The 55,591-nt window shown below is 63.6% G+C and carries 58 protein-coding genes, 1 tRNA gene, 1 other RNA gene and 2 pseudogenes; 31 read left to right on the plus strand and 31 right to left on the minus strand.

Features of this window, described 5'->3' with window-relative positions; all coding sequences use genetic code 11:
• The 3 genes and pseudogenes from RM530_RS13580 to RM530_RS13590 form a co-directional block, all read right to left on the minus strand.
• Positions 1–798 (minus strand): annotated as a pseudogene (locus tag RM530_RS13580) (hypothetical protein); the annotation flags it as partial.
• Complete coding sequence (locus RM530_RS13585; protein WP_311365795.1) at positions 780–1,415, minus strand: LysE family translocator; 636 nt, start codon at positions 1,413–1,415, stop codon at positions 780–782. The gene RM530_RS13585 and the pseudogene RM530_RS13580, both read right to left, overlap by 19 nt.
• Positions 1,415–1,987: a GNAT family N-acetyltransferase gene (locus tag RM530_RS13590; protein WP_311365797.1), complete on the minus strand. Its 573-nt coding sequence runs from the start codon at positions 1,985–1,987 to the stop codon at positions 1,415–1,417. The genes RM530_RS13585 and RM530_RS13590 overlap by 1 nt, the downstream gene beginning before the upstream one ends.
• Positions 1,988–2,436: 449 nt before the next feature.
• On the opposite strand from RM530_RS13590, the gene RM530_RS13595 reads away from it, so the two are divergent.
• Positions 2,437–3,252 (plus strand): UDP-2,3-diacylglucosamine diphosphatase, encoded by an 816-nt coding sequence (locus RM530_RS13595; RefSeq protein WP_311365798.1) that lies wholly within the window; start codon positions 2,437–2,439, stop codon positions 3,250–3,252.
• A 496-nt stretch (positions 3,253–3,748) separates the two neighbouring features.
• Here RM530_RS13595 and ptsP read toward each other — a convergent pair whose 3' ends face one another.
• The 13 genes from ptsP to RM530_RS13660 form a co-directional block, all read right to left on the minus strand.
• Positions 3,749–5,485, minus strand: a complete 1,737-nt coding sequence (gene ptsP / locus RM530_RS13600) for a phosphoenolpyruvate--protein phosphotransferase (protein WP_311365799.1) — start codon at positions 5,483–5,485, stop codon at positions 3,749–3,751.
• A 34-nt stretch (positions 5,486–5,519) separates the two neighbouring features.
• Positions 5,520–5,795, minus strand: coding sequence for an HPr family phosphocarrier protein (locus RM530_RS13605; RefSeq protein WP_311365800.1), 276 nt, complete (start codon positions 5,793–5,795; stop codon positions 5,520–5,522).
• 22 nt (positions 5,796–5,817) lie between these two features.
• Entirely contained in the window at positions 5,818–6,228 is a 411-nt protein-coding gene (locus tag RM530_RS13610; protein WP_311365868.1) for a PTS sugar transporter subunit IIA, read from the minus strand.
• Complete coding sequence (gene rapZ / locus RM530_RS13615; protein WP_311365801.1) at positions 6,228–7,085, minus strand: RNase adapter RapZ; 858 nt, start codon at positions 7,083–7,085, stop codon at positions 6,228–6,230. The genes RM530_RS13610 and rapZ overlap by 1 nt, the downstream gene beginning before the upstream one ends.
• Positions 7,086–7,100: 15 nt before the next feature.
• Positions 7,101–8,039: a hypothetical protein gene (locus RM530_RS13620; RefSeq protein ID WP_311365802.1), complete on the minus strand. Its 939-nt coding sequence runs from the start codon at positions 8,037–8,039 to the stop codon at positions 7,101–7,103.
• 39 nt (positions 8,040–8,078) lie between these two features.
• Positions 8,079–8,525: a PTS sugar transporter subunit IIA gene (locus RM530_RS13625; protein ID WP_311365803.1), complete on the minus strand. Its 447-nt coding sequence runs from the start codon at positions 8,523–8,525 to the stop codon at positions 8,079–8,081.
• A gap of 87 nt (positions 8,526–8,612) precedes the next feature.
• Positions 8,613–8,936, minus strand: a complete 324-nt coding sequence (hpf, locus tag RM530_RS13630) for a ribosome hibernation-promoting factor, HPF/YfiA family (protein WP_311365804.1) — start codon at positions 8,934–8,936, stop codon at positions 8,613–8,615.
• Between the two features lie 99 nt (positions 8,937–9,035).
• Positions 9,036–10,490, minus strand: coding sequence for an RNA polymerase factor sigma-54 (locus RM530_RS13635; protein ID WP_349256245.1), 1,455 nt, complete (start codon positions 10,488–10,490; stop codon positions 9,036–9,038).
• Positions 10,491–10,624: 134 nt separating this feature from the next.
• A complete protein-coding gene (gene lptB / locus RM530_RS13640; protein WP_311365869.1) occupies positions 10,625–11,392 on the minus strand; it encodes an LPS export ABC transporter ATP-binding protein in 768 nt (255 codons plus the stop codon).
• A complete protein-coding gene (locus RM530_RS13645; RefSeq protein WP_311365806.1) occupies positions 11,392–11,967 on the minus strand; it encodes an LptA/OstA family protein in 576 nt (191 codons plus the stop codon). The genes lptB and RM530_RS13645 overlap by 1 nt, the downstream gene beginning before the upstream one ends.
• On the minus strand, positions 11,951–12,508 hold the full coding sequence (gene lptC, locus RM530_RS13650) for an LPS export ABC transporter periplasmic protein LptC (RefSeq protein ID WP_311365807.1): 558 nt from the start codon (positions 12,506–12,508) through the stop codon (positions 11,951–11,953). Before lptC ends, RM530_RS13645 begins: the two co-directional genes overlap by 17 nt.
• The gene (locus RM530_RS13655) at positions 12,508–13,047 is read right to left on the minus strand and encodes a KdsC family phosphatase (RefSeq protein ID WP_311365808.1); all 540 of its coding nucleotides are present in this window, start codon (positions 13,045–13,047) and stop codon (positions 12,508–12,510) included. The genes lptC and RM530_RS13655 overlap by 1 nt, the downstream gene beginning before the upstream one ends.
• On the minus strand, positions 13,044–14,015 hold the full coding sequence (locus tag RM530_RS13660) for a KpsF/GutQ family sugar-phosphate isomerase (protein WP_311365870.1): 972 nt from the start codon (positions 14,013–14,015) through the stop codon (positions 13,044–13,046). The genes RM530_RS13655 and RM530_RS13660 overlap by 4 nt, the downstream gene beginning before the upstream one ends.
• Before the next feature lie 282 nt (positions 14,016–14,297).
• Here RM530_RS13660 and RM530_RS13665 point away from each other — a divergent pair, with 282 nt between their 5' ends.
• From RM530_RS13665 to hisD, 6 genes are all read left to right on the plus strand, one after another.
• Positions 14,298–15,227 carry an ABC transporter ATP-binding protein gene (locus tag RM530_RS13665; RefSeq protein ID WP_311365810.1) on the plus strand — a complete coding sequence of 310 codons (930 nt, stop codon included), beginning with the start codon at positions 14,298–14,300 and terminating at the stop codon, positions 15,225–15,227.
• Positions 15,224–15,988, plus strand: a complete 765-nt coding sequence (locus RM530_RS13670) for an ABC transporter permease (RefSeq protein WP_311365811.1) — start codon at positions 15,224–15,226, stop codon at positions 15,986–15,988. Before RM530_RS13665 ends, RM530_RS13670 begins: the two co-directional genes overlap by 4 nt.
• Before the next feature lie 60 nt (positions 15,989–16,048).
• The gene (locus RM530_RS13675) at positions 16,049–16,267 is read left to right on the plus strand and encodes a BolA family protein (RefSeq protein ID WP_311365812.1); all 219 of its coding nucleotides are present in this window, start codon (positions 16,049–16,051) and stop codon (positions 16,265–16,267) included.
• Positions 16,268–16,280: 13 nt separating this feature from the next.
• Positions 16,281–17,537: a UDP-N-acetylglucosamine 1-carboxyvinyltransferase gene (murA, locus tag RM530_RS13680; protein WP_311365813.1), complete on the plus strand. Its 1,257-nt coding sequence runs from the start codon at positions 16,281–16,283 to the stop codon at positions 17,535–17,537.
• 377 nt (positions 17,538–17,914) lie between these two features.
• Positions 17,915–18,550, plus strand: coding sequence for an ATP phosphoribosyltransferase (gene hisG / locus RM530_RS13685; RefSeq protein WP_349256246.1), 636 nt, complete (start codon positions 17,915–17,917; stop codon positions 18,548–18,550).
• The gene (hisD, locus tag RM530_RS13690) at positions 18,543–19,838 is read left to right on the plus strand and encodes a histidinol dehydrogenase (protein ID WP_311365814.1); all 1,296 of its coding nucleotides are present in this window, start codon (positions 18,543–18,545) and stop codon (positions 19,836–19,838) included. Before hisG ends, hisD begins: the two co-directional genes overlap by 8 nt.
• Before the next feature lie 494 nt (positions 19,839–20,332).
• On the opposite strand, the gene trxB is transcribed toward hisD, so the two are convergent.
• Both trxB and RM530_RS13700 read right to left on the minus strand, forming a co-directional pair.
• Positions 20,333–21,292 (minus strand): thioredoxin-disulfide reductase, encoded by a 960-nt coding sequence (gene trxB / locus RM530_RS13695; RefSeq protein ID WP_311365815.1) that lies wholly within the window; start codon positions 21,290–21,292, stop codon positions 20,333–20,335.
• Between the two features lie 74 nt (positions 21,293–21,366).
• A complete protein-coding gene (locus RM530_RS13700; protein ID WP_311365817.1) occupies positions 21,367–21,969 on the minus strand; it encodes a peroxiredoxin in 603 nt (200 codons plus the stop codon).
• A 166-nt stretch (positions 21,970–22,135) separates the two neighbouring features.
• Between RM530_RS13700 and RM530_RS13705 the strand changes: the two genes are divergently transcribed.
• The 3 genes from RM530_RS13705 to RM530_RS13715 all read left to right on the plus strand — a co-directional run bounded on the left by RM530_RS13705 (position 22,136) and on the right by RM530_RS13715 (position 26,102).
• Entirely contained in the window at positions 22,136–23,278 is a 1,143-nt protein-coding gene (locus tag RM530_RS13705; protein WP_311365819.1) for a PQQ-dependent sugar dehydrogenase, read from the plus strand.
• Positions 23,279–23,416: 138 nt separating this feature from the next.
• Complete coding sequence (sppA, locus tag RM530_RS13710) at positions 23,417–25,267, plus strand: signal peptide peptidase SppA (protein ID WP_311365820.1); 1,851 nt, start codon at positions 23,417–23,419, stop codon at positions 25,265–25,267.
• Position 25,268: 1 nt separating this feature from the next.
• Positions 25,269–26,102 (plus strand): alpha/beta fold hydrolase, encoded by an 834-nt coding sequence (locus RM530_RS13715; RefSeq protein ID WP_311365821.1) that lies wholly within the window; start codon positions 25,269–25,271, stop codon positions 26,100–26,102.
• On the opposite strand, the gene nadC is transcribed toward RM530_RS13715, so the two are convergent.
• The 3 genes from nadC to RM530_RS13730 form a co-directional block, all read right to left on the minus strand.
• Entirely contained in the window at positions 26,095–27,018 is a 924-nt protein-coding gene (gene nadC / locus RM530_RS13720; RefSeq protein WP_311365823.1) for a carboxylating nicotinate-nucleotide diphosphorylase, read from the minus strand. The genes RM530_RS13715 and nadC overlap by 8 nt on opposite strands.
• A 107-nt stretch (positions 27,019–27,125) precedes the next feature.
• Positions 27,126–28,022 carry an ornithine carbamoyltransferase gene (gene argF / locus RM530_RS13725; protein WP_311365824.1) on the minus strand — a complete coding sequence of 299 codons (897 nt, stop codon included), beginning with the start codon at positions 28,020–28,022 and terminating at the stop codon, positions 27,126–27,128.
• 117 nt (positions 28,023–28,139) lie between these two features.
• Complete coding sequence (locus RM530_RS13730; RefSeq protein ID WP_311365825.1) at positions 28,140–28,715, minus strand: superoxide dismutase; 576 nt, start codon at positions 28,713–28,715, stop codon at positions 28,140–28,142.
• Between the two features lie 283 nt (positions 28,716–28,998).
• Between RM530_RS13730 and grxD the strand changes: the two genes are divergently transcribed.
• Positions 28,999–29,322 carry a Grx4 family monothiol glutaredoxin gene (gene grxD / locus RM530_RS13735; RefSeq protein WP_311365826.1) on the plus strand — a complete coding sequence of 108 codons (324 nt, stop codon included), beginning with the start codon at positions 28,999–29,001 and terminating at the stop codon, positions 29,320–29,322.
• A 235-nt stretch (positions 29,323–29,557) separates the two neighbouring features.
• Here grxD and RM530_RS13740 read toward each other — a convergent pair whose 3' ends face one another.
• Positions 29,558–29,710, minus strand: coding sequence for a hypothetical protein (locus RM530_RS13740; RefSeq protein ID WP_311365827.1), 153 nt, complete (start codon positions 29,708–29,710; stop codon positions 29,558–29,560).
• A 151-nt stretch (positions 29,711–29,861) separates the two neighbouring features.
• Here RM530_RS13740 and icd point away from each other — a divergent pair, with 151 nt between their 5' ends.
• The 3 genes from icd (at position 29,862) to RM530_RS13760 (ending at position 32,886) form a co-directional block, all read left to right on the plus strand.
• Entirely contained in the window at positions 29,862–31,619 is a 1,758-nt protein-coding gene (icd, locus tag RM530_RS13745) for an isocitrate dehydrogenase (NADP(+)) (RefSeq protein ID WP_349256247.1), read from the plus strand.
• Positions 31,620–31,688: 69 nt separating this feature from the next.
• On the plus strand, positions 31,689–32,663 hold the full coding sequence (locus RM530_RS13755; RefSeq protein WP_311365828.1) for an NAD(P)H-dependent flavin oxidoreductase: 975 nt from the start codon (positions 31,689–31,691) through the stop codon (positions 32,661–32,663).
• A gap of 70 nt (positions 32,664–32,733) precedes the next feature.
• Positions 32,734–32,886 (plus strand): hypothetical protein, encoded by a 153-nt coding sequence (locus RM530_RS13760; protein WP_311365829.1) that lies wholly within the window; start codon positions 32,734–32,736, stop codon positions 32,884–32,886.
• A 21-nt stretch (positions 32,887–32,907) separates the two neighbouring features.
• Here the strand turns inward: RM530_RS13760 and RM530_RS13765 are convergent.
• Together RM530_RS13765 and RM530_RS13770 are read right to left on the minus strand one after the other, a co-directional pair.
• Positions 32,908–32,983, minus strand: a tRNA-Arg gene (locus RM530_RS13765).
• A 145-nt stretch (positions 32,984–33,128) separates the two neighbouring features.
• Positions 33,129–33,305: a hypothetical protein gene (locus RM530_RS13770; protein ID WP_311365830.1), complete on the minus strand. Its 177-nt coding sequence runs from the start codon at positions 33,303–33,305 to the stop codon at positions 33,129–33,131.
• Positions 33,306–33,472: 167 nt separating this feature from the next.
• On the opposite strand from RM530_RS13770, the gene RM530_RS13775 reads away from it, so the two are divergent.
• Together RM530_RS13775 and RM530_RS19025 are read left to right on the plus strand one after the other, a co-directional pair.
• Entirely contained in the window at positions 33,473–34,609 is a 1,137-nt protein-coding gene (locus tag RM530_RS13775) for an IS630 family transposase (RefSeq protein WP_311365831.1), read from the plus strand.
• A 407-nt stretch (positions 34,610–35,016) separates the two neighbouring features.
• Positions 35,017–35,424, plus strand: a pseudogene (locus RM530_RS19025) (helix-turn-helix domain-containing protein); the annotation flags it as partial.
• A gap of 185 nt (positions 35,425–35,609) precedes the next feature.
• On the opposite strand, the gene ssrA reads toward RM530_RS19025, so the two are convergent.
• Together ssrA and nadB are read right to left on the minus strand one after the other, a co-directional pair.
• Positions 35,610–35,969: a transfer-messenger RNA gene (gene ssrA, locus RM530_RS13780) on the minus strand.
• Between the two features lie 55 nt (positions 35,970–36,024).
• Positions 36,025–37,617, minus strand: coding sequence for an L-aspartate oxidase (gene nadB, locus RM530_RS13785; RefSeq protein ID WP_311365832.1), 1,593 nt, complete (start codon positions 37,615–37,617; stop codon positions 36,025–36,027).
• Positions 37,618–37,778: 161 nt separating this feature from the next.
• On the opposite strand from nadB, the gene rpoE reads away from it, so the two are divergent.
• The 14 genes from rpoE (at position 37,779) to acpS (ending at position 49,187) form a co-directional block, all read left to right on the plus strand.
• Positions 37,779–38,375, plus strand: coding sequence for an RNA polymerase sigma factor RpoE (rpoE, locus tag RM530_RS13790; RefSeq protein ID WP_311365833.1), 597 nt, complete (start codon positions 37,779–37,781; stop codon positions 38,373–38,375).
• A gap of 106 nt (positions 38,376–38,481) precedes the next feature.
• Positions 38,482–39,165: a sigma-E factor negative regulatory protein gene (locus RM530_RS13795; protein ID WP_311365834.1), complete on the plus strand. Its 684-nt coding sequence runs from the start codon at positions 38,482–38,484 to the stop codon at positions 39,163–39,165.
• Positions 39,166–39,169: 4 nt separating this feature from the next.
• On the plus strand, positions 39,170–40,210 hold the full coding sequence (locus tag RM530_RS13800) for a MucB/RseB C-terminal domain-containing protein (protein ID WP_311365835.1): 1,041 nt from the start codon (positions 39,170–39,172) through the stop codon (positions 40,208–40,210).
• A complete protein-coding gene (locus tag RM530_RS13805) occupies positions 40,207–40,671 on the plus strand; it encodes a SoxR reducing system RseC family protein (protein ID WP_311365836.1) in 465 nt (154 codons plus the stop codon). Before RM530_RS13800 ends, RM530_RS13805 begins: the two co-directional genes overlap by 4 nt.
• Positions 40,672–40,741: 70 nt before the next feature.
• Entirely contained in the window at positions 40,742–42,145 is a 1,404-nt protein-coding gene (locus RM530_RS13810; RefSeq protein ID WP_311365837.1) for a DegQ family serine endoprotease, read from the plus strand.
• The gene (locus RM530_RS13815) at positions 42,142–42,396 is read left to right on the plus strand and encodes a glutaredoxin family protein (RefSeq protein ID WP_311365838.1); all 255 of its coding nucleotides are present in this window, start codon (positions 42,142–42,144) and stop codon (positions 42,394–42,396) included. The genes RM530_RS13810 and RM530_RS13815 overlap by 4 nt, the downstream gene beginning before the upstream one ends.
• Before the next feature lie 63 nt (positions 42,397–42,459).
• Positions 42,460–44,265, plus strand: coding sequence for a translation elongation factor 4 (gene lepA, locus RM530_RS13820; RefSeq protein WP_311365839.1), 1,806 nt, complete (start codon positions 42,460–42,462; stop codon positions 44,263–44,265).
• Between the two features lie 84 nt (positions 44,266–44,349).
• Positions 44,350–45,168 carry a signal peptidase I gene (gene lepB, locus RM530_RS13825; protein ID WP_311365840.1) on the plus strand — a complete coding sequence of 273 codons (819 nt, stop codon included), beginning with the start codon at positions 44,350–44,352 and terminating at the stop codon, positions 45,166–45,168.
• Positions 45,168–45,557: a DUF4845 domain-containing protein gene (locus RM530_RS13830; protein WP_311365841.1), complete on the plus strand. Its 390-nt coding sequence runs from the start codon at positions 45,168–45,170 to the stop codon at positions 45,555–45,557. The genes lepB and RM530_RS13830 overlap by 1 nt, the downstream gene beginning before the upstream one ends.
• On the plus strand, positions 45,554–46,222 hold the full coding sequence (gene rnc, locus RM530_RS13835; protein ID WP_311365842.1) for a ribonuclease III: 669 nt from the start codon (positions 45,554–45,556) through the stop codon (positions 46,220–46,222). Before RM530_RS13830 ends, rnc begins: the two co-directional genes overlap by 4 nt.
• 162 nt (positions 46,223–46,384) lie before the next feature.
• Positions 46,385–47,263: a GTPase Era gene (gene era / locus RM530_RS13840; RefSeq protein ID WP_311365843.1), complete on the plus strand. Its 879-nt coding sequence runs from the start codon at positions 46,385–46,387 to the stop codon at positions 47,261–47,263.
• 52 nt (positions 47,264–47,315) lie between these two features.
• Positions 47,316–48,035 (plus strand): DNA repair protein RecO, encoded by a 720-nt coding sequence (gene recO / locus RM530_RS13845; RefSeq protein WP_311365844.1) that lies wholly within the window; start codon positions 47,316–47,318, stop codon positions 48,033–48,035.
• 7 nt (positions 48,036–48,042) lie between these two features.
• A complete protein-coding gene (gene pdxJ, locus RM530_RS13850) occupies positions 48,043–48,804 on the plus strand; it encodes a pyridoxine 5'-phosphate synthase (protein WP_311365845.1) in 762 nt (253 codons plus the stop codon).
• The gene (acpS, locus tag RM530_RS13855; protein ID WP_311365846.1) at positions 48,801–49,187 is read left to right on the plus strand and encodes a holo-ACP synthase; all 387 of its coding nucleotides are present in this window, start codon (positions 48,801–48,803) and stop codon (positions 49,185–49,187) included. Before pdxJ ends, acpS begins: the two co-directional genes overlap by 4 nt.
• A gap of 9 nt (positions 49,188–49,196) precedes the next feature.
• Here acpS and RM530_RS13860 read toward each other — a convergent pair whose 3' ends face one another.
• From RM530_RS13860 to RM530_RS13870, 3 genes are all read right to left on the minus strand, one after another.
• Positions 49,197–49,628: an RDD family protein gene (locus RM530_RS13860; RefSeq protein WP_311365847.1), complete on the minus strand. Its 432-nt coding sequence runs from the start codon at positions 49,626–49,628 to the stop codon at positions 49,197–49,199.
• A gap of 241 nt (positions 49,629–49,869) precedes the next feature.
• Positions 49,870–51,144: an MHYT domain-containing protein gene (locus RM530_RS13865; protein WP_311365848.1), complete on the minus strand. Its 1,275-nt coding sequence runs from the start codon at positions 51,142–51,144 to the stop codon at positions 49,870–49,872.
• Between the two features lie 271 nt (positions 51,145–51,415).
• The gene (locus RM530_RS13870) at positions 51,416–52,315 is read right to left on the minus strand and encodes an alpha/beta hydrolase (RefSeq protein WP_311365849.1); all 900 of its coding nucleotides are present in this window, start codon (positions 52,313–52,315) and stop codon (positions 51,416–51,418) included.
• Between the two features lie 116 nt (positions 52,316–52,431).
• Between RM530_RS13870 and hmgA the strand changes: the two genes are divergently transcribed.
• A complete protein-coding gene (gene hmgA, locus RM530_RS13875) occupies positions 52,432–53,742 on the plus strand; it encodes a homogentisate 1,2-dioxygenase (RefSeq protein WP_311365850.1) in 1,311 nt (436 codons plus the stop codon).
• 659 nt (positions 53,743–54,401) lie between these two features.
• Here the strand turns inward: hmgA and RM530_RS13880 are convergent.
• Together RM530_RS13880 and RM530_RS13885 are read right to left on the minus strand one after the other, a co-directional pair.
• Positions 54,402–54,974 carry a PIN domain-containing protein gene (locus RM530_RS13880; protein WP_311365851.1) on the minus strand — a complete coding sequence of 191 codons (573 nt, stop codon included), beginning with the start codon at positions 54,972–54,974 and terminating at the stop codon, positions 54,402–54,404.
• Complete coding sequence (locus RM530_RS13885) at positions 54,975–55,439, minus strand: helix-turn-helix domain-containing protein (RefSeq protein WP_311365852.1); 465 nt, start codon at positions 55,437–55,439, stop codon at positions 54,975–54,977.
• Positions 55,440–55,591: the final 152 nt, after the last annotated feature.

Consider the following 55,591-nt stretch of genomic DNA (forward strand, 5'->3'; position numbering starts at 1 on the left):
TGGCAAGGCGCGATAACGCCGCCCCCAGTTCTCGGCCTTGCGCTTGATGCGTTGCCGGTCCGTGTGATTCTTACCTGCATAGCGGGCCCAGTGCACCCGGTCCACCATCGAGGTGGTCTCCATGTATGTGTCGTGGGTCCGAAATAGTTGGCCATCACCGCCGATCGCCTCCAGATTGCCGTCGCCGGGCAGGCTGTTGTCGACGCGGTCCACGGCATAGCGGGTACCCCGTATCACGCCGCCTTCGACCCAGTATTCGGTGAATACCGTGGCGCAGGGTGTTGTACCCAGACCAGTCGGCCGGTGTTTCCAGCAATTCGTACAGCGACTGTCCACCGCCGTCCTGGGTGACCTGGACGTAGCCACCGTCGCTGGCGCGTCCGAAAGCCATCGGCTTGCTGCGCTCGTAGATGTGATCATGGTCGACCAGCAGCAGGTCGACGCCGTAGCGCAGCAAGATCTGTTCTTCGAGCAGGCCAGGCCCAGCTTGGGCGGAGTGCGGCCATCCTCGCTGGTCCAGATGGTGTAGTGCCGGGCGACGACGATGAAGTCGATTTCTCCGCGCGCGGCCTGTGCAAGCCCGGCCTCCATCGCCAGCAATTCGGTCGCCAGGCTGGCCGCCGAGATCACCCCGTCCAGCAGGCAGCCGGCCGTGCTGCAGAAGAAGTGCACGCGGCCATGGTCGAAACCGTAGTAGAAGTTCTGACCGAGCTGGTGGATTCGCGAGTCATAGCCATCACCGCCGCCGTCCTTGGCTTGGTGATTGCCGACTGGGACGGCTACAAGGAACGAGCCCATTCGAACAGCACCACCGCCCCCAGCCCGAACAGGACCACGCCCATCGCCCGGTCGATCAGGTGGGCTCGGGCCTGTAGTCGCCGTCGCAGGCCCGCGTGCGAGAGCATCAGTGCCAGCGCCGCGAACCAGGCGAAGGTCGCCAGCGGCAGCCACAAGCCGATCGTCAGCCGCAAGGCCCAATTCTGGGTTCCGGTGGCGACGGCGGAGAACAGGGCGACGAAGAACAGTGCCGCCTTGGGATTGAGGAGATTGGTCGCGAGGCCCAGGCCGTAGCTCTTGCGTGAGGCGACGACTGCGTCCGGCGCCAGCGTCTGTGCGCTCATCGGCCGGGCGCGCAGCGACTTGAAGCCGATCCAGATCAGTACCGCGGCGCCGAGTACGGCGGCGACATCCAGTAACGGCGGAAACGCTTGTACCGCCCAGCCCAGGCCGAACAGACCGTAAGCCACATGGAACAGGATGCCGCTGCCGATGCCGGCGGCGGTCCACACGCCGGCGGCGCGGCCATAGGCCAGCGACTGGCGGATCACGACGGCGAAATCGGGCCCGGGGCTGATCACTCCCAGCGCGTGCGCCAGCATCACGGTGACGAACATCGACCAGTCGGCCTGGGACATCAGCGGTCACGGTCCTGTCGGTATGCATCCGGCCAGGGCCCGCTTATCGGCGGCAGCACACGTTCGGTCTGTTCGGTGCGAAACACCTCGAAGCCGCGGCGGCGATAGTTGTCGAGTGCGCGCGGATGGTCCAGCGAGCAGGTATGGACCCAGACGCGACCTGTGCCGGGCAGCGCCCAGGCCCGCGCGGTGCCGGTATAGAGCAGCCAGGCGCCAAGACCCGTGCCGATGGCCTGCGGCAGCAGGCCGAAATAGACGATTTCGACATCGCCTTGCGATTGTTGCTCCAGCTCGATGTAGCCGCTGGGTGCGCCGCCTTGCCTGGCCAGCCAGATCGAAACCTGCTCGCGATCCAGCCATCGCTGCCAGCGCGCATGCGTCCACGACAGCCGGTCATGCCAGTGCCAGTCACCGCCCACGGCGGTATACAGATAGCGGGCAAACGCCGGTGTCGGTGCGATGACGCGTTCGAAAGCCAGGTCCGCTGCTGCTGTCGACGGCGGGCGCGGCGCCGGGATCAGCATCTCGGCCCGCAGCATTTGCAGTGACCATGTCGTGATCGTCGTCAGCACCGGAGTCGGGTATCCACCATGAAAGGATCGGCGCGAAGGATAATGGCTGAACCGGCCGCTCGCGAACGGCGCGCCTGCGTGTGGTTTCGGGTCGTGCTTCAAATCATTCGACAACGTGCCGCGTCACAGGCTTGATGAGCCTGGTCATGATCTCCAGCCCAGCGTGCGATGGACCCGCGCAGACCGACGAGCTTGCCGCGCGTGGGGCGACGCTGGCGCGTCTGCCCAAGGGCGCCCGCGCGGTGTTGATCCTGCACCGCCGTGGAGATGCACAGCTTTTCCGGTTCCCTGGTTTCCGATTGGGGTGCTGGGACCGGTCGTATCGAACTGGAGAGCTTCAGCGGCGACATTGAACTACGCACAAAACCCGTAGCCCGAAGCCTGAGGTCATCGGACTGTCACTGCGGGCCCCGATACTCGCCCGAGAGAATCAACCCGCGAGGATCATGATGACTACTGCGACCGATACTGCACCACGCTACCGAACGATCTGGATCTCGGACGTGCATCTCGGCACGCCGGGTTGCCAGGCCGAGTATCTGGTCGATTTCCTCAAGCACAATCATTGCGACACGCTCTATCTGGTCGGCGACATCATCGACGGCTGGAAGCTCAGCGGTGGTTGGTACTGGCCGCAGGAGCACACCAATGTCGTGCGCAAGGTGCTGACCAAGGCCAAGCGCGACACCAAGGTGTACTACGTCACCGGCAATCATGACGAGTTCCTGCGCCGCTTTGTTGGTTTCGGTCTGGCGATGGGCAATATCCAGGTCGTCAACGAGCACGTGCACATCACCGCCGACGGACGTCGGTTGCTGGTGACGCATGGTGATGCCTTCGACGTGATCACGCGATATCACAAGTGGCTGGCGCTGGTGGGTGATGCCGCCTACAACGGCATGATGAAGGCCAATCATTATTTCAACCGCGCGCGGCGATGGCTCAACATGCCGTACTGGTCGCTGTCAGCGTATGCCAAGCAGAAGGTGAAAAACGCCGTCAACATCATTTCGGAATTCGAGGAGGCGGTGGCGCGGGAGTGTCGGCGCCGTGGTCTCGATGGGGTGGTCTGCGGCCACATCCATCATGCCGAAATCCGCGACATCGATGGCGTGACCTACCTCAATTGCGGTGATTGGGTCGAATCCTGTACCGCGCTGGCGGAGGATCGCAACGGCAATATCGAGATTCTGCGCTGGATCGATATCGCTCGCCTCGATCAGCGCGACAAGGTGACCGCATTGAGCGCACGCACCGGAAGCTGAGCGCCCCCCTGCGGGGGGCAACCAGGTCTCGGCACCGTTCGTTCTTCCGAAAATGTCGGCCGGTGGAAATATTTATTTCCGCTTTACTTCTGTGCATCGAACCAGCTTAGAATCGCTCCAACAGGCGAGCTCCCTGGTGCTTGATTCAATCCCCCAGATGGTGGATGCGCCCCAGGGTTCGACGCGATGGTCATCGTGATAGGGAAGTCTTCGGGGGCTTTGACGTGGTGATGATTCAGCCGCTGTGCTGAATGCCCCGCTTCAATAAGAAGGATTTTGTGCCCAGTTGCGTCGCCAGGGTGTGGCGGCGACGCAAGCGCAATTTTGTCAATTTGAAGTCTGCCGGAGCATCAACATGCGGTACTACGACTCAGCCTTGGGCCGATACCGGTTCAAACGAAGATACAGCTTCGCGGCCTACGGATTCGCCGCGGGCATTGCACTGGGATTTCTGATCGCCGTGCTTATGTAGGCCGATCGAGCACCGCCGAGTACCTCAGCCGATTCCGATCTGGTGCAGCCGATCCTGCAGCTCATGAATATCCGTGGTGTTCAGCGCGTGATCCACGGCTAGACGCAGTGCCGCGATGTCGGCGTCCAGAATGATGCGCTTGACCTCCAGCACGCTGGAGGGATGCATCGAGAATTCGGTCAGACCGAGCCCCAGTAGCAGCCGCGCGTACTGCGGGTCGCCAGCCATTTCGCCACACATCGCAACGGGAATGCCGGCCTGGTCACCGGCTTCGATCGTCATCCGGATCAATCGCAGCACGGCGGGATGCAAGGGGTCGTACAGGTAATTGATCTCATCGTCGCCGCGATCGATCGCCAGTGTGTACTGGATCAGGTCGTTGGTGCCGATCGAGAAGAACTGCGCGTGTCGCGCCAGCATCGGAGCGGCGAGGGCTGCGGCCGGAACCTCGATCATCGCACCGACCGGCACCCGGGCGCCCATCGCCACGCCTTCACGGTGCAGCTGAACCCGTTCATCCTCGATCAGGCGCCGCGCCTGTCTGAACTCCGCGGTACTGGAGATCATCGGAAGCATGATCTGGACCTGGCCGAGCGCGGAGGCGCGCAGCAGGGCGCGAATCTGGGTGCGAAACAGATCCAGATCCTTCAGGCACAGGCGGATCGCACGCAAACCCAGGGCGGGATTGCTGGGCTTCGGACCGGGACGGTTTGCGGAATCGACCTGTTTGTCGGCGCCGAGGTCGAGTGTCCGGATCGTGATCGGACCGTTCACGGCGGAGACGACGCTGGAGTACGCTTCGAACTGCTCGTTCTCGTCGGGCAGCGTCTTGCGATTCATGAACAGAAATTCGGTGCGGTACAGACCGACGCCTTCGGCCCCGACACGCTTGGCTTCCTTGCTGTCCTCGCTCAGCTCGATATTCGCCAACAGCCGCACTTTGACGCCGTCGCGTGAGATCGCGGGATCGTCCTTGTGCCGGATCAGCATGCGCCGATAGCGCTCGTCGCGCTCCTGACGGCGGCGATAGAACCTCAGCGCGCGTTCGTCCGGCGCGGCCACCAGATGCCCGGCCTGGCCGTCGACGATGATGTGCTCGCCTTCCCGCAGCCAGCGCCGGGCGTTGTTGACGCCCACCACCGCGGGAATGCCCAGACTGCGTGCGAGAATCGCCGTGTGCGATAACGGGCCGCCGTATTCGGTCACGAACGCGGCAGTGGATTGCTGTGCGAGCAGGATGATGTCGGCGGGGGTGATGTCGTCGGCGACGATGACCGCCGGTACGCCGTCGCGGTCGGCGTGCGCGGAAACATGGCGGTCGTTCTTCAGCAGTACGCGCATGATTCGCGCAACGACATGCTCGACATCGTCCCGTCGCGTGCGCAGATAGGGATCGTCCATCTGTTCGAACACCGCTGCCAGCGCGTCGCCGGTGCGGCGCAGCGCGGCCTCGGCGTTGACGCCGCCATTGCGAATATGGGTGACGGTGGACTCGGTGATGGAGCGGTCATCGATCATCAGCAGATGGGTATCGATGAACGCCGCGATGTCCTGTGGCGTGTTCGCGGGAATTTGCGCGCGGACCTCGCGCAGCTGTTCGGCCGCACGGCGCTGCGCGCCGTAGAAGCGCGTGATCTCGTGTTCGATCTCGTTGGCGGCCAGTGAATATTCCGGAATATCCAGATCGCCGCCGGACAGCTTCTGCACGCGGCCGATGGCGATGCCGCGGGAAACGCCGAGACCGGAGTACCAAAGGCTCATGGTCGGGGCGGCCGGGCCCTGATGCACCAGACGCTCACGCCCGTTCTCCAAATCGGTCCGCCACCAATGCCACGAGTGCCTCGACGGCGGCGCCGGCGTCTTCGCCGTCCGCGACCAGGGTGATCCGGCTACCACGTGCGGCGGCCAGCATCATCACGCCCATGATGCTCTTGCCACTGACTTCGCGGCCGTCCTTGCGCACGCGAACGTCGGCTTCGAAGCCGGAGGCGGTGGTGACCAGCTTCGCGGCGGCACGCGCATGCAGACCCAGGCGGTTGACGATTTCGACGGTGCGCTCGACGGTTTTCATGGCTACGACGGATCGGGCGGGTTCAGGAGGAGGGGCGGGAACAGATCACAATGCCGCGTTGTCCGCCTTCGACGGCATTTCGGGCCATCTCGGCGAGTTCCAACTGCGGATAGTTGAAGATGCGCACCATCATCGGCAGGTTGACGCCCGCGACGACGGTGGTGCGCTCGTCGGTGTTGAACTGGTTGGCGATGTTGCTGGGGGTGGATCCGTAGGCATCGGTCAGTAACAGAACCCCGCTGCCGCGATCGAGCCGGTCGATCATGCGCCGGCCCTGACGTTGCAGCATGTTCGGATCCTGGATGCGCCGTACTTCGAGTACATCACAGGGCAAGGGCAGTGGGCCGAGCATGTCCGCCAGGGTTTCCAGCAGGAAGTGACCGAGCTTGCCATGCGTGACCAGCAGCAGGCCGACCGGTGCGGCCGCCTGCATCACCGGTGTGTCTCGCGATGGCGCACGATGATCGGATCGAAGCGGTCGCGCATGAGCTGCGCGAGGCGCTCCACAATGAATACGGAGCGATGCTGCCCCCCGGTGCAGCCGATGCCCACGGTGAGGTAGGAGCGGTCCTGTGCGTCGAATGAGGGCAGCCAGGATTCGAGGAAGCCCTGAATGTCGCCGAGCATGCGTTGGACCTCATCCTGCGCCGCCAGATAGTCGGCCACCGGTTGGTCACGGCCGCTCAGTGCGCGCAGGCCAGGCTCCCAGTGCGGGTTCGGCAGGCAGCGCACGTCGAACACGAAATCGAGGCCGTCGGGCACGCCGTTCTTGAAGCCGAAGGATTCGAAGGTCAAGACCATCCGGCCCGGTACGCCGGGGCTGCGCAACTGGATCGTTTCGCGCAACTGGTGCACGTTCATGTCCGTGGTGTCGAGCGTGAGATGGGCAAGGTTGGCGATCGGGCTGAGCAGGCGGCGTTCCAGTCGGATCGCTTCGTTGAGCGGTGTATCGGCGCCAGACAGCGGATGCCGCCGCCGGGTTTCGTTGTAGCGTCGTCTCAGACTTTCGTCCGACGCCGTCAGAAAGATCACCTGGGCTTCGATGTCGATTCCGCGCAGCTGGTCCAGATAGACCGGAAACTGTGCGATTTCCTCGGGACTTTCACGTGCGTCGATACCGATCGCCAGGCGCTCGTAGCGGTCGCGCAGCGTTACCGCGGTGTGCTGCGAAAGATGCGCCACCAGCGCCAGGGGCAGATTGTCGATGCAGAAGTGCCCCATGTCCTCGTACTGGCGCAGCGCGACGCTCTTGCCGGCGCCGGACAGTCCGCTGACGATGACCAGTTCCATTGCTGCGATCGGATCCTATTGCGTCCGGGGGCGGTTGATGGCGGCCTGTTGCCGTTCGGCGAATTCGAGGTCGGCGCGCTGGCCGTACAGCCGCAGCCAGAAATCGCGACAGGCGGCTTCCACCAGTGTCGCCAGATTATGCCCGATGGTGACCGGCATCGTGATCTGGGGAATGTCGATGTCGAGCCAGGCCCGGCTTCCGCGCTGGCCTTGAAGGCGCTGCAGATAGGCTTCCGGGTCTGTGGTCGAGGCGCGTTTCAGATGCAGCGCCAGATCGATTCCGACAGTGTCGCGTATGGCCACCGTTCCGTACATCGATCGCGCGTCCAGTATGCCCAGACCACGAACCTCCAACATGCCGTTGAGCAGGCTCGGGCTGCGGCCTTCGAGCACTGGACCTGGCAGGCGCCGCAGTTCCACGGCGTCGTCGGCGACCAGACGGTGCCCGCGCGACAGCAATTCCAGCGCCAGTTCGCTCTTGCCGATTCCGGACTCGCCGGTCAACAGCACGCCCAGGCCAAACACATTCAAGAGCACGCCGTGGACGGTTACCCGCGGCGCGCGCAGCGCTTCAAGAGCCTGACGCAAGCGTGCAACGGCCTGATGTGCAGGCAGCGAGCTTGAAGCCAGGCTGAAATGCCGGAGCGCGGAATCGGCGGTGTCGATGACGGCGCCCGGGGTCAGCAGCAGGCTGTGCAAGCCCGCCTTCGCCAGCGTGCCGAAACAGCGCGTGCGGGTGGCGGGATCGCTGCGCTGGCACCATGCCGTCGCGGCGTCTCCGACAATCGCCAGTCCGCGCGACAGACTCGGATGGAAATAGCCGAGGGTGGAGACTGCCTGTGCCGGATTCGGGTCGCGCAGCCAATGTGTATCCGGCAGAGTCTCAACAAGACTGCGCAGCTCGGGATCGGCGCGACGCCCCGAGGCCGGTTCGATCGGTACTTCGGCGTCCATGCGCCCGGGCCTGAATTGGCGTTCGCTCAGGCGATGGGGCTATTGCCCGAACAGTTCGAGCAGGGCGCCTGCGTCGCCGGTTTCGCGCAGGCTGGCGCAGAACGCCTCGTCGGAGAAGGATTCGGCGATCGCCGCAAGTATCTTGAGATGCTGCTCGGTGGCGGCCTGCGGCACCAGCAGGCCGAACATCAGGTCGACCGCCTGTCCGTCGTGCGCGCTGTAGTCCACCGGATGCTTGAGCCGGACGAAGGCCCCGACCGCCTGCTCGATGCCGGCCATGCGCCCGTGCGGAATCGCCACGCCGTGGCCGAGGCCGGTGCTGCCCAGTTTCTCGCGTCCGCTCAGCGCGGAGAGAATATCGCTCTCATCCAGCGCGGGGGTTCCCTGCGACAACAGCTTGGACAGTTCCTCCAGTGCGCGCTTCTTGCTGGTCACCGTGACGCCGCTGGCGATCCGGTCCGCAGCCAGTACTTCTTTGAGTTTCATTGAGACGGCTCCCAGATGTGGGACGGTTGGGTCGTTGCGCAAAAGCAAAAGGCCCAGCCGCTCCCAAGCGGCTGGGCCTTCATCAGTTTACTGCTCGAAAACGTGCTTCTGCGCTTCCTTGGCGTGATGATCCCGGGACAGCTCCTTGAACTTGCGGGTCTGACGGTCGAGACGGTCGATCAATTGATCGATCGCCGCGTACATGTCGCCTTCCACCGCTTCGGCGTGCAGATTGCCGCCGCATGCGTGCACCGTCGCTTCGGCCTTGTGTCGCTGTTTTTCGACAGTCAGCACGACGTGGGCGTCGAGCATCTTGTCGAAATGTCGTTCGACGCGCTGCATTTTCAGCTGGACATAGTCGCGCAGCGGATCGGTCAGATCGAGGTGGTGTCCGGAGATGTTCAAGTTCATGCAATGACTCCTAACGAAATGGGTCGGCAGTGACCCAGAGGGAAACCCCGTGGCCGGGTGCGTCATTACATGCCGCCTACCGCGGCAACGGGGTTCCGGTTAGGCCATGCGGCGGCGCTCGTGGGCGGCCGGGATTCCCAGTGCTTCCCGATACTTCGCGACGGTCCGTCGGGCGACCTGGATGCCATCCTTCAGCAGCAGGGTCGACAGTGTCGCATCGGAGAGCGGTTTGTCAGGAGTTTCCTGGCCGACCAGGCGCTTGATCATGGCCTGGATCGCGGTCGCAGAGCAGGTGCCTCCTTGTGTGGTTCGAACGTGGCTTGAGAAGAAGTACTTGAGTTCGTACAAACCTCTCGGCGTCAGCATATATTTGTTTGCGGTCGCGCGCGAAACCGTGGACTCGTGGATACCCAGATTCTCGGCCACGTCGCGCAGCACCAGCGGCCGCATCGCTTCGTCGCCATAGTCCAGAAAGGCCCGCTGTTCCTCGATGATCCGGGTTGCGACGCGCAACAGCGTTTCATTGCGACTTTTCAATGAATTCAGGAAGTAACGGGCTTCCTGCAGGTGCTGCTTGAGCGTTTGCTGGTCGCTGGAATTGTCGGCGCGGCGGATCAGGCCCATGTAGTGGCGATTGATGCGCACGCGCGGCGCGATTTCCGGATTCAGCGACACCTGCCAGCGGCCGGACTTCTTGACCACAAAGACGTCCGGAACGATGTATTCGGGCTCGGTGCCGGCGTAGGGACGGCCGGGATGCGGTTGCAGTGACTGGATCACGGCGACGGCCTGTTGCAGGCGTTCCCGATCCAGCCCGGTAACGCGGCACAGCAGATTTTCGTCCTGCCGCGCCAGTTCGGCCATGTGCTTGTCAACGATCCGGAGCGCGGCGCTGCAGATCACGTCGTCGCAATCGTGCTGCTGCAGTTGCAAGCGCAGGCATTCGGAGAGATCGCGCGCGGCGACGCCGGGCGGATCGAAGTCCTGTACCAGCGCCAGAACCCGGTCGATGTCGTCCGTGTCGATGCCGGGCATTTCCAGCAGACGGGTGGACACGCCTTCCCAATCATCGAGATAGCCATCTTCGTTGACCGCGTCGACGAGATGGGCGGCGATCTCGGCGTCCCGTTCATTGAACGAACACAGCCCGGCCTGCCACAGCAGATGGTCGCGCAGGGTGCCGTTGGCGTGCAGGCTGGCCTGGCGGTACTCGTAGAGTTCGGCTTCGGCCTCGGCATCACGGTGAGGCGCGCCGTCGTAGCTGTCCGACCAGATCTCCAGGTCCAGCTCGCCGCTGACCGGTGTTTCGTCGCTGGTGGGCTTTTCCGCCGCGTTCTCGTCGCGCAGCGCGACCTCGTCGATCGGTGCGGCGCCTTCTTCCTCGATGCGTTCGAGCATCAGATTGGAGTCCAGCGCCTGCTGGATTTCGGTCTGCAGGTCGAGCGTCGACAGCTGCAACAGGCGAATGGCCTGCTGCAGCGCAGGCGTCATCGCCAGGGTCTGACCCATTCGGAGCGAAAGGTTCTGTCTCACGAGTGATTTCTTGCCGCGCATGCTTTTTGCATAAGGCGCATTGTACGCAGCCCGACCGGGCTTGCGGGAGCCCTGGGTGGTTGTGGTAACGTCGCCCGGATATTAACTGAGCATGAACGGACGCCTACGGCGTCGAGCGCGTCTTCAGGTCGGCTTCAGAGCCTGAAGTCTTCTCCCAGATAGACGCGTCGCACCCGCTCATCACGCTCGATCGTGGCCGGATCGCCTTCGGCGATCACTTCGCCTTCGGCAAGAATGTAGGCCCGCGAGCAGATTCCCAGCATTTCCCGCACATTGTGATCCGTGACCAGCACGCCGATCCCGTGGCGCTGCAATTGCGTGATGATCGAGTGGATGTCCTTGACGGCGATCGGGTCCACGCCCGCGAACGGTTCGTCGAGCAGGATGAAGCGCGGGTTCGCCGCCAGTGCCCTGGCGATCTCGACCCGGCGGCGCTCACCGCCGGACAGCGACTGACCCAGTCCGTCGCGGATGTGTTCGATGCGAAATTCCTGCAGCAGGCGTTCGAGCTCGTCCTTGCGTCCCGCCGCGTCGAGATCCTTGCGGACCTCCAGCACGGCACGAATGTTGTCAGCGGTGCTCAGCTTGCGGAACACGCTGGCTTCCTGCGGCAGATAGCCCAGGCCGCGGCGCGCGCGAGTGTGCATCGGCAGATGGGTGATGTCTTCGCCGTCGAGCTCGATGCGCCCGCCGTCGGCCGCGATCAGGCCCACCATCATGTAGAACGAGGTGGTCTTGCCGGCGCCGTTGGGGCCGAGCAGGCCGACGATTTCACCGGCGCGCACACTCATTGATACATCGCGAACCACCGTGCGCTTCTTGAAGCGCTTGAGCAGGTGATGGGCTTCGAGCAAGGAGCCGCTCCGGGCAGCGGCGTCGGCAGGGGAGCGCTCGGCTTGCATCACGGCTGTTTGTCCTTGGTGTCTTGTTCGAGCGTCGCCGGGTCCAGGGTGATCCGCACCTGACCGCTGGTGCCGCCGCTGGCCTGGATTCGACGTTCGTTGAGATCGTACCGCAGGATATCCGTGGTCAGGCGGTCGCGGCCGCGCAACAGGCGCACCTCGCCGGTCAGTTGCAGGACGCCGTTGCGCGAGTCGTACTCGATGCGTTGCGCGTTGGCGTCCACCGGCGGCGCCTCCTTGCCGACGCCGCCGTTGTGCGCGAAGCGAGCCGGAGCACCGGTGACCACGATCACGAACTGGCGATTGTCGAGCTGGCGTAGTTCCAGTTCGTCGCCGGACAGATTGAAGTCCCGTGCGCTGACCTTGACGTCCCCTCGGTAGATGGCCCGGCCGTCGCGCAGGATGTCTGCGCTTTGCGCTTCGATGTCGATCGGTCCGGTTGGCCGCTGATAGCCCGGCGCGGCAGCGGCGCTGACCGGCGTTTCGGCAGCCTGCTGTGCCCAACAAGCCGGAGCGATGCCTCCCAGCGACAGCGCCAGCAGCAACAAGAGGCCGAATCTACTCGCTCGGGTCATAGCGCACCTTGACGTTGCCCTGCAGTTGAACCCGATCGGCGTCCCAATCCGCGCGCATGCCGTTGGCGTTGGCGGAGCGGGCCACGCCGGCAATGGATACCGGGGTTTCGGTGTAGATCTGATGCACCTCCGGGTCGACCCACATCTGCTGTGTCTCCAGTTTCAGCGGCGGATCGCCCGGCCAATGTCCCTCGATCGTCACCGTGTTCTCCAGCAGCAGGCGCCGCGAATCCGGCGGTGAATAGCCTGTGGGCGCGCGCAGAACCCACGGCCCCTGCTCGCCGCCAAGCTGGTCCACGGTGAGTTCGGTGAGGCGCGCCGAATCGTCGGCAAGCATTACGATGCGTTGGGTGCGTACGCGTTGTTCCGGGTTGCCGTTGGCGTCGTAGCGTACCCATTCGGTATTGTCGAGATAGTAGCGTGGGCGATCGGCGTCGAGCGCTGTGCTCTGCGCGGCCGGTCGCTTCACCGATACCCAGGTCAGGCCCAGCAAGGCGACGGTAATGGCGAAGGCGAACAGCGGGGCGGGACGCTTCGGCATCAACCGGCACCCACGGTGCCGGCCGCGTCCGATTGGCCGCGCGCGTCCATCAGCAGGTCGCAGGCTTCGCGCACGGCGCCGTCGCCGCCGCGCCGCGTGCTGACCCAATGGGCGGCCGACAGAGCGGAACGGTGCGCATCGGCCACCGTCAGCGCGAGACCGCAGCGTCGCAGCAGCGGCAGGTCCGGCAGATCATCGCCCATGGCGGCACATTGGTCGGCTTCGAGTCCGAGTAGGGTTCGAATCTCTTCGAACGCGGGAAGCTTGTCTTCGGTGGACAGACGCAGATGGCGAACGCCCAGCGATTCGAAGCGGCGCCGCATCGCGGGCGAGGGCCGTCCCGAGATGATCGCCACCTCGATGCCGGCCTTCATCGCCAGCTTGATGCCAAGCCCGTCCTTGACATCCACGGCCTTGAGTTCGAGGCCGTCCGGCCCGAGATACAGCTTGCAGTCGGTCAGCACGCCGTCGATGTCCAGGAACAGGCAGCGGATGCGGGCCGCGCGGCGTTGCAGTTCTGCGGTATCGAGCCGATTCATACGACACCCGCACGCAGCAGGTCGTGCATGTGCAGCACGCCCTGAATCCGTTGGTCCGCGTCCAGCACCAGCAGCACCGTGATCTTGTGCCGTTCCATCAGGTTGACCGCTTCGGCGGCAAGCTGGTCTGCGCCGACGGAATGGCCGCCGCGCGTCATCACCTGTTCGATCGGTGTGTGATGAATGTCGACGCCGCTGTCGAGCACTCGGCGCAGGTCACCGTCGGTGAATACGCCGATGGCATGATCATCGTCATCGACGATGGCGGTGATGCCCAGGCCCTTGCGCGACATCTCCAGCAGCGCGGCGGACAGCGTGACTTCGCTGCCGACCCTGGGGATGCGTTCACCGGTGTTCATGATCTCGCCGACCTTCAGCAGCAGGCGGCGTCCGAGCGAGCCGCCGGGATGGGTCAGCGCGAAGTCGGCTTCGGTGAAGCCGCGGGCTTCGAGCAGTGCGATCGCGAGCGCGTCGCCCATCGCGAGCGTCACGGTGGTGCTGGACGTAGGCGCCAGGTTCATCGGGCAGGCTTCCAGGGCCACGGAGACGTCGATGTGCACGTTGGCCTGCTGCGCCAGTGTCGAGGCCGGCTTGCCGGTCATCGCGATCAGCGGCACGCCCAGGCGCTTGATCAGCGGCAGGATGGTGACGATCTCGGAGGTTTCGCCGGAATACGAAATCGCCAGTACCACGTCCTGGCGCGTGATCATGCCGAGGTCGCCGTGGCTGGCTTCACCGGGATGCACGTAGAACGCCGGTGTGCCGGTGGAGGCCAGTGTTGCCGCGATCTTGTTGCCGATGTGTCCGGATTTGCCCATCCCGGTAACGACCACGCGCCCCTGGCAGGCCAGCATCAGTTCGCAGGCCTGCACAAAGCTGCCGTCGACACGCGCGAACAGCGCCTCGATGGCGTCGCGTTCGATCTCCAGTACCTTTCGGCCCAGGCGAATCAGCTCGGGATGGTCCATCGTCTCGGGTGCGCGAAAATGGGCGGATGCGGAGTTTAGCCGATGGCCGGCGCCCAAACCCAAACGCTCATCGCCCAAGCGCTCATCGCTCATCGCTTGATGCTGGCGTAGGCGTCCAGCGGCGCTCCCGCATGGCGCAGGGCATCGCCCAGGGGTCGGCAGGCTGTGGTGCAGCCACCAGCGCGCAATCGTCGGCTCGGTGAACAGACGACCCTGCAGCGGATTGCCGAAACATTGCTGCGCGCGCAGAGCCGTCGAAGCGGCGCTAGAATCCGCCGCCTTATGAGCTCATCCCAAGTAGCGGCGCTCGAAATATCGGGGCTGCAGAAACACTATGGTTCGGTGCACGCGCTCAGGGGCGTGGATCTGCGCGTCGAACGCGGCGAGTTTTTCGGACTGCTCGGCCCGAACGGCGCCGGCAAGTCCACGCTGATCAGCGTCGTTGCCGGACTGGTGCGCGCCGACACCGGCAGCGTCGCGGTGCTCGGCCACGATACCGTGCGCGATTGGCGGGCGGCTCGGCGCAATCTCGGCGTGGTGCCGCAGGAACTGGTGTTCGACCCCTTCTTCAAGGTGCTCGACATGCTGCGTATCCAGGCTGGCTACTACGGTTGCGGCAAGGAAGTGTGGCCGTGGATCGATGAGTTGCTGGAACGACTCGATCTGGCCGGCAAGCGCGACCAGTCGTTGCGCTCCCTGTCCGGCGGTATGAAGCGGCGCGTGCTGATCGCGCAGGCGCTGGTGCACAAACCTCCGTTGGTGATCCTCGACGAGCCGACCGCCGGCGTGGATGTCGAGCTGCGGCGCACGCTGTGGAGCTTCGTGCGCGACCTGCATGCCCAGGGCACGACGGTGGTACTGACTACGCACTATCTGGAAGAAGCTCAGGACCTGTGCGAGCGCATCGCGATCGTCGACAAGGGGCTGGTGCGTGTGGTCGAGACCACCAAGCAGTTGCTGGGGCGCCATCCCTATCGCTTTCTGCGTTTGCAACTTGCCGGTGGCGGGGTGTTGCCGGAACCGCTGCGTCCGTTGGTGACCTCGGAAAAGGACGGCGTGCTGGAACTCAAGCTGGAACGGGAGGCGCATCCGATTGGCGGTGTGTTTCAAGCACTCAGCAGCGCCGGACTCGAAATCGGCGATGTGCAGACGCGCGACCCCGATCTCGAAGACGTCTTTCTGGAGCTGACCTACCCGGGGACCCACTCATGAACGACCATATCGGTTTCCGGACACTGCTCAAGAAAGAGGTCCAGCGATTCTGGTCGGTACTCGGCCAGACCGTGACCGCACCGGTGGTGACCGCGCTGCTGTATCTGCTGGTGTTCGCGCAGGCGATGAAAGGTCGCGCGCCGGTTTATCCAGGCGTGGAGTACACCGAATTCCTGGTGCCCGGGCTGGTGATGATGACGGTCATCCAGAACGCCTTTGCCAATAGCGCGTCCAGTCTCACGCAATCCAAGATCATGGGCAGCCTGGTGTTCCTGATGATGGCGCCGCTGGGCGCTTTCGAATGGTTCGCCGCCTATGTGGTGGCGTCGGTGCTGCGCGCCTTCCTGGTGGCCGCCGCGATGTTGATCGTGACGCTTCCGTTCGTGGGTCTGACGTTTCATTCGCCGCTGGTGCTGGTGGCGATGTTCCTGCTGACGGCCGGTACGCTGGCGAGCCTCGGCATCATTGCCGGTATCGTCTCGACCAAGTTCGATCACATCGCCTCGTTCACCAATTTCATCATCACCCCGTTGTCGTTCCTGTCGGGTGTGTTCTATTCGGTGCACGCCCTGCCGCCGCTGGCCTACACCGCCTCGCGCTTCAATCCGTTCTTCTACATGATCGACGGATTCCGCTATGGCTTCTTCGGCGATGCCGACGTGCCGGCCTGGCAGAGCCTGTGCTGGACCGCGGCCGGATTCACGATCGTGGCCAGCGTCGCGCTGTGGATGCTGATCACCGGCTACAAGCTGCGTCGCTGAGCCGCGCGGGTCCAACGGGCGTTAAGCTCCACTCAACCAATCAAGCAGGGTACGAGTCAAATGACCGCAGACGAAATCAAGCATCTGATCGAGACCGGCCTGCCGGACGCCACCGTCAGCGTGATCGGCGATGACGGCGCGCATTTCCAGGCGGAAGTCGTGTGGGCCGGGTTCCAAGGCAAGAACATGATCGCTCAGCATCGCGAGGTTTACGCCACGCTCGGCGCTCGCATGGGCAATGAGATTCACGCCTTGCAGCTGCGTACGCGCGCCAGCTGAGCCGACACGCCCCATGGACAAACTGATCGTCGAAGGCAATGGCCCGCTCCGGGGCGATGTCCGCGCATCCGGTGCCAAGAACGCCTCCTTGCCGATCCTGTGCGCCTGCCTGCTGTCCGACGAGCCCTTGCACGTCAGCAATGTGCCCGAGCTGCACGATGTCACCACCACCAAGCGTCTGCTCGCGCAGATGGGCGTGAAGGTCTCGCTCGGGGAAGCCAACAGCGTCACCGTCGATGCCCGCGGCGTGCACACGCATATCGCGCCGTACGAACTGGTGAAGACCATGCGCGCCTCCATCCTCGTGCTGGGGCCGCTGGTGGCGCGCCACGGCGAGGCGCAGGTGTCCTTGCCCGGTGGCTGCGCGATCGGCGCGCGCCCGGTCAATGTCCACCTTGAGGGGCTCAAGGCGATGGGCGCGGAAATCCTGCTCGAAGACGGTTTCATCAAGGCCCGTGCGTCACGCCTGCGCGGGACCACCGTGGTGATGGAGCAGGTGTCGGTGACCGGCACCGAGAATCTGATGATGGCGGCCTGTCTGGCCGAAGGCACCACGGTGCTCGAAAACGCCGCGCGAGAGCCGGAAGTCGTCGATCTGGCGGTCTGCCTGACGGCCATGGGCGCGCGGATCCGGGGCGCCGGAACCTCGACGGTCGTGGTGGAAGGCGTGGAGCGGCTGCACGAGGCCCGCCATCACGTGCTGCCGGACCGCATCGAAACCGGCACCTTCCTGGTGGCCGCGGCGATGACACGTGGCCGCATCACGGTGCACGACACCGACCCGGACCAGCTCGATGCCGTGCTTCAGAAACTGCGTGGTGCGGGTGCCGTGATCCTGGCCGGCGACAGCACCATCGAACTGGACATGCGTGGCGCGCGGCCGCGCAGCGTGGACGTTCACACCGCGCCGCATCCCGGTTTCCCGACCGACATGCAGGCGCAGTTCATGGCACTCGACGCGCTTGCCGAAGGCGCCGGAATCATCACCGAGACCATTTTCGAGAACCGGTTCATGCACGCGCTGGAACTGCAGCGCCTCGGCGCCGATATTCGTATCGAGGGACACACCGCCGTCGTCAGTGGTCGCGAGCGGCTCAAGGGCGCGCCGGTGATGGCGACCGATCTGCGCGCATCGGCCTCACTGGTGCTGGCCGCCCTGGTCGCCGAAGGCGAGACCCTGATCGACCGCATCTACCACATCGATCGTGGCTACGAGCACATCGAGGACAAGTTGCGCGGACTCGGCGCCAAGATTCGACGTCAGTCCTGAAGGCGGCTTCGGGCTTCAGAAATCGCCTGGCGACCGGCGTGCGATGCAGACTGAACGGCGCCGATTGAGCGATCGGCGGGCCGGGACCGCCGTTTCGTGTTGCGTGATTCGTTGAGATGGCTCAGGTTGACTCAGCGCCCCCGGCCTGGAGAAGTGCATTGCCGCAATTCCCAGAAGTCGCAGCCGTCATCGTCGGCCTGGGTCTGCTCGGTGCTTGCCGCCCAGGGCCGCCCGATGCGTTGCCCGCGTTCACCGATTCGGTGTGATGATTCATCTGGTGGTACCGCCCCGGTAGCCGCCGCGGGGTTTCTCGGCGGCGATTGCCGGGGCTCGGTACAATCGCGCGCCCAAGCCCAAGCCAAACAACCACGGCGGCCATGACCATGCTGACGCTGGCTCTCTCGAAGGGCCGCATACTCGAGGAAACCCTGCCGACACTTCAGGCGATCGGTCTGCAGCCGGCTGGCGATATCGATCGGCTGCTGCGCGTGCCTTCACGCCATCCTGAGGTCCAGCATCTGATCATCCGCCCCACGGATGTGCCGACCTATGTGGAATACGGCGCTGCCGATTTCGGCATCGTCGGCAAGGACATCCTGATGGAGCACGGCAGTGGATCGCTCTACGAGCCGCTGGATCTCGGCATCGCACAATGCAGGCTGATGGTGGCCGGCTTGCCCGGAACCAAACCTCTGCGCCACCGTCGTCTGCGCGTGGCGACCAAATATCCCGAAATCACGCGGCGCTACTTCGCGCAGCAGGGCAAACAGGTCGAGATCATCAAGCTGTATGGCTCGATGGAACTGGCGCCGCTGGTGGAACTGGCGGACGTAATCGTCGATCTCGTCGCCACCGGCAAGACGCTCAAGGCCAACGGCCTGGTCGTGCTGGAGCACATCGCGGACGTGTCCTCGCGTCTGGTCGTCAACAAGGCCGCGATGAAGACCAAGCACGCCGCACTGCGTTACTGGCTCGACCGTTTCCGCGAGGCCACGGAGACTGCCCATGCCTGAGATCAATCGCCTCGACAGCACGAACGCGGATTTCGGGGCGCGTCTCGATGCGCTGCTCGACCGTTTGCCCGAGCGCGACTCCCAGGTGCAGAGCGTGGTCGCCGACATCATCGCGGATGTGCGTGTACGCGGCGATGCCGCAGTGCTCGAATACACGAGACGCTTCGACCGCTTGGATGCCACCAGCCTGGAGGCCCTAGAGATTCCGCGCGAGCGATTGAAGGCGGCCTGGGATGGGCTGCCGACGGCGCTGCGCGAGGCTCTGTCGACAGCGCATCGGCGCATCCGTGACTATGCTGAACGGCAGGGCCTGCAGGGTTTCAGCTTCATCGATGCGCACGGCAACGAACTCGGTCAGCGCGTCACCGCGATGGACCGCGTGGGGCTGTATGCGCCGGGCGGCAAGGCGGCGTATCCGTCGTCCGTGCTGATGAACGCCGTGCCTGCCAAGGTGGCCGGCGTGCGTGAGCTGGTGATGTGCGTGCCGACGCCCGACGGCATCGTCAACGAGACCGTGCTGGCGGCGATCCACTTGAGCGGTGTCGACCGTGTGTTCACGATCGGCGGCGCCCAGGCCGTGGCGGCGATGGCCTGCGGTACCCAGACGATTGCCCAGGTCGACAAGATCGTAGGCCCCGGCAATGCCTATGTCGCCGAGGCCAAGCGTCAGGTGTTCGGTATGGTCGGGATCGACTCGATCGCCGGCCCGTCCGAAATCGTGGTGATCTGCGATGGTCAGACCGACCCGCGCTGGACCGCGATGGACCTGTTCTCCCAGGCCGAGCATGACGAGGAAGCCCAGTCCATTCTGATCTCGCCGGACGCGGCCTATCTCGACGCGGTGCAGGCGGCGATGGACGAGCGGCTCGCAGAACTGCCACGTGCCGGGATCGTGCGTGCCTCACTGCGCGCGCGCGGCGCCCTGATCCTAGTGCGTGATCTGAGCGAAGCCGTAGGGGTTTCGAACCACATTGCGCCGGAGCATCTGGAGCTGTCCGTGGCCGATCCGGATGCCTTGCTCGACGAGGTGCGCCATGCGGGCGCGGTCTTCCTGGGGCGGCACACGCCCGAGGCCTTCGGCGACTATTGCGCCGGGCCCAATCATGTGTTGCCCACCTCGCGTGCGGCGCGTTATGCCAATCCGCTGGGCGTCTATGAATTCCAGAAACGCAGCAGCCTGATTCGTTGCAGCCCCGAGGGCGCGCGGGCGCTGGCGCCAATCGCCAGCCGGCTCGCGGACGCGGAAGGCCTGCAGGCGCATGCCGCCAGTGCCAGGGACCGTCGCTGAGCCAACGTGCCGTCCCCTGCGACTGGCGTTCCTGGCGCTGTTTGCCGACTGCGCCGTGCAATCGATGACTACAGGCGTCGTGATCGCCGGACTGTTCAACGCTGTGGTCGTTGTTCATGGTGGCGCCGAATCCGGCCAAGGTGCTGCAATTGTTCGGCGACTACGTGGGAACGGTGAAGGCACCCGGGCTGCGTTGGGCCAAGCCCCTGTACTCGAAGGTCGGCATTTCCACGCGCGTCCGCAATTTGCGTATCCGCGAACACGTCTATGACGCCTTGCGGCGATGGGCGGACGACGAGATGCGCAGCGTCGGCAGGCAGATCGAATTCCTGCTGCGCGATGCGCTGCTCAAGTCGGGGCGACTGAAATCCGGTTCGCCGGCGCGTGGAGTACGTCGACCTACGCGAAGGCCGGCGCAGTCGCCTGCGGCTCTCTGCGCCGGCCTTGTCCCTGCGTCGTTTCAGGATCAAGCGCCGTCGACCACGAATGTCTGCTCAGCCTTCGGCGAGCTTGTCGAGGTACCGCTCGGCATCCAGGGCCGCGCGGCAGCCGGTGCCGGCCGAGGTCACGGCCTGACGGTAGACATGATCCATCACGTCGCCGGCCGCGAACACGCCTTCGACGCTGGTCGCCGTGGAGTCGGCACCGGAACCGGCCTTGACCTGGATGTAGCCGTTCTCCATGTCGAGCTGGCCTTCGAAGATGCCGGTGTTCGGACGATGTCCGATCGCGACGAACACGCCGGCCAGCGGCACGTCCCGGGTCACGCCGGTCTGCGCGTGCCTGATGCGCATGCCGGTGACGCCGGTATCGTCGCCGAGCACTTCATCGAGCTCGTGATTCCACTCGATCGCAGCCTTGCCTTCCTCGACGCGCTTGGCGAGCTTGTCGTGCAGGATCTTCTCGCCGCGGAACTTGTCGCGACGGTGTACCACCGTGACCTTCTTGGCGATGTTGGACAGGTACAGCGCTTCCTCGACGGCGGTGTTGCCGCCACCGATCACGGCGACTTCCTGGTTCTTGTAGAAGAAGCCGTCGCAGGTCGCGCAGGCCGAGACGCCCTTGCCCTTGTAGGCTTCCTCCGACGGCAGGCCCAGGTACATCGCCGAGGCGCCGGTGGCGATGATCAGCGCATCGCAGGTGTAGCTGCCCTGGTCACCGACCAGCGTGAACGGACGGACCTTCACATTCACTTCATGGATATGGTCGTAGATCATCTGCGTGTTGAAGCGCTCCGCGTGCAGCCGCATGCGCTCCATCAGGTCGGGGCCGAGCAGGCCCTCGACGTCGCCGGGCCAATTGTCCACGTCGGTCGTCGTCATCAACTGCCCGCCCTGCTCCAGGCCAGTGATCAGCGCCGGATTCAGGTTGGCGCGCGCCGCATAGACTGCGGCAGTGTAGCCAGCCGGGCCCGAGCCGAGAATGATGAGGCGATGGTGTTGGCTTGTGCTCATTTTTGATTTCCATCAGACCGTAAGATCCCGCCCTCCGCGAACCGGAGGGCGGGCGTTGAGGCGACCGTGCAGATTTACAGCGACTCGCCGTGCTGCGCGAGGTATTCGGCCACGCCGGCGGTGTCCGCCTTCATCCCGCTCTGGCCCTTCTGCCAGCCAGCCGGACAGACTTCGCCATGCTCCTCGTGGAATTGCAGCGCATCGACCACGCGCAGCATATCGTCGACGTTGCGGCCCAGCGGCAGGTTGTTGACGGTCTGGTGCTGAACGATGCCTTCCTTGTCGATCAGGAACGAGGCGCGGAACGCGACGCCGGCGCCCGGGGCCTCGATGCCGTAGGCCTGAGCGATCTCGTGGGTCACATCGGCCACCATCGGGAATCCGACTTCGCCGATGCCGCCCTTGTTGATCGGCGTCTGGCGCCAGGCGAAATGGGTGAACTGCGAATCGATCGACACGCCGACGAGCTGCACGCCGCGTTCTTCGAAGGCCTTGCGGCGATGCTCGTGCGCGATGATTTCGGACGGGCAGACGAAGGTGAAGTCCAGCGGCCAGAAGAACAGCACGACATATTGGCCACGCAGTTCGGACAGTTTGAAGCTCTCGGTGATCGAGCCGTCGCCGAGTACGGCCGCGGCAGTGAAATCAGGGGCGGTACGCCCAACCAGTACGCTCATGCTTGATGCTCCTTGATGGTTTCAGCGGTCCGGATGCAGTCTGGTCGCATCAGGACGCCGAAGGATAGAAAAACCCGAATAATAGGTCAATGCAAACATTCGAATGAAATCAATAGAATTAATTAATTGACCGTGACGTCATGGTATCGTCGCTGAGGACTTGACGATGGGGTTTGCAATGCGGTTCTTCAAGTACGTCGGTGTCTGCGCGATCTTCGTGATCATGTCGAATGCCCCGATCGAGGCGGCCGCCGCCGGACCGCCCGAGCCGAGGGTGCCCGACGGTTTCAGTATCGAGACCTTTTATGACGATGTACCGGGTGCCCGCGCGCTCGCCCGGGGCGACGACGGAACGATCTACGTCTCCACCCGTGAAGTCGGATCGATCTACGCGCTGAGCGACGAAGATGGTGATGGCACGCCCGACCGACGCCGCGTGCTCGCGCAGGAGCTGAACCAACCCACTGGCATCGCCTGGCACGACGGCGATCTGTACGTGGCGGAAATCGACCACATCTGGCGCTATCCGGACATCGCCAAGCATCTCGATGCGCCGCAGCGCGAATCGGTGCGTGATGACCTTCCGGACGCCACTCACCATGGCTGGCGCTACATCGCGTTCGGACCGGACGGCAAGCTCTACGTGGCGATCGGTGCACCCTGCAACATCTGCGAACCGGGCGACTTCGTCCGGGATGGCCGCAGCCTGCAATTCGGCTCGATCACGCGCATGAATCCGGACGGCTCGGAGTGGGAAGTCTACGCGCGCGGCATCCGCAATTCGGTGGGCTTCACGTGGGACGACGAGGGTGAACTCTGGTTCACCGACAACGGCAGGGACTGGCTCGGGGACAATCTGCCGCCGGGCGAACTCAATCACGCGAGCGGTCCGGGTGAACACTTCGGCTATCCGTACTGTCACGGCGGTACCGTGCCGGACCCGGAATTCGGAAAGGGCAGGGACTGTGACGAATTTGTGGCGCCGGCGCAGGCGCTGGGGCCGCATGTGGCGCCGCTGGGCGTGAAGTTCTACACCGGCAACCAGTTCCCCGCAGCCATGCGCGGGCAGCTGTTCATTGCCGAGCATGGATCCTGGAATCGCTCGAAGCGTATCGGCTACCGCGTGACGCGTGTCAGGCTCGATGACGACAGCCAAGGCGTCGAGTACGCACCGTTCATCACCGGCTGGCTGGATGGCGAGCGAGTACGCGGCCGACCGGTTGATCTGCTGGTGCAGCCGGACGGTTCGATGCTGGTTTCGGACGATGCGCAGGGGCGGATCTACCGGGTCCGGTATACCGGCGAGTAATGCCAGCTCGACGCCGGTTCGGGTTCCGTGCGAGCGTGACCTTGCGTCGAACATCCCATTCAGGCAAGTCGTTCATAATGACGACTTCAGACCTTTTGTCCTTACAGTCCCGCCGCTGCGGGCTTACATGTGCCGTCAATGACCAAAGAAAAATCCCTGATCCGTCGCGTCTTCGGATTCATCTGGGGCGCCGTCGTTCTGGTGTATCGGGCGATCGTGGTGATCAGCCTGCTGCTGTCCGTTTTTATCCTCTACATGATGTTCGCCGGTGGGCAGCCGCCAGCCATCGAAGACAACATCGCGCTGGTCGTGGCCCCGGCCGGCACCCTGGTCGACGCCAGCGATCAGGATCCGGCGCAGCGCTTCTTCGAGGAACTCAGCGGGGAAGGCCCGTCGCAGACCCAGGTCGGCGATCTGGTCGAGGCGATCGATCGCGCGGCCGAGGATGATCGCATCAGCATGATCGCGCTGAAGCTGGATGAAATGACGGCCGCGGGCATGGCGCAGGTCGAGGAGGTCGGCATGGCGCTGGACCGTTTCAAGGCCAGCGGCAAGCCGGTCACGGTCTACGGCCAGTTCTTCGGTCAATCGCAGTATCTGCTGGCTTCCCACGCCAGCGATATTTCTCTGGACCCGATGGGTTCGGTGCTGATCGAAGGGTTCTCCAGCTACGGCTATTTCTTCAAGGACGGACTCGACAAGCTCGGGCTCAATGTCCATGTGTTCCGGGTGGGCGAGTACAAGTCGGCGGTCGAGCCGTTCCTGCGCAACGACATGTCGGAGGCGGCCAAGACGGCGAATCGCGACTGGCTGGGTGATCTCTGGAGCGTCTATGGTGATGAGATCGCCGCGCAGCGTGGTCCCGACGCCCAGCCGGTGACGAACTACGTACAGAGCCTGGCCGACGAGATGGAACGCAGCGGGGGCGATTCGGCCAGCGTTGCGCTGGATGCCGGCTTGGTCACGCGCCTGGAAACACTCGGCGAATACCGTGCCCGTATGGGCCAGACCGTGGGCATCGACGAGGAAGGACATGGCAGCTTCCGTCAGGTGCGCGACCTGGCCTATCTGAAGTCGGTGCGTCATCACCAGCCGAGCACCGCTGCGCGCAAGGTTGCCGTGGTCACGGTGCAGGGCGCCATCGTCGATGGATTCGGTGAGCCCGGACAGGCCGGCGGCGACCTGATCGCCAGTCTGCTCGATGAGGCCCGCCGCGACGACGAGGTTGATGCCATAGTCCTGCGTGTCGATTCACCCGGCGGCAGCGTGACCGCGTCCGAGCGCATCCGTCGCGCCGTGATCGCGCTGCGTGACGATGGCAAGCCGGTGGTGGCCTCGATGTCCTCGGTGGCCGCGTCCGGCGGCTACTGGGTGTCGATGTCGACTGACAAGATCTACGCCTATCCCAGCACCGTCACCGGCTCGATCGGTATCTTCGGCCTGTTGCTGACTACCGAGGACACGTTCTCGAAGCTCGGCATCAGTGTCGACGGCGTCGGCACCACCTCCTTGGCCGGTGCGTTCCGCGGCGACCGTCCGCTGTCGCCCGATGTCTCGCGCATCATCCAGGCGAGCATCGAACACGGCTACCAGACCTTCATCAATGGCGTCGCCCAGGGGCGCGACATGCCGGCGGAACGTGTCGAGGAGATCGCGCGCGGTCGCGTCTGGAGCGGCCTGGACGCCCAGGAACTGGGCCTGGTCGATGCGCTCGGCAGCTTCGACGACGCGGTGCAGGCCGCTGCGGAACTGGCGGGTCTGAGCGAAGGGGAGTATCAGATCGACCGGCGCGAACCCGACTGGGGTTTCCCGGCAAATCTGCTGCAGCAACTGCGTCCGCGCCTGAGCCTGTCGATGCTGCCTGGCCTCGGCTCGGCACTGGAGAAGATGGCCGCGCAACTGGACTGGAGCCGGCGGCTGGCCTGGGTCAACGATCCGCAGCACCAGTACGCCTACTGCTTCTGCGATACCCGCGACGCGATGCGCTGACATGGATACGCTGGTCGTCGATGGAATGCGCATTTGCTATACGGCTGCGGGCTCCGGTCCACCGCTGTTGCTGATTCATGGCCTCGGCGCCAATCGCAGCGACTGGGATTCGCAGATTCCGGAGTTCTCCAAGCACTACCGGGTGATCGCCCCGGATCTTCCGGGCTACGGCGACAGTGCCAAACCCTTGCGCCTGTACTCGGTGCCGTATTTCGCGCAGCTGATGTGGCAGCTGTGTGATCGTCTGGGCCTGGAACAGATCAGCATCGTCGGGCACTCCATGGGCGGCGCCACGGCGTTGCAGATGGCCGTGGATGCGCCTGATCGGGTCGAGCGCATGGTCATCGCCAACAGTGTTCCGACCTTCACGCCGCGCAATTTCGAGGAGTATCGGGAATTCGCGCTGCGCATGGGGCTGATGACGGTGTTCGGGCCGCGTCTGCTCGCCACGTTCATGTCGCGCCGGATGTTTCCGCGCGCCGACCAGACCGCGCAGCGCGAACGTTCGATCGCACGCAGCAAGCACAATCACCGCCATACCTATCTGGTGAGCCTGCTGGCGCTGGCGCGCTGGTCGGTACGCGCGGACCTGCCCAAGCTGCGGATTCCGACGCTGGTGATCGCCGCCGAGCAGGACTACTTTCCGTTCGAAGACGTCCAGCAGTTTGCCTCCGAGCTTCCGTTGGGCGAGCTTCAGGCGTTCCCCGGCACCCGGCACGGTCTGCCGATGGAAGTACCGGAAGCGTTCAACGAGTCGGTGCTGGGATTCCTGTTGCGCGAGCCGGCCCCCGCCGTCAGGCGTCGGCGACGCAAGGCGGCTGTCGAGACTACCTGAGGGCGATGCGCAGAGCGGCGTTGATGTCCGGTAGCGCGGCGCCCGGCGCCAGCAGACGCATCGACAGGTCCACGGCCTGCACATGCTTGGTCAGGCCGCCGATCGAAATCCGGTCCACGCCGGTATCGGCGATCGAGCGCACATTGTTGAGGCTGATGCCGCCGGAGGCTTCCAGCACGCTGTCGCCACGGTTGTAGCGGCGAAAATCGCGTCCCATGTTGACTGCCTTGGCGAGGATATGGGTCGGAAAATCATCCAGCAGCAGCAGGTCCACGCGTTCTTCCAGTGCGGCCTGGACCTCGCTCAGGTTCTCGGCCTCGCACATCAGCGGCACACCCGCATTCAGTGCACGCGCTGCGCGAATTGCTTCCTTGATGCCGCCGGCCGCGACAACGTGGTTTTCCTTGATCAGGATGCCGTCGTAGAGGCCGAAGCGATGATTGTCGCCGCCGCCTGCCGATACGGCATGCTTCTGCGCCGAGCGCAGACCCGGCAGCGTCTTGCGAGTATCGACGATGCGCGCCTGAGTGCCTCGAATCCGCTCCACAAAACGGCGGACCACCGTGGCCGTGCCCGACAGCGTCTGCAGGAAGTTCAGACCGGTGCGTTCGCCGGTCAGGATCGAGCGGGCGGGACCGCGCAGGACACACAGGCGACCATCCGCGCGGATGCTGGCGCCATCCTCGACGTCCCAGGCGATCTCGACGCGCGGGTCGATCTGGCGGAACACCTCGTCGAACCACGGGCGTCCGCAGAACACGGCACTTTCTCTGGCGACCACGTAGCCCACTGCCGTCGCATCCACAGCGATCAGTTTGGCGGTCACATCACCGCTGCCCACGTCCTCGGCGAGTGCGCGCGTAACGAGGGCGGTGACATCTTTCTGTACTTCATCCGGCAAGCTGTTTTGCCCCATCTATCGGTCCTGTGGGCCATTTTCAAGCGTCAACCGCGATTCACGGTGGTGTCATATGGTACGTCGCGCCGTGGCGCGCGGCGAATGCGGCGCGCGCCACCTTCAGCTCAGGGCGACAGCAGCAATTCCAGCAGCGCCTTCTGGGCATGCATCCGGTTCTCGGCTTCGGCCCAGACCACGCTCTGCGGGCCGTCGATGACCTCGGCGGTGACTTCCTCACCACGATGCGCCGGCAGGCAGTGCATGAACAGGGCGTCCGCCTTCGCCAGCTTCATCAGCGCCCCGTTCACCTGATAACCGTCGAAGGCCGACAGCCGATCGGCCTGCTCGTCTTCCTGGCCCATGCTGGCCCAGACGTCAGTGACGATCAGATCGGCGTCGCGCGCGGCAACAGCAGGGTCCTCGTCGATTTCGGCGTGGCTGCCGGCGAAGGCCAGCCAGTCCGGGTCCGGTTCGAAACCCTTGGGGCAGGCTACGGCGAGCTGGAAGTCGAACAGGCGTGCCGCTTCCAGAAACGAATTGCAGACATTGTTGCCATCACCGATCCAGGCCACGCGCCGTCCCGCGATCGGCCCGCGCAGTTCGACGAAGGTCTGGATATCGGCCAGCAGCTGGCAGGGGTGAGTCCTGTCGGTGAGGCCATTGATGACCGGAACGCGCGAATGCTGCGCGATCTCCTCAAGCTCCGCCTGGGAATCGTTACGCACCATGATTCCGTCGCACATCGACGACAGCACGCGGGCGGTGTCGGCCAGCGGTTCGCCGCGGCCGAGCTGCGTGTCGCGCGGCGACAGAAACAGCGCGTGGCCGCCCAGTTGCAACATCGCCACCTCGAACGAAACGCGCGTTCGGGTCGAGCTTTTCTGGAAAACCATCGCCAGACAGCGGCCGGCCAAAGGCCGCGCATGCTCGTGGCGCGTGGCCTTGAGCACGATGGCCCGGTCAATCAATGCGTGCAGTTCGGACGCTGCGAGGTCCGAAAGAAGTCGAAAATGACGCGTCACGGTGTGAGTCCCCGAAAAGTTCCGCCGTGACGCAGCACGGCGCAACCAGGCCACAGCCCGAAAGCAAAAGGCCGCCTCGCGGCGGCCCTGAGCTTCAAGCCTTGTTCAGCAGACAGCTTACCCGAGATTCTGCTCCACGAAATCCCAGTTCACCAGCGCCCAGAAGTGCTCCAGATAGGTCGGGCGCGCGTTGCGATAGTCAATGTAGTAGGCGTGTTCCCAGACATCGCAGGTCAGCAGCGCGGTCTTGCCCTCGGTCATCGGTGTGCCGGCATTGGCGGTGCTCATGATTTCGAGCGAACCGTCGCTGTTCTTGACCAGCCAGGCCCAGCCCGAGCCGAAGGTACCGGCGGCCACGTCGGAAAACTTTTTCTTGAAGTCTTCGATACCGCCGAAATTCTGGATCAGCGCGTCGGCCAGCGCCTTGCCCGGCTCACCGGAATTCGGCGTCAGGCAGTTCCAGAAAAACGAGTGATTCCAGACCTGAGCAACCTGGTTGAACAGCTTGCCGGACGACTTCATGATGATGTCTTCCAGCGCCATGCTTTCGTATTCGGTACCAGGAATGATCTCATTGGCAGTATCGAGATATTTCTTGTGATGCTTGCCGTAGTGAAAGTCGAGCGTCTCGGCCGACATATGTGGCGCGAGTGCATCGCGGGGGTACGGCAGCTCGGGCAACGTCAGGGCCATATCATTTCCTCTTGGTTGGCTGGGGCCGGCGCGGGGTACGCGGCCTTGCTTTGGGGGTCGCCAGTGGCAACTGCCGAAAACCTTAGGCCACGACCATGACATTTTCAAGCGAATTCGCGATTGATCGCCAAGTCGCCGAGCGCCTGCCAATGCGTTGACAGACGGGCGTTCAGCGGGTGTTCGGTTGCCCCCACGAGGCCCAGTTTGGCGGCGGATTCGGAATTGACGGGGCAAACGCCTATAATCAGCGGCCGCAATAGCCCACGTGCCCTAGAGGTGGCCTATGGACGCGCTCGAGCGCATTGAAAAGCAGGTTTCCGAAAATCCCATCATCGTCTACATGAAGGGCAGTCCGGATTTTCCCCAGTGTGGATTCTCCGCACGAGTTGTGCAGGTTCTGAAGTCCTGCGGGGTGGAGTTCGCCTACGTCAATATTTATGAAGACGAGGAGATTTACCGCGCGCTTCCGAAATATGCGAATTGGCCGACATTTCCGCAATTGTTCGTCAAGGGCGAACTGGTCGGCGGCTGCGACATCACGCTGGATCTCAACGAGTCCGGCGAGTTGAAGAAGATGCTGGAGGAGGCCGCAGGCCTCAAAGCCTGATGCCCTGAGAGCAAGTGCATGAGATGTACCAGAGCGGCGGCCTGTTTGCGGACAGGCCGCCTTTTTTTTCTGAAATAGAGCGCGCCCCAAGCCACGCCCTGGCCGAGGTCGTTGATCAGCGTACGCAGCGCGGCCACCCGTTTCGTCGCTGACAGCGCCCTGGGCCAGTCCCTCGACCGATTCGATGGTGTTGTCGGCAGATATTCGCCGGCCTCGCGCAGCGCGGTCGCAAAGTTCACCACGGCGGCCCCTCGGCAGTCGGTGTCGCGACATACGCGGCGCCACCGGCCGGCAGCCGGCCGCCGCCGTGCGAGACCGTGGCCATCAGCGCGCCGTCGACCGCCCGAGCCTGCGCGCGCCGCGAAGGCTTCGCCAGCGAGGTGCCCATCAATTCGGCGGACGCACGGAACGCTTCAGGGGGGCACCGATCGGTGGTTGGTCTGCCTGCGTGAATGTCCGGTTCTGCGAGGGGCAGGGTATACAATAGCCATCTGCGCATCACGCCAGGCCGATCCCGAATCCGCAAGGAGATAAAGACGATGGCTCGACACGTTCGATACCCTGAAGCCGGCGAAAAAGTTCGCATCGACAATGGCAAGCTACTGGTGCCGAGCCAGCCGATCATTGGCTACGTCGAAGGTGACGGTATCGGCCCGGACATCACCCGGGCCTGTCTGCGGGTCTGGGACGCGGCGGTCGAAAAAGCGTACGGCGGCGAACGCAGGATCCACTGGTGCGAAGTGTTTCTCGGTGAAAAGGCGGCCGGGCTCTACGATGGCGACTACTGTCCCGCCGAAACGCTGGAGGCGCTCAGCGACCTCGTCATTTCGATCAAGGGGCCGCTGACCACGCCGGTCGGCGGCGGCTTTCGCTCGCTCAACGTCGCGTTGCGTCAGGATCTGGACCTGTACGCCTGCGTGCGCCCGGTCCGCCACTATGCCGGGGTGCCGAGTCCGCTGAAGGCTCCCGGCAAAGTTGACGTGGTGATCTTTCGTGAGAACACCGAAGACGTCTATGCCGGCATCGAATACAAGGCCGGCACGCCCGAAAACCTCAAGCTCGCCAAATTCCTGCGCGAAGAGCTGAACGCCAAGTTCTTCAATGACGCGGGCCTGGGCGTCAAGCCGATTTCGGAATTCGGTTCCAAGCGCTTGGTGCGCAAGGCCATCCAGTACGCGATCGACAATGGACGCGAATCGGTGACCCTGGTGCACAAGGGCAACATCATGAAGTTCACCGAAGGCGCGTTCCGCAGCTGGGGTTACGAGGTGGCGCGCGAGGAGTTCGGCGAGGTCACCATCACCGAGGAACAGCTCTACGGCGAGTTCAAGGGCAAGGTTCCAGACGGACGGATCGTCATCAAGGACCGTATCGCCGACATCATGTTCCAGATGATGCTGCTGCGTCCTGAGGAGTTCGACGTGCTCGCCACGATGAACCTCAACGGGGATTTTCTCTCCGACGCGATCGCGGCCGAGGTCGGCGGCGTCGGCATCGCGCCGGGCGCCAACATGGCCGACCACGTGGCGGTGTTCGAAGCAACGCACGGCACCGCGCCCAAGTACGCCAACCTCAACAAGGTCAACCCGGGGTCGCTGCTGTTTTCGGGCGTGATGATGCTGGAGTATATGGGGTGGCAGGAAGCCGCGGACCTGATCACCCTGGCCTATCCGGAAGTGGTCACCGACGGCATCGTCACCTATGATTTCGCTCGCCAGATCGACGGCGCCACTGAAGTCGGCACCTCACAGTTCGCCGACGCGCTGATCGAACGCCTTCAGGGCGGTATCGACCTGGATGCGAAGCGGCGCGCGCAGCAGGAACAGTTGATGAAGGAGCGCAAGCAGCGCGAAATCCGCCGTCTGCTGCAGCCCATGGAAGAGCTGGTCGCGACCGGCAAAGTCCCCACCTCGGTGCGCGACCTGATGGCGCGCTCCCTGATCACCGTGACCGACGAGGAAAACGTGGAGACCGCGATGCACGTGATGGCGGACGCGGGAGTCTCCAGCGTGGTGGTGGAGCCGGACGCGAATGGCGCCTGGGGTATCCTCACCAAGCGCGACATCGTCACCAAAATCGTCAATGGCGACCGGAATCCGGCGACCACCAAGGTCGGTGAGATCGCGACGAGGCCTGTGGTCTCGGTCGCGGCCGAAGCCTCTGTTCGGGAGGCGGCCAGCCTGCTGTCGAGGCGGAATTTCTCACGTCTGACAATCGAGGAAGGCGGGCGTGTGATCGGCATGATTACCGAAGACGATATCTTCTCCACGGTGGAGCGCTTCGGCTGGTCCGAGTGAGCGGTGTCGACACCGGGCGGCCAGCTCGGGCGCGCAAAACAAGAATATTCTCGTACTCAGGAGTATCAGATGGCCTTGCCCAAGATTCTGGAAGGCCGGCTCAGCCTGCCGGTGGTATGTTCGCCGATGTTCATCGTCTCCAACCCGGACCTGGTGATCGCGCAGTGCAAGGCCGGCGTCGTCGGTTCATTTCCGTCACTCAACGCACGCCCCGCCGCGATGTTCGAGCAGTGGCTGCAACGCATCGGCGCCGAGCTCGAGGCGCACAGTCAGGCACATCCGGAGCAGCCCACCGCGCCGTTCGCCGTCAACCTGATCGTGCATCGGTCCAACGACCGTCTGCTGCATGATCTCGAGCTATGTGTGAAGTACAAGGTGCCGATCGTCATCACCTCGCTCGGTGCGCGCAGTGACGTCAACGAGGCGATTCACAGTTACGGCGGCATCGTGCTGCACGACATCATCAATGACCGTTTCGCGCGCAAGGCGATCGAGAAGGGGGCCGATGGCCTGATTGCCGTCGCTGCCGGCGCCGGTGGGCACGCGGGAACGACTTCGCCATTCGCGCTGGTGCAGGAAATTCGCGAATGGTTCGACGGTCCGCTGCTGCTGTCCGGTTGCATTGCCAACGGCCGTTCCGTGCTGGCGGCGCAGGCCATGGGGGCCGATCTGGCCTATATCGGATCGGCCTTCATCGCGACCGACGAGGCCAACGCGATCGGCGACTACAAGCAGATGGTGGTCGATAGCCACGCAGCGGACATCGTCTACACGAGCCAATTCAGCGGAGTGAACGGCAACTACCTGAAACCTTCGATCGCCCGCGCCGGGATGGACCCGGATAACCTGGCCGATGGTGACGCCAGCGCAATGGACTTCGGTACAGCCGAAGTGAGCGACGGTACGGTCGGCCCCAAGGCCTGGAAGGACATCTGGGGTTGTGGGCAGGGGATTGGAGCGATCAAGGCGATCGAGTCCGTCGGCCAGCGGGTGGAACGCCTGCTATGCGAGTACCAGGCTGCGCGCCGGGCGCTTTGCGGCTGAGCGCGTTCGGGGCTCGGCTGAACGAGGCGTCGCGAGCAGCCAGCTGCCCGGCAGCACAGCGCACAGCGTCATGGCCAGCTGCAAGGTGCCGATGCCGGCCAGTCGGATCGTACCGATCTGGGATTTTAGCGTGAATCACGCACTGCGTGATGCCGAATTCACCCGCTTTTATGAAAAATTCGGGCCAGAGATTCCGTGGTGCGTCGCAGGTTTGGATGGCTGATCTGTACCCAGAATGCAAAGTTGGCGCCCCGGGTAGGAATCGAACCTACGACCCTCTTCTTAGGAGGAAGATGCTCTATCCACTGAGCTACCGAGGCGCAGATCATTGCATCTGCCGGAGCAACCGCAATTCCTTGAGGACTGCGGCGAACTGGACCTCCAGCGACGCATTGTCGGCCGACTGAAGGGCTAGCCGGTGCATTTTAAGCGCAATCTGTTCGACACGCAGCTGTGTGTACCGCTTCAACAGCGGTCCTCTCGGTACTGGCCAATCAGCTCAGGCGTAAGGACGGCGAGCGGGATGTTCCCCATTTCGCGGTTCAGGGGGCCGGCGCAGCTCTTGGCGGCACCGGGCGAACCAAGGCTTGGCGCGACCTCTGCCATGTAACGATCAATGATCACGCCAAGTGTCGCCTTCATTCGAGCGCTCCTCACCGGACAGGTCAGCGCCGAGTTCAATGAGACGTTCCTGCTCCGCTACCCAGCGCTGTCCAGCGTTTCTAGTAGTTAGATTCGCTAAAACATTTACGCAAATGCCTTTTGGTGTGATCATTTGCATCCAGGCACATGGGTACCTGGAGGGTGTGATGGCACGCAAGACAAGTCGAGCGGCATTGCGAATGTCCGATGAGGAGCGCAGGGAGCTGGAGCGTTTGGCACAGTCGCGCACCGCGGCGCGACGAGAAGTGGAACGGGCGGGGATCTTGTTGGCCTATGCCGACGGCCGAGGGATCACCGAGATCGAGCGGTCCCTGCACGTCAGTCGTCCGACGATCTACAAATGCGTGGACAAGGCGCTCGCAGCGGGCGTCGCGTCGGGACTCAAGGACCGTTATCACCGTCCGCGCGAGGCGGTCATTACGGAGAATGCCAAGGCCTGGGTGACCCATCTAGATTGCCGCAAGCCGGTGGAATTGGGCTTGGCCGCAGAACTGTGGACGTTGAGCGAGTTGGCGCGTTACACGCGCGAGCATGCGCCAGCGGCGGGACACGCGTGCTTGGCGCAGGCGGGCAAGGCAACGATCTGGAGAATCCTCAACGCGCAGGTGGTCAAGCCGCATCGCATCCGGTACTACCTGGAGCAACGGGATCCGGCGTTCGAAGAAAAGATGCGCGAGGTTCTCTTGGTGTATCAGGACGTGGCGCTGCAGAACGCGCAGGCTGCTGGCCCGAGCCCACCGGCGGTGATCACCGTGAGTCTGGACGAAAAGCCCGGAGTACAGGCCATTGAGAACACGGCGCCCGATCTGCCGCCCAAGCCGCGAGCCTACGCGGCGTGGAGCCGAGACCACGAGTACGTCCGTCATGGGACGCTGTCGATCCTGGCCGCTCTGGATCTGCATGACGGCCACATCATCGCGCAGGTCCATCCGCGCCATCGCTCTCGCGAGCACATCTGTCTGCTCAAGGAGCTCGATGCCTACTACCCGGCTGCGTGCACGATCCGCGTGATTCTGGACAATCACTCGTCGCACATCTCGAAGGAGACCATGGCCTATCTGGCCACGCGTCCCGGCCGCTTTGTCTATGTGCATACGCCCAAGCATGGCTCGTGGCTCAACCTGATCGAGATGAGCTTCTCGAAAATGGCGCGCAGCTTCCTGCGTCGCATCCGCGTGCGCTCGCGCGACGAACTCAAGGAGCGCATCCTCAAGGGCATTGCCGAAATGAACGCAGCGCCAACCGTGATGCGCTGGAAGAAGTTCGACCTCGGGCTGACGTAATTGTCAACGTATTAGTGAATCGAAATACTAGGTCTTGAAGGAGCACGTGACCCTGCGGCCATCGGGCAGAGTGATGCGAAAGTCGTGGCGCACTTGCTTGAGGGCCCGCTCGCGTCTATCGGGCTCTTGTGCAGTTGTATGAGGTAGAAAAGGGATAGCCGCCCGACGCAAGTCCTTGTAAAACGAAGGTCGTCTAAGCTTTCGAGTACAGGGAACAAATGAGAGCGACTATCCCAGCGGGGATTGTTGGGCTGCGTGGCCAAGTGGTCAATGCGGTGACCGTGGAAAGTGACGGTGTGATCGGCGTGTCGTGCCGGCGCGATGGGCGGTTCGCGCCGGTCGATGCGGTGACGGGCCATCGAGGTCGACCGAATCGCTGGCGGCATCGGCGGGTGTGGGACGTGCCGATGTTCGGCCGTCGGGTGGCGCTGGACATTGAGTACCTGGAGATTGTCATCGGCGCCCGCGACCGGCGCGTGGAGCGTCTGGACTTCGTCGAAGCCGGCGCCCGGTACACCCGGCGGCTGGCGGAGCTGGTGAGCGCACTGTGTCGTCACCTGCCGATCAGTGCGGTGTCCCGCTGGACGGGACTGGCGTGGCGGACCGTCAAGGACATGGACCGCGCGCATCTGAAAGCCACGCTGCCGGTGCTGCATCCTCGGGACATTGTCGGCGTGCGTCTGCTGGGCGTCGACGAAGTGGCCCGCGCCAAGGGACATGACTACGTCACCGTGGTCTATGACCTTGAATCCGGCGCCTTGCTGTGGGTCGGCGACGGGCGCACCGCTGACACCTTGAGCCAGTTCCTCGCCGAATTGTCCGAAGACACCGCCGCTGGCGGAGCGAGGAATGGCGAGGAGAGAGTGGAATGTGGCCGGGAACGGCCAATTCGGGCGGCAGGCGAAGTCCGCAGGCTTCCGCAGGAACCCCCAACAACACGCGGGAACCGGCGCAAACAGGCAAAAAAAGCCCCAACTGATAACAGTTGGGGCTCCAGTATTGGTGGAGGCGGCGGGAATCGAACCCGCGTCCGACAATCTTCCACCCTCGGCTCTACATGCTTAGCTCAGTCCTTGATTGTCGGCACCGACTACCCGACGAGCAGGGAACGACGGCGCTTAGCTCCTTAGGGTTTTAGTGGATCGGCCAAGAGCGGACGTCACCACGATCTGATCTGAGTCGACGCCTGGGTCCGGTGGGATCAGCACCAGCCGGTCAGACGCTCACCGCTATTTAGGCAGCGAGGGCGTAGTTGGAGTCGTTCGCAACTAGCTTAGGTTACGGAAAAGTTTTACGAGGATTACCGTACCTCGGCATGCACCTTGGATTTCGTGATCACCGTCGAGCCCAGATCGCCCCCAAGTACGTTCTAAGACTACCACATGACAGCATAGGTTCCCTGAATGTCCGGCTTCTCAGCCGCGCCCGGGCAGTATCGTGGCGCTCGCGCCGGGCGTGGTTTCCGGATAGTCCAGGGTGTAGTGCAGGCCGCGTGATTCGGTGCGCGACAGCGCGGAGCGCACGATCAGATCGGCGACCACGAGCAGGTTGCGCAGTTCCAGTAGATTCGGGCTGATGTGGTAGTTGCCGTAGTACTCCTCGACCTCGCCACGCAGCAGGTCGACCCTGCGCAGGGCGCGCTGCAGGCGCTTGTTGCTGCGCACGATGCCGACGTAGTCCCACATGAAGCGGCGGATTTCCTGCCAGTTGTGCGCCACCACCACATCCTCGTCGGAATCGGTGACTTGCGAGTCGTCCCAGGGATGCAGTGATTCGGGCCAGCCTTGGGCGGGCAGGCGTTCGTGAATATCGGCCGCAGCTGCTTCGGCGAACGCCAGGCATTCGAGCAGTGAATTGGAGGCCATGCGATTGGCGCCGTGCAGGCCGGTGCAGGCGACTTCACCAATGGCGTAGAGGCCGTCGATATCGGTGCGCGCCCGCAGGTCGGTCAGTACGCCGCCGCAGGTGTAGTGTGCGGCCGGGACGACCGGGATCCATTCGGTGGTGATGTCGATGCCCAGTTCCAGGCAGTGTGCATGAATCGAAGGGAAGTGGCTGCGAATGAATTCGGCGGGGCGGTGAGTGATGTCCAGGTAGACGTGGTCGGCACCGAGCCGCTTCATTTCGTGGTCGATCGCGCGCGCCACGATATCGCGCGGAGCGAGTTCGGCGCGTGCGTCGAATTCGTCCATGAAGCGGCTGCCGTCCGGGCGGCGCAGTACCGCGCCTTCGCCGCGCAAGGCCTCGGAAATCAGGAACGACCTTGATTCTTCGTGGAACAGGATCGTGGGGTGGAATTGCATGAATTCCATGTTGCTGATGCGGCAGCCGGCCCGCCAGGCCATGGCGATGCCGTCTCCGGAGGCGCCGTTGGGGTTGCTCGAATACAGGTAGACCATGTTGGCGCCACCGGTGGCGAGCGCCACGTCCTTGGCGGCGACGGCCTCGACTTCGCCACGTTCGATGTCGAGCAGATAGGCGCCGAGCACGCGCTGGCCCTGCGCGTCGATGATCAGGTCCACCGCCATGCATTGCTCACGCACATGGATGTTGGGGTGAGCGGCCACCATTGCTGACAGCGTGGTTTCCACGGCGCGGCCCGTGGCATCGGCGGCATGGACCACGCGGCGGTGCGAGTGCCCGCCCTCGCGGGTGAGGTGCAGCCGCGTCTGCGCGGGATCGTCCTCGTCGCGCGTGAAGTCCACACCGCGATTGATCAGCCATTCGATGCTGGCGGGCCCGCGGTCGACGGTGAAGCGAACCGCAGCTTCGTCGCACAGGCCGGCGCCGGCGATGAGGGTGTCCTCGACATGCGACTCCAGCGAGTCGGTTTCGTCGAGAACCGCGGAAATGCCGCCCTGAGCCCACAAAGTGGAGCCGCTTTCCAGTGGTCCCTTGGACGCCAAAGTGACACGATGGCCGAAGTCGGCCAGGCGCAGGGCAAGCGACAGCCCGGCAGCGCCGCTGCCGAGGATCAGGACTTCCGGCGACTCAGGTCTTTGATTCATTTCCGATTCGGGCGCCGCACGCACCGGCTTGTTAAACTCCGCGCGCTTGCGGTCGCCGACGGGTGGATGTGCGGCAAAGCAAGTGTAACGATTCCGACATATGCGCGGGTGCCCGGTCGCGCCGGTCGCCGGGCAATCCTAGATGCGGCGATGCGGCGGCGATGAGCGACGATCAGATCGATCAACAATTGGTGGCGAAAGTGCAGGCGGGCGACAAGCGCGCTTTCGACGTGCTCGTTCGCAAGTATCAGAACAAGGTCATTCAATTGGTCACCCGCCTGGTTGGCGATGCCGATTCCATGGACGTGGCCCAGGAAAGCTTCATCAAGGCCTACCGGGCGATCAACGGTTTTCGCGGACAGTCTGCGTTCTACACCTGGCTCTACCGCATCGCGATCAACACTTCGAAGAATCATCTGGTATCGCGCAATCGTCGTCCCGCGCTGCAGGACATCGATGTTCAGGACGCGGAACTTTACGGGCATACCGAACATCTGAGCGACGTCGATACGCCGGAGGCGCAGTTGCTCACCGAAGAAATCAAGAGCCAGGTGGCCGAATCCATCGCCAAGCTGCCGGCGGATCTGCGTCAGGCGGTCACGCTGCGCGAACTCGAAGGGCTCAGCTACGAGGAGATCGCGGAGGTCATGGACTGCCCGATCGGCACCGTGCGCTCCCGCATTTTCAGGGCGCGGGCGGCGATTGATGCCGCTATCGCACCATTGCTCGATCACGTACCGGAGCGCTCACAGCCATGATTTTCGAGCGGTTATTTTCCGCGTTTGGGGAACTTTCTTTACGTTCCGTGGTTTATGTTGGCAACATGGCGCCACAGTCGGCGCCCCCGGCATTCAGGTAGCAGGTATGTCCGAAGAACTGGTTTCCGCGTTACTGGACGGCGAATGCGACGATCATGAGATCGAACGCGCATTGGCTGCATTCGAACGCGACGAGGCCGCGCGCGCTGGTTTCAGTCGCATGCAATACGTACGGGATGCGTCGCGCGGTGTCGTGGCAGCATTCGATCCTTCGTTTGCCGATCGGGTCATGCTCGCCATCGGTGATGAGATCCCGGATGGCGGACATGGCTTGTCTGGCGGCGTATCTGGCAACGTCGTGCCCTTGCGCCGCCGTCGACCGGTCTGGGTGCAGGCCTCCGGCTTCGCCGTCGCCGCCAGCGTGGTGGCGGCTGTGGTGGTCGGTGTGATGGTCAACGGCCCCGAACTCGGTGAAGTACAGATCGCCAGTCAGAACGACGACAGCTATGTTTCGCCGGTGGCGATGTCTGCGCCAGCGACCGTAGCGCCGGCGACCGTAGCCAACGGCGCCACGGTGCAAACGGTGGCGACGGTGCCGCAGACCTCGCCGGCCATGACGCGTCAGGCCGCGCAGTTGCGCTGGGCCCAGATCGAGGATGCTCAGGCGCGTCAGCTCAACAACTATCTGATCGATTACAGCAATTACCGGTCGGTGCAGGGGGTGGGGGGTACCCTTGGCTACGCCCGGTTTGCCGCGCATACCGCCGACTACCGGTCGCAGGAAGACTGATCCGATGCTGAGGGGACGCCGGTGGGCCGTGGCCTGCTGCCTGTTTGCGTGGTGCGGCCAGGCGGCGATGGCGGCGGAGTCCGATAGCGCTCTGCCGGCCAAGCAGAAGGACGTGAGCGAGGACGTGGCGGCCGATTGGCTGACGCGTATGAGCGAATCGGCACGGCAAGCCAATTATCAGGGCGTGGTCGTCTATCGCAGCGGTGAAGTGCTCGAATCCCTGCATGTGGTCCATGGTTTCGATGGCGGCACGGTGCGGGAACGCCTGGTCTCCATGTCGGGTGAGCCGCGTGAAATCCTGCGTGAGGATGACGAGGTCACCTGCATACTGCCGCGCGAGAAGAAGATCACGGTGGACTTTCGAAGCAAGGCCACGGGTCTGTTCCCCAGCCTGCCGCGCGAAACCATCAATCAACTGCGCGCGTACTACGAATTCAACGTGATCGGCCGCATGCGCATCGCGGATCATCAGTGTCGCGGTGTCCGTATCCAGCCCAAGGATGCCTACCGTTACGGTTATGAATTCTGGGTCGATGAGACCACCGGTGTGCCGCTGAAACTGTCCTTGCTGGACGAAGACGGCCGCGTGCTGGAACAGTTGATGTTCACCGAGGTCACGTTCCCCAAGACCATCGCCGCCGAAGACTTCCAGACCACCCAGGATCTCAGCGGCTTCCAGAAAGTCACGCAACGCGTTTCCGCCAGGCCGCCGAGCGCGGTTGCGGCATGGATCGTCGATCAGGTTCCTCCTGGTTTCCGTCTGATGACGCGCGATCTGCGCCAGATGCGCGGCGATAACGATGTCGTCGAGCACTTGTTGTTCTCGGATGGCTTGTCGGCGGTTTCGATTTACGCGGCGGTCACCTCCTCCTCCGATGGCAAGGCGTTCGAGGGTGTGTCGCATATGGGCGCGGTCAACGCGTTTGGCCGTATGCTCGGCACGCATCATTTGACGGTGGTCGGCGAAGTGCCGCAGGCTACCGTGAAAATGATCGGGGGCGCGGTGCGCGCCGCCCCAGCCGATACGCAAACAGCCTCGCCGTGATCGAAGAGCGCGCCATCGTCTACAAGGTGGCCGACGGCAGAATTCTGGTTCAAGCGATTTCCCCCTCCAACTGTCCGCGCTGCGCGGAAGGACGTGGCTGTGGCGGTGGCGTGTTGGCGCGACTGGTGACGGCGCGGCGTCCCGGGCTGCAGGCCAAGTCGCGCATCGCGAATCTGCGCGAAGGCGAGATGGTCGTGGTTGGCGTGGACGAATCGGTCCTGATCCGAGCTTCGCTGCTGCTTTGGTTGGCGCCGCTGGGTTCGATGATTGCCGCCGGCGCCTTTGCCGACCGCCTGCTCGACGCCGCGGATATACTGGTGGGCGCTTTTGGTATCGTCGGTCTGGTCGCCGGTTTCGTTTGGGTATGCTGGCGGGTCGGGGGGCTCGATTCTGCCCGTTTTCAGCCGATGATCCTGCGGCGCGACGAAAGGGTCGACGTGGTGTGCCCCAGGCTGTCATAAGATCGACCGGGCGGCTCGTGACCACATTGCGTTGCCGACGAAGCCAACAATAACTGTAGGGAGATTCGCGATGTCCGTCGCACCGCGACTGAGCGTCTTGTCCACACTGGCCGCCGGTCTGGTGCTGCTGGTCGGCTGTGCCAAGGACTCCGGCTATCCGAATTTCGTGGACATCGTCGACCGGGCCAGCCCATCGGTCGTCAACATCAGCACGGTCTCGCGCGTCGATGCCGGGATGACGAGAGATATGCCGGAATTCGCGCCGTTGCCGTTCGAGGCGCCGGGCGGCAGCGATGCGCCGATGGAAGACATGGAATCGCTCGGTTCCGGATTCGTATTGTGGTCGGACGGCTACATTGTGACCAATCGCCACGTGGTGCGTGATGCCGACGAGATTATCGTGCGCCTGCTGGACCGGCGACAGTTCGCCGCCTCCGTGGTCGGCATCGACGAGCGCAGCGACATCGCCCTGCTCAAGATCGACGCCCGCGGCCTGCCTGCGGCGCGCATCGGCGACAGCGAACTCCTGCGCGTCGGTGAATGGGTGCTGGCGATCGGTTCGCCGTTCGGTTTCGACCATTCCGTGACCTCCGGCATCGTCTCCGCCAAGGGACGCAATCTGGCCTCGGAGCAGTACGTTCCGTTCATCCAGACCGACGTGGCGATCAATCAGGGCAATTCGGGCGGGCCGCTATTCAATCTCAAGGGTGAGGTCGTCGGCGTCAATTCCCAGATCTACAGCCAGACCGGCGGCTACATGGGGATCTCGTTCGCGATTCCGATCGATGTGGCGCTCAAGGTGGCCGAACAACTGCGGGACCGCGGCCAGGTGCTGCGCGGCTGGCTCGGCGTGGTGGTGCAGCCGATCACGCGTGAACTGGCGCAGTCGTTCGGCATGAACCGCCCCGAAGGCGCACTGGTCGCGCGGGTCATGCCGAACAGCCCGGCTGAACGCGCGGGGCTGCGCACTGGCGACATCATCCTCAATTTCAATGGCCGCGTGCTGCCCAGCTCCGAGGCGCTGCCGCCGCTGGTGGGCAATACCGATCCCGGCGATTTGGTGCCCTTGCAGCTGCTGCGCGACGGCGAGCGCATGGCGGTGAACGTGACGATCGGCGTGCTTGCCGCCGAAGGCAATCAGGACAGTGGAATCGCACCGTCGGCGCCGTCATCCGGGCCGATCGACCGCACCGGTTCGCTGGGCTTGGTGATCGAGCCGCTCACGCCCGAAGATCGTCAGCGCGAGCAGGTGGTGTCGGGCGGCGTTCTCGTGGCCGAGGTAGATGCCGGCCCGGCACGCGATGCCGGCTTGCGGGCGGGTGATGTCATTCTTTCGATTGGCGGGAGCACGGTGGATAGTCCGGCGCGCTTCGATGAGGTCGTGAAAAGACTCGCACCGGGGCAGCAGGCGCCGATTCTGGTGCAGCGTCGTGGAGCGCCGCTGTTCCTTGCGATCAAGGCACCGCCACGGTGAACCCGACGTGGCTGCTGCTTGGACGTCCCGAGTGCCACCTCTGTGAAGCCTTCGAGGCAGAGCTTTCGCAGGCATTCCCGGCCCTGCCGCTGGAGCGCGCCTGCGTCGACGACGACCCGGAATGGCGTTTCGCCTATGGCCGCGAAATTCCGGTGCTGCTCGATCCTCACGGCCAGGCTGTTTGCCGCAGCTTTTTCAACGTTGCCGAAGTCCAGGCGCGCCTCAATGAAATCGATGCCGGAGCCGATTGACGTGCTTCCTTTATACTGTGCGGCCTTTTTCGCCTATCCAGAGAATTGCCCTTCCGGGCCCCCATGAAGCAGGCCAATATCCGCAATTTCTCGATCATCGCCCACATCGATCACGGCAAGTCCACGCTCGCCGACCGCTTCATCCAGCTCTGCAAGGGCTTGACCGAACGCGAGATGCAGGCGCAGGTGCTCGACAACAATCCGATCGAACGCGAACGCGGCATCACCATCAAGGCGCAGGCCGTGTGTCTGCAGTATCCGGCCGCGGATGGCGAGATCTATCAGCTCAATTTGATCGACACCCCCGGTCACGTCGACTTTTCCTACGAAGTGTCTCGCTCGCTTGCCGCCTGTGAGGGCGCGCTGCTGGTGGTCGATGCCTCACAGGGCGTCGAGGCGCAATCGGTCGCCAACTGCTACACCGCGATCGAGGAGGACGTCGAAATCCTGCCGGTGTTGAACAAGGTCGATCTGCCGGCGGCGGAGCCGGAGCGCGTCGCCAAGGAAATCGAGGACATCATCGGCATCGAGGCGCGCGATGCGATTCACGTGTCCGCCAAGACCGGGCTCAACGTCGGCGATGTGCTTGAGGCGATCGTCAAGAAAATGCCGCCGCCGCGCGGCGATCCCGAAGCCACGCTGCAGGCGCTGATCATCGACTCCTGGTTCGACAACTATCTGGGTGTCGTGTCCTTGGTGCGCGTGGTCAACGGCAGCGTGCGCAAGGGCCAGAAGATTCGCGTGATGGCGACAGGGCGCGACCACGAGGTCTCGGTGCTCGCCAAGAACACGCCCAAGCGCACGCCGCACGACGAGCTGTGCTGCGGCGAAGTCGGCATCGTGGTCTGCGGCATCAAGGACATCGACGGCGCGCCGGTCGGCGATACGCTGACCGACGCGGCGCGCCCCTGCAAGGAACGGCTACCGGGTTTCCGCCAGGTTCAGGCGCGGGTCTTCGCCGGCCTGTTCCCAGTCAGTTCCGATGATTTCGAGGATCTGCGCGAGGCTCTGCAGAAACTGCGCCTTAACGATGCGGCGCTGAACTTCGAACCGGAAAACTCCACTGCGCTCGGCTTCGGTTTCCGCTGCGGCTTCCTCGGCATGCTGCACATGGAGATCGTGCAGGAACGCCTGGAGCGCGAGTACAACCTCAACCTCATCACCACCGCGCCCTCGGTGGTCTATGAGCTGGAAATGGTCGACGGCGAAGTCCGCAAGTTCGAGAATCCGGCCGACCTGCCGGACGCCGGTCACTACAACGACATCCGCGAGCCGATCATCAACGCGCGCATTCTGATGCCGCAGACCTGCGTCGGCCCGGTGATGCAGTTGTGCATGGAAAAGCGCGGCGTGCAGAAGCAGCTGCGCTATCACGGCACCCAGGTACAGATGGAAGTCGAAATGCCGATGGCCGAGGTGGTGCTCGACTTCTTCGACCGGCTCAAGAGCGTGTCGCGCGGTTTTGCCAGCTTCGAATACGAGTTCGTGCGCTTCCAGACGGCCGATCTGGTGCGGCTGGATGTGCTGGTCAATGGCGATTCAGTCGATGCGCTGGCCTGTATCTGCCACCGTAGTATTGTCCAGACCCGGGGGCGCGAACTCACCGAGCGCATGCAGGAAGTGATTCCGCGCCAGATGTTCGACGTGGCGATACAGGCCGCCGTGGGCTCGCGCGTGATTTCGCGCACCACGGTCAAGGCCTTGCGCAAGAACGTGCTCGCCAAGTGCTACGGTGGCGATGTTTCACGCAAGCGCAAGTTGCTGGAGAAGCAGAAGGAGGGCAAGAAGCGCATGAAGCAGGTTGGTAACGTCGAGATACCTCAAGAGGCGTTCCTGGCCGTGCTGGGCGTCGAGCGCAAGGGATCATAGAAACGCTGCACATTGTCATAGGGCCGGGCCAAGAAGCTCGCGGACCGCTGGGCGCACCGGAATGCGCCGGAGAACAACCGCTAAATGAAACAGTTCATCGACGAATTCCATTTTGATTTTGCCGTGCTGCTCACGGTACTGACGCTGTTCACCGGCGCGGTATGGGCGCTCGACAAGTGGCTGCTGGGGCCGCGCCGCCGTGCTGCCCAGGGGCCGGCAGAAGGCGCGATGGACGATGACAAGCCCGGCGCGATCGTGGATTTTTCACGCTCCTTTTTTCCGGTGATCCTGATCGTGCTGTTGCTGCGTTCGTTCGTGGCAGAGCCGTTCCGGATTCCGTCCGGCTCGATGATCCCGACGCTGTTGATCGGCGACTTCATCCTCGTCGACAAGTTCAGCTATGGCCTGCGCATGCCGGTGGGCTACTGGAAGGCGGTTGATTTCGGCGAGCCCAAGCGCGGCGACGTGGTGGTGTTCCGCTATCCGCTCGATCAGAGCAAGGACTTCATCAAGCGTCTGGTGGGCCTGCCGGGCGACCGCATCGAATATCGCAACAAGACGCTCTACATCAATGGCGAACAGCAGGCGCTGGAACCCGATGGCGTCTATCCCACGCCGGGGCACCGTGCCGGTGGCGTCGTCGAGAAGTACACCGAGAATCTGGGCGGCGTGCGCCACCCAATTCTGATCAACCCCTCGGATCCGGCACGGGACGGCTACTGGATCGTGCCGGAAGGCCACTACTTCATGATGGGCGACAACCGCGACGGCAGTGATGATTCGCGTCGCTGGGGCTTCGTTCCGGAGCATAATCTGGTGGGCCACGCATTCTTCATCTGGATGAGCTGGGACGGTGTGAAGAAGCGTCCGGCCTTCGACCGGATCGGAGACGGGGTGAACTGATGCGCAGCAGGGGACTCCACGGACGGCACCAGCAGGGGCTCGGCCTTTGGGGCTGGATCGTGGTTCTCGGCCTGATCGCGTTCTTCGCGACGGTAGGAATCAAGACCGTTCCGGTCTATCTCAGCCATGGCCAGATGCTCAAGGCGCTCCATGGCGTGGCGGATCAAAGCAATGGTGAATCCGTGCCGCAGATGCGCGGTTTCCTGCAACGTCGCTGGGATATCGACTACATCTCCCAGGTTGAACCCAAGGACATCAAGGTGATCCGCACCAAGAGCGGCGGCCGAGCGTTTGCCTATGATTACTATGTCGAGGAACACCTGTTCTACAACGTCTACATCACCTTGTACTTCAAGGGCGAAGTGATGATCGACAACGGCGACTCGTGAGCCACCGCCGTCTTACGCAGATGCTGGGCTACGAGTTCCGCGATCCGGAGATTCTGGAACGGGCGCTGACGCATCGCAGTGCATCCAGCGGTCACAACGAACGCATGGAGTTCCTTGGCGACGGGCTGCTCAATGGCATCGTCGGCGAACTGCTGTTTCATCGCTGCCCCAAGGCCACCGAAGGCGATCTGTCGCGCCTGCGCGCGAGCCTGGTGCGTGAGGAGTCGCTGGCGGTGATCGGCAGCGCGCTGAAGCTCGGCGACGAGATGAATCTGGGCTCCGGCGAACTCAAGAGCGGCGGTTTCCGGCGTGCCTCGATCCTTGCCGACGCGGTCGAGGCGCTGATCGCGGCGGTCTATCTGGATGGCGGTTTCGAGCAGACGCGTGCCATGCTGGCCCGCGTATTCGAGGATCGTCTGAACAACCTGCCGGATCCGGCGAGCCTCAAGGACGCCAAGACCCGTCTGCAGGAGCTCTTGCAGGCACAGGCGCGGCCGCGTCCCGAATATGGCGTGGAGCGCGTCGAGGGTCCGCCACACAAGCAGCGCTTCCATGTGCACTGCCGTCTGCCTGACAGCGACGAGATCGAGCAGGCCGAAGGTTCCAGTCGGCGCATCGCCGAACAGCGTGCGGCGCAATTGATGATTGATCGTTTGGAACCCTGATGTCGATAACAGCGAAAAACGGGTCTCGCGCAAAGGCGCAAAGACGCCAAGTAAAAATCTTTGAGAGAAAGAAGCGCTTTGGTTTTGCGCTTTTGACCACCTTCGCGTCTTCGCGTCCTTGTACGCGGCAGGCTTTTGATCGCACCGGCAGGAACCCCTCCCATGCGTAGCGGAATGGTCGCCGTCGTCGGCCGGCCGAATGTCGGCAAGTCCAGTCTGGTCAACGCCCTGGTCGGCGAAAAGCTGTCGATCGTCACGGCCAAGCCGCAGACCACGCGCCATCAGATTCAGGCCGTGCTGCACGGCGATGACATGCAGATCGTGTTCGTCGACACGCCGGGCCTGCACCAGAAGGCCAAGCTCGCGCTCAACAAACGCCTCAACGAAGTGGCCACGCAAAGTCTGGAAGGCGTGGATGTCGTGCTGTTCGTGGTCGAGGCGGGCCGTCTCACCGAAGAGGACGAAATGGTGCTCAAGCTGCTCAGTGCGGTGACCACGCCCTGCGCCCTGATCATCAACAAGGTCGACAAGCTGCGCGACAAGAACCTGCTGCTGCCGTTTTTGCAGGACCTCACGGCACGCCGCAACTTCGATTTCGTGGTGCCGCTGTCCGCGCTCAAGCGCGACAATCTGGAACCGCTGCTGAAAGAGCTTGAATCGCGCCTGCCGGAAGGGCCGCCGCTGTATCCGCCCGACCAGAACGTCGGCCACGACCGGCGCTTCGCGGTGGCGGAACTGGTGCGCGAGAAGTTGATGATGGCGCTGCACGAGGAACTGCCGTATTCGGCCGCGGTGGAGATCGAGTCCTGGGAACAGGAAGGGCGCCTGACGAGGATCTCTGCCGTGATCTGGGTAGCCCGAGACAGTCAGAAGAAGATCGTGATCGGGGAGGGGGGGCGCACGCTCAAGGCTATCGGCACCCAGGCCCGGCGCGAACTTGAACGGGGCGGCGGCAAGGTGTTTCTCAAGCTGTGGGTACGCGTCAAGGACGGCTGGAACGACGATCCGCGCGCGCTCCAGCAGTTCGGCTACGGCGAATGACGCGGTTCTGTCGGTGATTCGTAATCGCGCCGTGAATGCGACCTGAGACCCCATGAGCCGTGCCCGTGTCAGTCTGGAGCCCGGCTTTGTGCTGCATCAGCGCGCCTACCGTGAAACCAGCCGTCTGCTGGAAATCTTTACCCGCGAGCATGGCCGCGTTGGCCTGGTGGCGCGTGGCGTCAGCGGCACGCGTGGCGGCGGACGCTCTGCTCTTTTGCAGCCCCTCCAACCGCTATTGCTGTCATGGATCGAAGCCGGTGAACTGGGCACGCTGACCGGCGCCGAGTCCGGCGGCGAAGCACTGCGCCTGAACGGCGAGAAGTTGATCTGTGCCTGGTACCTCAACGAATTGCTGATGCGCTGCCTGCCGCGTCATATCCAGCATCCCGACCTGTATGCCTTCTACGCCGCTGCCTTGGCCGCGTTGGCTGAAGGCGAGCGGGCGGCTGCGCCCATATTGCGCGAGTTCGAAATGGAACTGCTGGTCGAACTCGGATACGGTGAGGTGCAGGCCGGGGACCTCGATCCCGCGCAGCGCTACGATTACCATGACGGCGCACCGGTGTGTGCCGACCACGGCGCGTGGCGTGGCGATCAACTGTGTGCCATCGCCAATCGTGAGTGGACGCGCCCGGACGTGCTCGGCGATGCGCGAAGGCTGATGCGCAGCCGGCTGGCGCCGCTGATCGGCAAGCGTCCGCTGGAAACCCCACGTCTGTTGCAGTCCCTGCGCCGCATGCGCGATGGCACCCAGCCAGCCAATGAGGATTGAAGGAACGATGGCCGAAATCACAGTGATCCATTTGGGTGTCAACGTCGATCACGTGGCGACGATTCGGCAGGCCCGCGGGACCAGTTATCCGGACCCGGTGGACGCTGCGCTGCTGGCGTGGGAGGCGGGTGCGGACAGCATCACGCTGCATTTGCGCGAGGACCGGCGCCATATCCAGGATCATGACGTCGAGCGCCTGCTGGCGCGTCAAGCGGTGCCCGTCAACCTTGAAATGGCGGTGGCACCGGAGATCATCGAACTGGCCTGTCGCTGGAAGCCGGCGTTTGCGTGTCTGGTGCCCGAGCGGCGCGCCGAGCTGACCACCGAGGGCGGGCTGGACGTGGCCGGCCAGACCGGTCGCATACGTGAAGCCTGCGCGCGGCTGGCCGATGCGGGCATCGTCGTGTCCCTGTTCATCGATGCCGATCCGCGCCAGCTCGACGCCACGCTGGCAAGCGGCGCGCCGCATATCGAAATTCACACCGGCGGCTATGCCGATCGCGAAGGTCAGGAACGTGAGCAAGAACTGGCCCGTATTCGCGAATTTTCGCGAAGCGCCGCACGGGAGGGTCTGGAGGTGCATGCAGGGCACGGACTGACCGTGGAAAACCTGGGTCCGATCGCTGCGATTCCAGAAATCGTCGAACTCAATATCGGGCACGCCATCGTCGCGCGTTCGTTGTTTGTCGGCATGGCCGCAGCGGTGGCCGAAATGCGGCAGGCGATGCGCGACGCGCGCCAGGCCGATCAGATCGGATCACTTGCATGATCTACGGCACCGGCATCGATCTGGTTCACGTGCCGCGAGTCGCCGGGGTGTACGAGCGCCACGGCGAGCGTTTCGTCGATCGCCTCCTGCACGACGCCGAGCGGCGCGAATTCGAAGTGCTGAGTCTGCCGCGTCGTCGCGTGCTGTACCTGGCCAAGGCGTTTGCCGTCAAGGAAGCCTTCGTCAAGGCCATGGGCACTGGTTTTCGTGGGATCGCGCACGATCATGTCGGCGCGGTGCGCAGCGAATCGGGGCGGCCGGGCCTGATCTACGTGGCGGCACTGTCGCGGCAGCTGGAGTCGCTGGGAATCATCGGTGCGCACGTCTCGATCAGCGACGAACACGAATTCGCGCTGGCCAGCGTGACGCTCGAAACCGCTTAGCCGCGGCGTTCAGCCTGCCGGCTTAGGCAGTACCACGACTTCGGTACCGGTCAGCACGTCGTGCCAACTGCGGCGCTGCGCATCGACCAGGCACCACAGTACGCCCAGACCAAACGCCAGCCACGACACCCAGGCCAGCAGGTAGCGCAGGGTGGCGCGCGTCAGGCTCAGCGGCGTACCGTCGCTACGACGCACCACCAGTCTCCAGGCGCGCATGCCCAGTGTCTGGCCGCCGTGCGTCCACGAACGCACGAAGAAGATCAGACCGGCGGTGACCAGTACCGCACGCACCACATGCGGCGGCGCCGGAGCGCCCACGTAGCTGCCACCGATTACCAGAAACAGCATCAGCACCATCCAGATCGACAACAGCAGCAGTCCGTCATAGAGCGCCGAAGTGAGTCGGCGCCACAGCGGTGCGGGGAGGATCAACTGGTTCATCGAAGGCCGGGTGGCTGAAGAAAGGCGTAAGGATAACGGGCGCGGGTGCCGGAGAATAAATCGCAGGGCTGGGAGCCGTGCAACGCAGGCTCGGAGTCCAAGCGAAGTTGCCGGCTGCCGCATGGATTCCGGATCAGGTCTGCGGCCCGTCCGGAATGACGGCGTGCGGACAAAAAAAATGCCGCGCGGGCGTCGGGTCAGTGACGAACGTGCGGCCAGGGAAATCAGCCAGGGGTGTGGCTCAGCGCACCAGGGCGAAGCGCCCTCGCGTTGGTGTCGACGGTGTTGCGTCGGCGGAACGGGTGGCGGCGAACAGCAGCGTTCTCGAATTGTCTCCATCGCTCGGGTATTGCGCGAATCCGATATGTGACTGCGGCGACACCACTTCGGAACGAACGTCGACCGGCGCAGAACACGCCACACGCAGCGTTTGCCGCACTGCCTCCGGTGCGTCGTGTTCGTGCATGCGCGCTCTCAGAAAAACGAACTCCTGACGGGTATATCGGGCGAGGAAGTCGCCCGGTTGACAGCCGGCACGCAGGCGTTTGGCAATACCGTCGATGGCGTCGTCGATGATTTCGTCCGACGGTTCGCCCGGAAAATTGACCGAGCAGTAGTACAGATCGAAATTCACACCGCTGCGCTTGGCACGACTCATGAAATTGACGATCTCCTGCTGGAACGAGGCGCGGTTCGGCAATTTGGTCTGCGGATCGTACAGCGACAGGAAGCGCGCACGATCCTCATCCTCGCGGCGTGCGCGCTGTTCGCGCAGGTGGGCGTGCTTGACTGCGTCGGAGCGGACCAATCCGGCGATCAGGCCCGCCAGAAGCAGGGAGAACACCGCGACGGCCAGGGTCGTCCAGGTTCCACCCAGACCATCGACCGCGCCGCATACCGTACCCACCGGGAAGTTCGCGGCGGCCATGCCGGTGTAGTGCATTCCGCTAATGGCGGCGGCCATGATCGCGGCCGCCAGCAGACGGGCTGGCGTGCGTCGGTGGCGGGAGATTCGACGCAGATTGAACAGGATCCACAAGGCGGCACCGGAGGCCGCCACGGCGATGATCACCGATGCAGAGAACAAGCCGGGGTCGTACTGGATTGCCGGTGACATTTCCATCGCCGCCATGCCCATGTAATGCATGACGCAAATACCGGCGCCCATGAGCAGGGCGCCGACCAGCACTGCACCCAGACCGAGCTGTTCGCGGCTGGAAACATACAGCGCAAGGCTGGCCACGGCGATCGCGGCGAGCAGAGAGGCGACTGTCTTGCCGATGGCGTAGCCCACCGGGATCGGCATGGCGAAGGCCTGCATGCCGACCATGTGCATCGACCAGATGCCGCAACCCATGGCCAGCGCCCCGAGTATCAGCCAGCGCCACTGTTCGGCTGCGGTTTCGAAGACTCGATGAACGACCGTGATGGCGACGTAGGCGGCGAACCCCGCGATGATGTATGAAACGACAACGAGTCCCCAGTCGTACTGCCCGGAGATGAATTCTGTGTTCATCGGCGATGCCTGCCTGTTTCCCCAACGGGAACGATGCCGCTGCGGCGACTTGTTCGCCAGTCCGCTGAGGGGGTCTGGCCCTACCTTTCGTCACCCGGGCTGGGGCCGGCCGTTCAATCCAGCGGCGCCGGCAAGCCGAAATAATCGGGTCGACCGGCGGCCCCAGAGCTCGCCTCAGATCTTGCCCCAGAGGCCAATTCGTGTTTGCGCTCGCGGTGGGCGGCTTTGAGCCTCAAGTGGGACCAAGAACAAGGCGCTGAGATATGCGGGCCTACAGCCCCGCATGGAAGAATCGCACTGTCTGCTCGATCACTTCGTCGATCTGGCTGCGGTCTTCGCCCAACGCGTGATAGATGTGATCCGCGTTCTTGATCAGGAGTACGCGCGCGTCGGTGGACCCGGCGGCTTCGACCAGGCGTAGTGAGGCTTCGTGGGGCACCGCATCGTCGGCCAAGCCGGCAATCGCCAGCAGCTTGCCGTGATAGCCCGCCATATCGCTGAGCGCCGTGCTGGCACGCACTTCGTCGAACCACTCCAGGCTGAAGTTGAGCGGTCCGCGCCATGGAAAATTCACCACGGCGTAGCCATCGCGACGCGCCTGGTCCAGGTGCTCGTCGAACAGGGGCTGGAACACGCCGATCCCGTCATTGGCCACCGAGGACCAGGTTGCCAGTGCGCGAATGTCGGGCTGCTTCACCACCAGACCTTGCGCGATCAATCCCCCCTGACTGAAACCGAGTACACCGAGACGCTGCGGATCAACTCCCACATGCTCGCCGAGCGCCTTCAGTGCGACAGCGGCGTCGCGCGTGGCGCCGCTGAGCGTGTACTGGCGATAATCCACAGAACTGTCGCCGGTGCCCGCGAAGTCGATTCTCAAGGAGGCGATTCCTGCACGGGCAAGCTCGCCCGCCAGCCGCTTGTAGACGCCGCCGACCTCATCCTTGTTCGATCCGGTGCCGTGCAACATCAGCACCGCTGGACACCTTGAAGCGACCTGCAACCGTACCGGCAGGGTCAGGGTGCCCGGAATCCGGTATTCGCCATTGTCCAGCGACAGCGACTCGATTTCGGCCGCCATCGCTGCCGGTAACCACGCACCGAAGTTCATCGCCATGAACAACAGGGCCGCCCACCACGATGCAACCCGTCCCGGACCTCCCGAATTCATACCCTGCCCCATATCTGCCGAAAGTCATTGGAGCATAGAGGATCACTCCAGGGCCGAACATCCGCTGTCGCCCGGCGCGGTAGGCTATGCGCCATCGAATACAAGAGAGCGCGGCGATGATCTCACCCGAACTCCAGTACCTCACCGGTTTCGGCAACCAACACGCCACAGAAGCGCTGCCTGGCGCATTGCCGTGTGGACAGAACTCACCACAGCGCTGTCCTTATGGCCTGTACGCGGAACAGTTCAGCGGCACCGCATTCACCGCGCCACGCCGACACAACCGACGTAGCTGGCTGTACCGCATCCGGCCGTCCGTGGTGCAGGGCCGATTCAGGCTCCTGCCACCGACGCCTTGGCTATCGGCGCCGTTGACCGGCGATCCGGTCGACCCCAATCCGATGCGCTGGCACCCGCTGCCGATACCGGAGACCCCCTGCGATTTCATCGATGGCTTGTTCACCTTCGCTGCGAATGGGCGACCGGACGCGCAGACCGGCTGCGCCGTGCATCTCTATGCCTTGAACGCGGACATGCAGTCGCGCTACTTGTACGATGCCGACGCGGAGTTGTTGATCGTCCCGCAAAGCGGTGAGCTGTTGCTGCGGACGGAACTCGGACAACTGCATGTGCCGCCCGGGCACTGCGCGGTGCTGCCACGCGGTATCAAGTTTCAGGTGCGGCGCGCCCAGGCTGCGGGGGGCGCACACGGTTATGTCTGCGAAAACTTCGGGGCGGCCTTCGAGCTTCCGGAACTGGGGCCGATCGGCGCCAACGGCCTTGCCAATCCGCGGGATTTCGAAACCCCCGTAGCCTGCTACGACGATATCTCAGGCAACTTCGAACTGGTCGCCCGCGTCGATGGCCGACTCTGGTCGGCGCCGCTGAATCATTCGCCACTCGATGTGGTGGCCTGGCACGGCAACCACGTGCCCTACCGCTACGATCTCTCACGCTTCAACACCATCAATACGGTCAGTTTCGATCACCCCGATCCGTCGATTTTCACGGTGCTGACGGCGCCGTCCGACACACCCGGTACGGCCAACGTCGATTTCGTGATCTTTCCGCCACGCTGGGTGGTGGCCGAGCACAGCTTCCGACCGCCATGGTTCCACCGCAACGTGATGAGCGAGTTCATGGGGTTGGTTCAGGGGCGCTATGACGCAAAAACCAGCGGCTTCATACCGGGCGGGTCCAGCCTGCACAACTGCATGTCTGCCCACGGGCCGGATGCGGACGCTTTCGAATCGGCGTGCCAGATGCCGCTGGCACCGCAGCACCTCGATGACTCGCTGGCCTTCATGTTCGAAAGCCGCTATCCGTTCCGATGCAGCGAGCAGGCTCGGAACGCGCCCTTTCGCCAGATGAACTATTCGGATGTCTGGCAGGGTCTGCGATCGCAGTTCGATCCCGGCCGGCCCTGAGCGCGTAGGCGATTTCATCCAGGGGTCGGAAGCTTACGTCAGACTTGAGGTACTGCGCGGCCTTGGGCAAGGAGTTGAGCTTCTCGTAAGGGGGCATCATGTCCTCGTAGCGATAGCGCTTGCCTTGCTTGCCCTTGGCATCGGTCACGGTGGTGGCGAAGAACAAGGCCGGTGAAAGTTGACGCGCGGGGCGAAGTGCTGGGGGATGTGGGCGTAGCCGAGCAGCTTGCGCACCACCGCTCTCGGCCAGCGCGTTGTCGTTGCAGGGCTTGGAGTGGCGCAGATTGGCCACGATCAGCTCCTTGTCCGCCTTGGACAAACGCGGGGAGTCGCGAAATGGCGCAAGGTATCTTCGATCAGCCGGTAGCGCTCCGCTTGTGGTGCCGGCTCCGGCGTCACTGAGGTGCTGCCGTGGATAAATCGGCGATCTGCTGGTGGGATGGTACCCCGCACCAAACGACTATTGAAAGTACGGAATCGAAGCGCTGCGGGCTGCTGCGAACCATTGCGAACTCGATCGAAATGCCTGCTGGGGCGCCCTGCGGCCGTGGACGATCAAGCAGGTTTTTCGCTTTGATTGGTGCCCGGAAAGGCTGTTCAACCTCGTCTGCTTTCCCGCGCCAGTTCAATTCCCGGTTTGGGAATCGAACCCGCGTCCGTCAGATCGCCACCTTCCACTCCCGCAACTGGCTAACGGTCTGCGTCAGACCCTGCTTGAGCAGGGTGTCGAGGTACTCGTCCGTCGTCTTGGGCGGGTTCTTCAGCGACCGTCGATGGTTGGCTGCGGCTTCGCAAACGCGTGCCGCGTGCAGATCCAGTAGATCGAAGATGAAGTCATCCGGATGCTGGGCGGCCAGGTTGTAGCGCTTGAGCTGGTCCGGCGGGAAATCCTTCAGGTTGAAGGTCACGATCAGGCTGGCGCCGCCGTGAATGGCGGCGGCCACCACATGCCGATCATCGGCATCCGGCAACTCGACAGACGGAATGAGGTGCTCGAAGCCGGTGACCAGGCTGTCGCGGACGTGGGCGTTCATCAGCGATCGCGTGCGCTCCAGGTCTTCGGCCTTCAGGTCTGGCCGCTGCTTCAGAACATTACGCGTCCACTCGTCGTGGAACATGTCTGTCCAGCGCGCCCGGTACAGATCGGTCAGTGCCAGGCGCATCAGGAAGTCGCGCAGCGGGGCCGGGTAGAGCACGCACGCGTCGTAGATGACGGTGAAGTTCGAACTCATTCATTCGTACCCCATCTTGAGCGCCTGGGCTTGCTCGGCCAGGGCATCGAGGGCCTTGCTGCGCTCCACATCAATCCGCTCCTTGTACGCGATCACGTCCTGGTAGCGGACGCGCCGGTGCGTGCCGATCTTATGGAACGGGATCTCGCCACGCTCCAGCAACTGGACAAGGAACGGTCGCGAGACGTTGAGCACGTCCGCTGCGTCCTGGGTGGTCAGTTCGGCGTGGATCGGGATGATGCTCACCGCGTTGCCCTCGCCGATTTCGGTCAGGACGTCCACGAGCAGCCGAAGCGCCGACACCGGGACGCGAACGGGATGGGCAGCGCCCTTGTCGTCGAAGATCTCGATCTGCTGGGTTTCCGCACGGGTCTGCAGGAAGGCAGACAGCGCTCGGCCGCTCTCACGAGCGATGGCAACTTCTTCGGCCGTCGGCAACGAATGGGTGGGAGAGAGAGTGGTCATGGCAGCCTCCTGGGAGCTTCAAACAGCATCATGGGAGGAAGTATAACCGAAATAAACGAATATTCGAAATATCCGAAACGGGCGCACTCCAGATGCGTCTGGCTCGCCCATGCCCAAAAGGACACCCATTTGCACCCAATCAGGCGCCAGAC

The sequence above is a fragment of the Banduia mediterranea genome, from assembly GCF_031846245.1.
Lineage (GTDB): Bacteria > Pseudomonadota > Gammaproteobacteria > Nevskiales > Nevskiaceae > Banduia > Banduia mediterranea.

Coding starts and splice junctions, on each gene's coding strand:
- hpf (WP_311365804.1), bottom strand. CDS start 8,936: ATGAACTTGAACATCTCCGGACACCACCTCGATCTGACCGATCCGCTG.
- lepB (WP_311365840.1), top strand. CDS start 44,350: ATGAAACAGTTCATCGACGAATTCCATTTTGATTTTGCCGTGCTGCTC.
- lepA (WP_311365839.1), top strand. CDS start 42,460: ATGAAGCAGGCCAATATCCGCAATTTCTCGATCATCGCCCACATCGAT.
- RM530_RS13610 (WP_311365868.1), bottom strand. CDS start 6,228: ATGCAGGCGGCCGCACCGGTCGGCCTGCTGCTGGTCACGCATGGCAAG.
- RM530_RS13620 (WP_311365802.1), bottom strand. CDS start 8,039: ATGGACGCCGAAGTACCGATCGAACCGGCCTCGGGGCGTCGCGCCGAT.
- RM530_RS13660 (WP_311365870.1), bottom strand. CDS start 14,015: ATGGACCATCCCGAGCTGATTCGCCTGGGCCGAAAGGTACTGGAGATC.
- RM530_RS13755 (WP_311365828.1), top strand. CDS start 31,689: ATGGCCTTGCCCAAGATTCTGGAAGGCCGGCTCAGCCTGCCGGTGGTA.
- trxB (WP_311365815.1), bottom strand. CDS start 21,292: ATGAGCACAAGCCAACACCATCGCCTCATCATTCTCGGCTCGGGCCCG.
- sppA (WP_311365820.1), top strand. CDS start 23,417: ATGACCAAAGAAAAATCCCTGATCCGTCGCGTCTTCGGATTCATCTGG.
- RM530_RS13645 (WP_311365806.1), bottom strand. CDS start 11,967: ATGACCCGAGCGAGTAGATTCGGCCTCTTGTTGCTGCTGGCGCTGTCG.
- RM530_RS13880 (WP_311365851.1), bottom strand. CDS start 54,974: ATGAGTTCGAACTTCACCGTCATCTACGACGCGTGCGTGCTCTACCCG.
- icd (WP_349256247.1), top strand. CDS start 29,862: ATGGCTCGACACGTTCGATACCCTGAAGCCGGCGAAAAAGTTCGCATC.
- rpoE (WP_311365833.1), top strand. CDS start 37,779: ATGAGCGACGATCAGATCGATCAACAATTGGTGGCGAAAGTGCAGGCG.
- RM530_RS13625 (WP_311365803.1), bottom strand. CDS start 8,525: ATGAAACTCAAAGAAGTACTGGCTGCGGACCGGATCGCCAGCGGCGTC.
- hisG (WP_349256246.1), top strand. CDS start 17,915: ATGACCATGCTGACGCTGGCTCTCTCGAAGGGCCGCATACTCGAGGAA.
- RM530_RS13635 (WP_349256245.1), bottom strand. CDS start 10,490: ATGCGCGGCAAGAAATCACTCGTGAGACAGAACCTTTCGCTCCGAATG.
- lptC (WP_311365807.1), bottom strand. CDS start 12,508: ATGCCGAAGCGTCCCGCCCCGCTGTTCGCCTTCGCCATTACCGTCGCC.
- RM530_RS13665 (WP_311365810.1), top strand. CDS start 14,298: ATGAGCTCATCCCAAGTAGCGGCGCTCGAAATATCGGGGCTGCAGAAA.
- RM530_RS13715 (WP_311365821.1), top strand. CDS start 25,269: ATGGATACGCTGGTCGTCGATGGAATGCGCATTTGCTATACGGCTGCG.
- rapZ (WP_311365801.1), bottom strand. CDS start 7,085: ATGGAACTGGTCATCGTCAGCGGACTGTCCGGCGCCGGCAAGAGCGTC.
- RM530_RS13670 (WP_311365811.1), top strand. CDS start 15,224: ATGAACGACCATATCGGTTTCCGGACACTGCTCAAGAAAGAGGTCCAG.
- RM530_RS13595 (WP_311365798.1), top strand. CDS start 2,437: ATGACTACTGCGACCGATACTGCACCACGCTACCGAACGATCTGGATC.
- ptsP (WP_311365799.1), bottom strand. CDS start 5,485: ATGAGCCTTTGGTACTCCGGTCTCGGCGTTTCCCGCGGCATCGCCATC.
- RM530_RS13605 (WP_311365800.1), bottom strand. CDS start 5,795: ATGAAAACCGTCGAGCGCACCGTCGAAATCGTCAACCGCCTGGGTCTG.
- RM530_RS13740 (WP_311365827.1), bottom strand. CDS start 29,710: ATGGGCACCTCGCTGGCGAAGCCTTCGCGGCGCGCGCAGGCTCGGGCG.
- RM530_RS13705 (WP_311365819.1), top strand. CDS start 22,136: ATGGGGTTTGCAATGCGGTTCTTCAAGTACGTCGGTGTCTGCGCGATC.
- RM530_RS13730 (WP_311365825.1), bottom strand. CDS start 28,715: ATGGCCCTGACGTTGCCCGAGCTGCCGTACCCCCGCGATGCACTCGCG.
- RM530_RS13770 (WP_311365830.1), bottom strand. CDS start 33,305: ATGAAGGCGACACTTGGCGTGATCATTGATCGTTACATGGCAGAGGTC.
- pdxJ (WP_311365845.1), top strand. CDS start 48,043: ATGGCCGAAATCACAGTGATCCATTTGGGTGTCAACGTCGATCACGTG.
- RM530_RS13800 (WP_311365835.1), top strand. CDS start 39,170: ATGCTGAGGGGACGCCGGTGGGCCGTGGCCTGCTGCCTGTTTGCGTGG.
- murA (WP_311365813.1), top strand. CDS start 16,281: ATGGACAAACTGATCGTCGAAGGCAATGGCCCGCTCCGGGGCGATGTC.
- RM530_RS13865 (WP_311365848.1), bottom strand. CDS start 51,144: ATGAACACAGAATTCATCTCCGGGCAGTACGACTGGGGACTCGTTGTC.
- RM530_RS13830 (WP_311365841.1), top strand. CDS start 45,168: ATGCGCAGCAGGGGACTCCACGGACGGCACCAGCAGGGGCTCGGCCTT.
- nadB (WP_311365832.1), bottom strand. CDS start 37,617: ATGAATCAAAGACCTGAGTCGCCGGAAGTCCTGATCCTCGGCAGCGGC.
- RM530_RS13870 (WP_311365849.1), bottom strand. CDS start 52,315: ATGAATTCGGGAGGTCCGGGACGGGTTGCATCGTGGTGGGCGGCCCTG.
- era (WP_311365843.1), top strand. CDS start 46,385: ATGCGTAGCGGAATGGTCGCCGTCGTCGGCCGGCCGAATGTCGGCAAG.
- RM530_RS13675 (WP_311365812.1), top strand. CDS start 16,049: ATGACCGCAGACGAAATCAAGCATCTGATCGAGACCGGCCTGCCGGAC.
- acpS (WP_311365846.1), top strand. CDS start 48,801: ATGATCTACGGCACCGGCATCGATCTGGTTCACGTGCCGCGAGTCGCC.
- grxD (WP_311365826.1), top strand. CDS start 28,999: ATGGACGCGCTCGAGCGCATTGAAAAGCAGGTTTCCGAAAATCCCATC.
- RM530_RS13775 (WP_311365831.1), top strand. CDS start 33,473: ATGGCACGCAAGACAAGTCGAGCGGCATTGCGAATGTCCGATGAGGAG.
- RM530_RS13885 (WP_311365852.1), bottom strand. CDS start 55,439: ATGACCACTCTCTCTCCCACCCATTCGTTGCCGACGGCCGAAGAAGTT.
- RM530_RS13810 (WP_311365837.1), top strand. CDS start 40,742: ATGTCCGTCGCACCGCGACTGAGCGTCTTGTCCACACTGGCCGCCGGT.
- RM530_RS13795 (WP_311365834.1), top strand. CDS start 38,482: ATGTCCGAAGAACTGGTTTCCGCGTTACTGGACGGCGAATGCGACGAT.
- lptB (WP_311365869.1), bottom strand. CDS start 11,392: ATGCAAGCCGAGCGCTCCCCTGCCGACGCCGCTGCCCGGAGCGGCTCC.
- RM530_RS13585 (WP_311365795.1), bottom strand. CDS start 1,415: ATGTCCCAGGCCGACTGGTCGATGTTCGTCACCGTGATGCTGGCGCAC.
- RM530_RS13860 (WP_311365847.1), bottom strand. CDS start 49,628: ATGAACCAGTTGATCCTCCCCGCACCGCTGTGGCGCCGACTCACTTCG.
- recO (WP_311365844.1), top strand. CDS start 47,316: ATGAGCCGTGCCCGTGTCAGTCTGGAGCCCGGCTTTGTGCTGCATCAG.
- hmgA (WP_311365850.1), top strand. CDS start 52,432: ATGATCTCACCCGAACTCCAGTACCTCACCGGTTTCGGCAACCAACAC.
- RM530_RS13655 (WP_311365808.1), bottom strand. CDS start 13,047: ATGAATCGGCTCGATACCGCAGAACTGCAACGCCGCGCGGCCCGCATC.
- hisD (WP_311365814.1), top strand. CDS start 18,543: ATGCCTGAGATCAATCGCCTCGACAGCACGAACGCGGATTTCGGGGCG.
- RM530_RS13760 (WP_311365829.1), top strand. CDS start 32,734: ATGGCCAGCTGCAAGGTGCCGATGCCGGCCAGTCGGATCGTACCGATC.
- nadC (WP_311365823.1), bottom strand. CDS start 27,018: ATGGGGCAAAACAGCTTGCCGGATGAAGTACAGAAAGATGTCACCGCC.
- RM530_RS13700 (WP_311365817.1), bottom strand. CDS start 21,969: ATGAGCGTACTGGTTGGGCGTACCGCCCCTGATTTCACTGCCGCGGCC.